General features: G+C 61.9%; 50 protein-coding genes and 1 pseudogene (1 of these 51 running past the window's edge). 36 read left to right on the top strand and 15 right to left on the bottom strand.

The genetic code is table 11. From position 1 onward, the window contains the following. Positions 1-874: the 3' portion of an oxidoreductase gene (locus ACOI7D_RS00255; protein WP_109547424.1), read on the top strand. 17 nt of this gene lie to the left of the window's left edge; 874 of the gene's 891 nt are visible here — the last part of the coding sequence; its start codon lies off the left edge, out of view; the stop codon is at positions 872-874. A 17-nt stretch (positions 875-891) separates the two neighbouring features. Here ACOI7D_RS00255 and ACOI7D_RS00250 read toward each other — a convergent pair whose 3' ends face one another. Genes ACOI7D_RS00250 through ACOI7D_RS00235 form a run of 4 tightly spaced genes read right to left on the bottom strand, consistent with a single transcriptional unit; the run spans position 892 to position 4,902 of the window. Beyond that, positions 892-1,623, bottom strand: coding sequence for a class II aldolase and adducin N-terminal domain-containing protein (locus ACOI7D_RS00250; RefSeq protein WP_032452631.1), 732 nt, complete (start codon positions 1,621-1,623; stop codon positions 892-894). Between the two features lie 5 nt (positions 1,624-1,628). Further along, positions 1,629-2,459, bottom strand: coding sequence for an ABC transporter substrate-binding protein (locus ACOI7D_RS00245; RefSeq protein WP_109547423.1), 831 nt, complete (start codon positions 2,457-2,459; stop codon positions 1,629-1,631). Positions 2,460-2,482: 23 nt separating this feature from the next. Beyond that, entirely contained in the window at positions 2,483-3,355 is an 873-nt protein-coding gene (locus ACOI7D_RS00240) for a phytanoyl-CoA dioxygenase family protein (protein ID WP_109547422.1), read from the bottom strand. Between the two features lie 26 nt (positions 3,356-3,381). Then, positions 3,382-4,902, bottom strand: a complete 1,521-nt coding sequence (locus tag ACOI7D_RS00235; RefSeq protein WP_023289441.1) for an amino acid ABC transporter permease/ATP-binding protein — start codon at positions 4,900-4,902, stop codon at positions 3,382-3,384. Positions 4,903-5,390: 488 nt separating this feature from the next. On the opposite strand from ACOI7D_RS00235, the gene ACOI7D_RS00230 reads away from it, so the two are divergent. From ACOI7D_RS00230 to ACOI7D_RS00200, 7 genes are all read left to right on the top strand, one after another. Further along, positions 5,391-6,305, top strand: a complete 915-nt coding sequence (locus ACOI7D_RS00230) for a LysR substrate-binding domain-containing protein (protein ID WP_004204026.1) — start codon at positions 5,391-5,393, stop codon at positions 6,303-6,305. A 170-nt stretch (positions 6,306-6,475) separates the two neighbouring features. Then, positions 6,476-7,732 (top strand): flavin-containing monooxygenase, encoded by a 1,257-nt coding sequence (locus ACOI7D_RS00225; protein WP_109547421.1) that lies wholly within the window; start codon positions 6,476-6,478, stop codon positions 7,730-7,732. A 26-nt stretch (positions 7,733-7,758) separates the two neighbouring features. Beyond that, a complete protein-coding gene (locus tag ACOI7D_RS00220; RefSeq protein WP_004190423.1) occupies positions 7,759-8,193 on the top strand; it encodes a RidA family protein in 435 nt (144 codons plus the stop codon). Then, positions 8,190-8,864, top strand: a complete 675-nt coding sequence (locus tag ACOI7D_RS00215) for a DUF1028 domain-containing protein (RefSeq protein WP_044522615.1) — start codon at positions 8,190-8,192, stop codon at positions 8,862-8,864. The genes ACOI7D_RS00220 and ACOI7D_RS00215 overlap by 4 nt, the downstream gene beginning before the upstream one ends. Beyond that, positions 8,842-10,026, top strand: a complete 1,185-nt coding sequence (gene argE / locus ACOI7D_RS00210; RefSeq protein WP_420663333.1) for an acetylornithine deacetylase — start codon at positions 8,842-8,844, stop codon at positions 10,024-10,026. The genes ACOI7D_RS00215 and argE overlap by 23 nt, the downstream gene beginning before the upstream one ends. Positions 10,027-10,050: 24 nt before the next feature. Further along, complete coding sequence (locus ACOI7D_RS00205) at positions 10,051-10,869, top strand: phytanoyl-CoA dioxygenase family protein (protein WP_044522619.1); 819 nt, start codon at positions 10,051-10,053, stop codon at positions 10,867-10,869. Positions 10,870-10,891: 22 nt separating this feature from the next. After that, the gene (locus ACOI7D_RS00200; protein ID WP_162543131.1) at positions 10,892-11,875 is read left to right on the top strand and encodes a zinc-dependent alcohol dehydrogenase family protein; all 984 of its coding nucleotides are present in this window, start codon (positions 10,892-10,894) and stop codon (positions 11,873-11,875) included. Between the two features lie 2 nt (positions 11,876-11,877). Here ACOI7D_RS00200 and tynA read toward each other — a convergent pair whose 3' ends face one another. Further along, positions 11,878-14,145, bottom strand: coding sequence for a primary-amine oxidase (gene tynA, locus ACOI7D_RS00195; RefSeq protein ID WP_109547420.1), 2,268 nt, complete (start codon positions 14,143-14,145; stop codon positions 11,878-11,880). 1,039 nt (positions 14,146-15,184) lie between these two features. Then, positions 15,185-17,230, bottom strand: a complete 2,046-nt coding sequence (gene paaZ, locus ACOI7D_RS00190; RefSeq protein ID WP_109547418.1) for a phenylacetic acid degradation bifunctional protein PaaZ — start codon at positions 17,228-17,230, stop codon at positions 15,185-15,187. A 286-nt stretch (positions 17,231-17,516) separates the two neighbouring features. On the opposite strand from paaZ, the gene paaA reads away from it, so the two are divergent. The 14 genes from paaA to ACOI7D_RS00120 all read left to right on the top strand — a co-directional run bounded on the left by paaA (position 17,517) and on the right by ACOI7D_RS00120 (position 29,086). After that, positions 17,517-18,446 carry a 1,2-phenylacetyl-CoA epoxidase subunit PaaA gene (gene paaA, locus ACOI7D_RS00185; RefSeq protein WP_244341717.1) on the top strand — a complete coding sequence of 310 codons (930 nt, stop codon included), beginning with the start codon at positions 17,517-17,519 and terminating at the stop codon, positions 18,444-18,446. 11 nt (positions 18,447-18,457) lie between these two features. Then, the gene (gene paaB, locus ACOI7D_RS00180; protein WP_023289451.1) at positions 18,458-18,745 is read left to right on the top strand and encodes a 1,2-phenylacetyl-CoA epoxidase subunit PaaB; all 288 of its coding nucleotides are present in this window, start codon (positions 18,458-18,460) and stop codon (positions 18,743-18,745) included. Between the two features lie 7 nt (positions 18,746-18,752). Next, positions 18,753-19,508: a 1,2-phenylacetyl-CoA epoxidase subunit PaaC gene (paaC, locus tag ACOI7D_RS00175; protein WP_109547416.1), complete on the top strand. Its 756-nt coding sequence runs from the start codon at positions 18,753-18,755 to the stop codon at positions 19,506-19,508. 11 nt (positions 19,509-19,519) lie between these two features. Then, positions 19,520-20,017: a 1,2-phenylacetyl-CoA epoxidase subunit PaaD gene (paaD, locus tag ACOI7D_RS00170; RefSeq protein ID WP_023289453.1), complete on the top strand. Its 498-nt coding sequence runs from the start codon at positions 19,520-19,522 to the stop codon at positions 20,015-20,017. A 7-nt stretch (positions 20,018-20,024) separates the two neighbouring features. Then, on the top strand, positions 20,025-21,095 hold the full coding sequence (gene paaE, locus ACOI7D_RS00165; protein WP_023289454.1) for a 1,2-phenylacetyl-CoA epoxidase subunit PaaE: 1,071 nt from the start codon (positions 20,025-20,027) through the stop codon (positions 21,093-21,095). Then, the gene (gene paaF, locus ACOI7D_RS00160) at positions 21,092-21,859 is read left to right on the top strand and encodes a 2,3-dehydroadipyl-CoA hydratase PaaF (RefSeq protein ID WP_109547415.1); all 768 of its coding nucleotides are present in this window, start codon (positions 21,092-21,094) and stop codon (positions 21,857-21,859) included. The genes paaE and paaF overlap by 4 nt, the downstream gene beginning before the upstream one ends. Positions 21,860-21,861: 2 nt before the next feature. After that, positions 21,862-22,650 carry a 2-(1,2-epoxy-1,2-dihydrophenyl)acetyl-CoA isomerase PaaG gene (gene paaG, locus ACOI7D_RS00155; RefSeq protein WP_050534152.1) on the top strand — a complete coding sequence of 263 codons (789 nt, stop codon included), beginning with the start codon at positions 21,862-21,864 and terminating at the stop codon, positions 22,648-22,650. Further along, on the top strand, positions 22,651-24,075 hold the full coding sequence (locus ACOI7D_RS00150) for a 3-hydroxyacyl-CoA dehydrogenase (protein WP_162543129.1): 1,425 nt from the start codon (positions 22,651-22,653) through the stop codon (positions 24,073-24,075). Further along, on the top strand, positions 24,065-24,487 hold the full coding sequence (gene paaI / locus ACOI7D_RS00145; protein WP_023289458.1) for a hydroxyphenylacetyl-CoA thioesterase PaaI: 423 nt from the start codon (positions 24,065-24,067) through the stop codon (positions 24,485-24,487). Before ACOI7D_RS00150 ends, paaI begins: the two co-directional genes overlap by 11 nt. Then, positions 24,487-25,692, top strand: a complete 1,206-nt coding sequence (pcaF, locus tag ACOI7D_RS00140; protein ID WP_044522629.1) for a 3-oxoadipyl-CoA thiolase — start codon at positions 24,487-24,489, stop codon at positions 25,690-25,692. The genes paaI and pcaF overlap by 1 nt, the downstream gene beginning before the upstream one ends. A 26-nt stretch (positions 25,693-25,718) precedes the next feature. Then, the gene (gene paaK / locus ACOI7D_RS00135) at positions 25,719-27,035 is read left to right on the top strand and encodes a phenylacetate--CoA ligase PaaK (RefSeq protein ID WP_048297408.1); all 1,317 of its coding nucleotides are present in this window, start codon (positions 25,719-25,721) and stop codon (positions 27,033-27,035) included. A gap of 99 nt (positions 27,036-27,134) precedes the next feature. Continuing rightward, a complete protein-coding gene (paaX, locus tag ACOI7D_RS00130; RefSeq protein WP_072199087.1) occupies positions 27,135-28,061 on the top strand; it encodes a phenylacetic acid degradation operon negative regulatory protein PaaX in 927 nt (308 codons plus the stop codon). A 9-nt stretch (positions 28,062-28,070) separates the two neighbouring features. Next, entirely contained in the window at positions 28,071-28,667 is a 597-nt protein-coding gene (gene paaY, locus ACOI7D_RS00125) for a phenylacetic acid degradation protein PaaY (protein ID WP_023289462.1), read from the top strand. Between the two features lie 11 nt (positions 28,668-28,678). Beyond that, positions 28,679-29,086, top strand: coding sequence for a GFA family protein (locus ACOI7D_RS00120; RefSeq protein WP_023289463.1), 408 nt, complete (start codon positions 28,679-28,681; stop codon positions 29,084-29,086). Positions 29,087-29,122: 36 nt separating this feature from the next. Here ACOI7D_RS00120 and azoR read toward each other — a convergent pair whose 3' ends face one another. Continuing rightward, positions 29,123-29,728 carry an FMN-dependent NADH-azoreductase gene (azoR, locus tag ACOI7D_RS00115; protein WP_002902889.1) on the bottom strand — a complete coding sequence of 202 codons (606 nt, stop codon included), beginning with the start codon at positions 29,726-29,728 and terminating at the stop codon, positions 29,123-29,125. Between the two features lie 203 nt (positions 29,729-29,931). On the opposite strand from azoR, the gene hrpA reads away from it, so the two are divergent. Continuing rightward, entirely contained in the window at positions 29,932-33,834 is a 3,903-nt protein-coding gene (gene hrpA, locus ACOI7D_RS00110) for an ATP-dependent RNA helicase HrpA (RefSeq protein ID WP_048334923.1), read from the top strand. Between the two features lie 60 nt (positions 33,835-33,894). Here hrpA and ACOI7D_RS00105 read toward each other — a convergent pair whose 3' ends face one another. From ACOI7D_RS00105 to ACOI7D_RS00080, 6 genes are all read right to left on the bottom strand, one after another. Next, positions 33,895-34,569, bottom strand: a complete 675-nt coding sequence (locus tag ACOI7D_RS00105) for an O-methyltransferase (protein ID WP_109547414.1) — start codon at positions 34,567-34,569, stop codon at positions 33,895-33,897. Next, positions 34,570-35,949 carry an efflux transporter outer membrane subunit gene (locus ACOI7D_RS00100; RefSeq protein ID WP_065805697.1) on the bottom strand — a complete coding sequence of 460 codons (1,380 nt, stop codon included), beginning with the start codon at positions 35,947-35,949 and terminating at the stop codon, positions 34,570-34,572. Beyond that, positions 35,946-37,031, bottom strand: a complete 1,086-nt coding sequence (locus ACOI7D_RS00095; RefSeq protein ID WP_109547413.1) for an HlyD family secretion protein — start codon at positions 37,029-37,031, stop codon at positions 35,946-35,948. The genes ACOI7D_RS00100 and ACOI7D_RS00095 overlap by 4 nt, the downstream gene beginning before the upstream one ends. 28 nt (positions 37,032-37,059) lie before the next feature. Continuing rightward, positions 37,060-38,712: an MFS transporter gene (locus ACOI7D_RS00090; RefSeq protein WP_109547412.1), complete on the bottom strand. Its 1,653-nt coding sequence runs from the start codon at positions 38,710-38,712 to the stop codon at positions 37,060-37,062. Then, positions 38,712-39,143, bottom strand: a complete 432-nt coding sequence (locus tag ACOI7D_RS00085) for a MarR family winged helix-turn-helix transcriptional regulator (RefSeq protein WP_023289469.1) — start codon at positions 39,141-39,143, stop codon at positions 38,712-38,714. Before ACOI7D_RS00085 ends, ACOI7D_RS00090 begins: the two co-directional genes overlap by 1 nt. Before the next feature lie 133 nt (positions 39,144-39,276). Continuing rightward, complete coding sequence (locus tag ACOI7D_RS00080; RefSeq protein ID WP_023289470.1) at positions 39,277-40,191, bottom strand: LysR family transcriptional regulator; 915 nt, start codon at positions 40,189-40,191, stop codon at positions 39,277-39,279. 100 nt (positions 40,192-40,291) lie between these two features. Here ACOI7D_RS00080 and ACOI7D_RS00075 point away from each other — a divergent pair, with 100 nt between their 5' ends. From ACOI7D_RS00075 to ACOI7D_RS00045, 7 genes are read left to right on the top strand one after another with little or no spacing between them, the layout of a single operon-like run. Beyond that, complete coding sequence (locus tag ACOI7D_RS00075; protein ID WP_023289471.1) at positions 40,292-41,290, top strand: aldo/keto reductase; 999 nt, start codon at positions 40,292-40,294, stop codon at positions 41,288-41,290. A gap of 49 nt (positions 41,291-41,339) precedes the next feature. Further along, entirely contained in the window at positions 41,340-42,527 is a 1,188-nt protein-coding gene (locus tag ACOI7D_RS00070) for an MFS transporter (RefSeq protein WP_109547411.1), read from the top strand. Further along, on the top strand, positions 42,524-43,588 hold the full coding sequence (locus ACOI7D_RS00065; RefSeq protein ID WP_109547410.1) for an aldo/keto reductase: 1,065 nt from the start codon (positions 42,524-42,526) through the stop codon (positions 43,586-43,588). Before ACOI7D_RS00070 ends, ACOI7D_RS00065 begins: the two co-directional genes overlap by 4 nt. A 60-nt stretch (positions 43,589-43,648) precedes the next feature. Next, positions 43,649-45,133 carry an FAD-dependent oxidoreductase gene (locus ACOI7D_RS00060; protein ID WP_087827646.1) on the top strand — a complete coding sequence of 495 codons (1,485 nt, stop codon included), beginning with the start codon at positions 43,649-43,651 and terminating at the stop codon, positions 45,131-45,133. 2 nt (positions 45,134-45,135) lie between these two features. Then, complete coding sequence (locus ACOI7D_RS00055) at positions 45,136-46,341, top strand: acetyl-CoA C-acyltransferase (protein WP_109547409.1); 1,206 nt, start codon at positions 45,136-45,138, stop codon at positions 46,339-46,341. A 13-nt stretch (positions 46,342-46,354) separates the two neighbouring features. Continuing rightward, positions 46,355-47,140 carry an AfsA-related hotdog domain-containing protein gene (locus ACOI7D_RS00050; RefSeq protein ID WP_023289476.1) on the top strand — a complete coding sequence of 262 codons (786 nt, stop codon included), beginning with the start codon at positions 46,355-46,357 and terminating at the stop codon, positions 47,138-47,140. Beyond that, entirely contained in the window at positions 47,121-47,774 is a 654-nt protein-coding gene (locus ACOI7D_RS00045) for an HAD family hydrolase (RefSeq protein ID WP_048297416.1), read from the top strand. The genes ACOI7D_RS00050 and ACOI7D_RS00045 overlap by 20 nt, the downstream gene beginning before the upstream one ends. 62 nt (positions 47,775-47,836) lie before the next feature. Here the strand turns inward: ACOI7D_RS00045 and ACOI7D_RS00040 are convergent, their stop codons facing one another. Together ACOI7D_RS00040 and ACOI7D_RS00035 are read right to left on the bottom strand one after the other, a co-directional pair. Further along, positions 47,837-49,111, bottom strand: coding sequence for a Glu/Leu/Phe/Val family dehydrogenase (locus ACOI7D_RS00040; protein ID WP_032452671.1), 1,275 nt, complete (start codon positions 49,109-49,111; stop codon positions 47,837-47,839). Positions 49,112-49,322: 211 nt separating this feature from the next. After that, positions 49,323-49,469, bottom strand: a pseudogene (locus tag ACOI7D_RS00035) (hypothetical protein). 169 nt (positions 49,470-49,638) lie between these two features. On the opposite strand from ACOI7D_RS00035, the gene ACOI7D_RS00030 reads away from it, so the two are divergent. The 6 genes from ACOI7D_RS00030 to ACOI7D_RS00005 are packed head-to-tail and all read left to right on the top strand — an operon-like array spanning position 49,639 to position 57,150. Next, the gene (locus ACOI7D_RS00030; RefSeq protein WP_023289479.1) at positions 49,639-50,844 is read left to right on the top strand and encodes a bifunctional succinylornithine transaminase/acetylornithine transaminase; all 1,206 of its coding nucleotides are present in this window, start codon (positions 49,639-49,641) and stop codon (positions 50,842-50,844) included. 18 nt (positions 50,845-50,862) lie between these two features. Beyond that, complete coding sequence (gene astA, locus ACOI7D_RS00025) at positions 50,863-51,885, top strand: arginine N-succinyltransferase (protein ID WP_162543128.1); 1,023 nt, start codon at positions 50,863-50,865, stop codon at positions 51,883-51,885. Continuing rightward, positions 51,876-53,342: a succinylglutamate-semialdehyde dehydrogenase gene (gene astD, locus ACOI7D_RS00020; protein WP_023289481.1), complete on the top strand. Its 1,467-nt coding sequence runs from the start codon at positions 51,876-51,878 to the stop codon at positions 53,340-53,342. The genes astA and astD overlap by 10 nt, the downstream gene beginning before the upstream one ends. A gap of 21 nt (positions 53,343-53,363) precedes the next feature. Continuing rightward, on the top strand, positions 53,364-54,704 hold the full coding sequence (astB, locus tag ACOI7D_RS00015) for an N-succinylarginine dihydrolase (RefSeq protein ID WP_050534162.1): 1,341 nt from the start codon (positions 53,364-53,366) through the stop codon (positions 54,702-54,704). Between the two features lie 10 nt (positions 54,705-54,714). Continuing rightward, complete coding sequence (gene astE, locus ACOI7D_RS00010; RefSeq protein WP_109547407.1) at positions 54,715-55,710, top strand: succinylglutamate desuccinylase; 996 nt, start codon at positions 54,715-54,717, stop codon at positions 55,708-55,710. A 9-nt stretch (positions 55,711-55,719) separates the two neighbouring features. Then, positions 55,720-57,150, top strand: a complete 1,431-nt coding sequence (locus ACOI7D_RS00005; protein WP_032452677.1) for an amino acid permease — start codon at positions 55,720-55,722, stop codon at positions 57,148-57,150. The last annotated feature ends 56 nt before the right edge of the window (positions 57,151-57,206 follow it).

Raw genomic sequence — 57,206 nt, 5'->3', positions numbered from 1 at the left:
GGTTGCACTAATTGGTCCCGGCGCCATCGGCACGACTATCGCCGCCGCCCTGTTTGCGGTGGGAAAGGCGCCGGTGGTTTGCGGGCGCACTGCCCATTCGTCGCTGGTGCTGCGCACTGATGAGGGTGAGATCGTGGTCCCCGGCCCGGTGCTCACCGACCCAACGGCGATAGCCGCCCCCTTCGACCTGGTGTTTGTCGCGGTGAAGGCCACCCAGACGGAGGCCATCGCCCCCTGGCTGACGGCCCTGTGCTCGCCGGACACCGTGGTATGCGTGCTGCAAAACGGCGTCGAGCAGCGCCAGCAGTTTGCCCCTTTGACCGGCGGCGCGACGGTGCTGCCGTCGGTGGTCTGGTTTCCGGCGCAGCGCGACGCCGATGCTTCCGTCTGGCTGCGCGCCGCGCCGCGACTGACGCTGCCGGACCTGCCGGGGGCGGAGCGGGTGCAGCAGGCGCTGGCGGGAACCCGCTGCGCGGTGGAGCTGGCGGCCGATTTTACCACCGTGGCCTGGCGTAAACTGCTGCAGAACGCCGTCGCCGGACTGATGGTGCTGACCGGACGACGCGCCGGGATGTTCGCCCGGGAGGAGATCACCGCTCTCGGACTGGCCTATTTGCGCGAATGCCTGCAGGTGGCGCGGGCGGAAGGGGCCGTCCTGAGCGACAGCGTGCCGGAGGAGATCATCGCCGGTTTTCATCGGGCGCCTGCCGACCTGAGCACCTCTATTCTGATCGATCGCCTGCATGGCCGACCGCTGGAGTGGGATATTCGTAACGGGGTGGTGCAGCGTCGCGGGCGTCAGCACGGCATACCGACGCCGCTCAGCGATATCATCGTGCCGCTGCTGGCGGCGGCCAGCGACGGCCCGGGCTGACCCGGGCTGGCGCGGGGTTAGTCCACCAGGGAGGGATCGAGGTCGATCATCAACTGCTTCATCTCGGCAAAGTGCTGCCGGGAGAAATCGGCAATCTTCTCCCAGTCCTGGGCGGTTTTTTCCGCCACCGCGTCTGACAGCACCTTCAGCGGCTGGCCGGTTGACCAGGCGGTGATCAGGATCTGACAGGCGCGCTCGAGGGTCCAGATATCGTCGAACGCTTCGCCGATGGTCGGGGCGGTCACCAGCACCCCGTGGTTGCCCATCAGCAGACGGCGTTTATCCGCCAGCAGCCCCGCCAGCCGGGCCCCTTCTGCCGCGGTGTCCGCCATCCCGCCGTACAGCGTATCGACGGCGACCCGGTTAAAATAGCGGGCCGTGTTCTGGTCGATGGGCAGGATCTGCGGCGTCGCCAGACAGGCGAGGCTGGTGGTGTACACCGGGTGCAGATGCAGCACCACCCGCACGTCCGGCAGCCGCTGATGGATCTGCCCGTGAATAGCCCACGCGGTGGCATCGACGTCAGGGCGCGCGGCGCAGCTTTCATCATCGGCGTTCAGCACCAGCAGATCGCTGGCGCGGATGCGCGAAAAGTGTTTCCACTTCGGGTTCAGTAAAAACGTCTTCCCGTCGGCGGAGAGCGCGGCGCTGAAATGGTTGGCCACCGCCTCATGCATGCCAAGATGGGCAATGATGCGAAAGGTGGCCGCCAGGTCGATGCGGATCTGCTCTTCATCGGTATCGCGCATGGGCATTACTCCGCTTTTGGCATCAGGGTCTGCAGATCCTCTGCCGTCGGCGCCTGGAAGTGATATTTCTTCAGCAGGGCGGCGTATTCCGGCGTCGTGCTGTATTTTTTCAGCGCCTCTTCAAGGGCGGTTTTCACCTCAGTGTTGCCTTTTTTAACGCCAAAGCCGTTCAGCACCGGATAGATCAGGGTGTCAGAGGCGATCACCACCCGGTCGCCCAGCTTTTCCACCACTCCGCGCGCCACGGCGGCGTCGGTGATCTGTGCATCCACTGCGCGCGACAGCAGCGCCTGGGTGGTCTGCGGGTCGGTGGTATAGACGCTCAGCGCAATCGGCTTCAGCCCCTTCTTCACGCAGTAGTCGGCGGAAAGCTTCTGCAACTGCGCCAGCCACGAGGTGGCGCCCATCGAGCCGATTTTATGCCCGCAGAAGTCTTCCGGGGTCTTTGGCTGATAGTCGCTCCCTTTACGGGCGAGGATCGCTTCCCCGCTTTTCAGGTACGGCACCATGTCGATCACCTTCAGGCGCTCGGCGGTAATGTACATCGACGAGTTGGTGATATCGAAGCGCCCACCCTGAAGCCCGGGGATCAGGTTGGGGAAGCGGGTATCGATATTCACTGCTTCACGGCCCATAGTCTTCGCCAGACCATCGAGCAGCTCGATGTCAAAACCGGCCGGCTTATTGTTTTCCATGTACTCGTAAGGAAAAAAGGTCATATCCGAACCGGCGGTGATCTTGCCGCTTTGCTGAAAGGCCAGTGCGCTAAAGGATGTCAGAGCAGCCGCTGCGCAGAGCAGCAGAGCCAGCGGGCGTGGTGCGAAAAAGCGTGTCATAAAACCTCCGGAGTGTGGGCGAATTACATGCTGGCGCGATCGGCACCGGCCTGCTGAACAAAAAACGAAGCGCCGCGCGGCTTCTGCGGCAGACGAAGCTGGTTATCGGTGCTGCGCACCAGACCGCTCTCTTCCCCGGCCACCAGCTGGCCGGCATGGCGGCTCGGCAGCGGGGTTTCGCCGAAGGGCAGCGCATCCTCGGCGGCGTAGACGCTGATGAACAGGGTGCGCGGCAGGGCGGTTTCGTTGGGGCTGGAGGCGTGCAGCAGGCGGGTATGCATAAAGCAGACTGAGCCCGCCGGGCCAAAACAGGCCTGCGGCTGCTGGCAGTGAGTCGTCACCACCTCGTCATCCACCGCTCCGGTGAAGCGCCCCTCCTGCCAGTGGGACCACAGCGGCCCCTGATGGCTGCCCGGCACCACGTTGAGCGGGCCATTCTCCGGCGTCACCTCGCTGACCATCAGCAGGGCGGTGATGATGTCGTCATTGCTGTGCGGGGTGAAGAGGAAATCCTGATGCCATTTCACCTCGGTGGCGGTGTGCGGCAGCTTGGAGTTAATTTTGCTGTGGTGAAAGCGGGTGCCGCTGCCGCCGATCAGCTGCGCGGCGATGGTCGCCATCCGCGAGTTGAGCGCAGTATGGCGATACGCCTCGGAGATCTCCGTCGGGGAGGCGACCCGGCGCAGCGACGGATGGTCGGGAGCATGGTCGCGCTCGATATCGAAGCGCGGCCGCCCGTCGAGGGTTTCCCCCCACGCCGACGCGTGGCGGCGGCTCTCCTCGACCCAGCCGTCAAAATCGCTCTGCAGAGTGGCGATGTCGGCGGCGGAAAGCACCCCTTCGACCACCAGATAACCCTGCTGATGAAACTGCTCAATTTGCCACTGCGCAATCATAGTTTTTCCTCTTCACGTCCCGATAGTTAAGCCAGAGAAACATCTTTCAGAAAGGCCTCGACCCGCGGGTGTTGCCCGCTGCGCATCGCCTGCGGCGTGTCATCGCACACCACCCGGCCTTTCTCCATAAACACGATCCGGTCAGACACTTTGAAGGCGAAGTTCATCTCGTGGGTGACGATGACCATGGTGATGCCTTCATGGGCCAGGGATTCGATAACCTGCAGCACCTCATTCACTTTTTCCGGATCCAGCGCCGAGGTGGGCTCATCGAACAGCATGATCTGCGGACGCATCATCAGGGCGCGGGCGATTGCCACCCGCTGCTGCTGACCGCCGGAGAGCTGGTGCGGATACTTCCAGGCGTGTTCCAGCATGCCCACCTTGTGCAGCAGCTCGCAGGCGTGCTGGCGCAGCTCCGCGTCGCTTGCCAGATGGTGATAGCGCGGGGCCAGCAGCAGATTGCCGAACACGGTCAGATGTGGGAACAGGTTGAAGCTCTGGAACACCATGCCGATATTCAGACGGTGTTCGGCATTCTCCATAAAGCGCGGCTTCTGCTGCCCCTGGCGGTCGAGATGAATAAAGGGCTGGCCGTTAATCTGAATTTCGCCGTTGTCGATCTGCTCAAGACCGTTCAGCAGGCGAATGAGGGTGGTTTTTCCCGAGCCCGACGGGCCGATGACCGACACCACTTCGCCGGGCTGGATCTGCAGGCTCACCGCCCCCAGCACTTCGACGTTGTTGTAGGCCTTATGCAGCTTAGAGGCCTGCAGCGCCGGCTCATGGCCCTGGGAGACGCTGCGCGCCATCGCCGGGCGGCGGGCGGTCGCCAACTGCTGCATCTCGGCATCCACCGGCCGGGCGGTGTCGCGTCGGGTGACATCGAGGTAGTTCTCCAGCCGTTTCAGCAGAAAATCGAACACCGTGACGATAAAGATGTAATAAAACGCCACGGCGGTCATGGTCTCCATGACCAGAAAGTTCTGCGAGTAGAGCTGCTGGCCGACCATCAATATTTCGGTCAGGGAGATCACCGACACCAGCGAACTGAGCTTCACGATGGCGATATACTCATTGGCCAGCGCCGGCAGGGCGACGCGCAGCGCCTGGGGAATGATCACCCGCCACTGGATCCCGGCGTAGCGCAAACCCAGGGCCCGCGCGGCTTCACTCTGTCCGCGGGGGATGGAAAGCAGCCCGCCGCGATGGATCTCGGCGATATAGGCCGCTTCGCTGAGGACCATCGCCAGCAGGCCGGCCCAGAAGGGGTCGTTCAGCACCGGCGCGAAGGAGGGCAGCGCCTGCGGCATGTTGTAGACAAAAATCAGCAGGACCAGCAGCGGCATACTGCGAAATAACCAGATATACAGCCGGGCAGGGGTGGATAACCAGCCGCGCGGCGACTGTTTAGCCAGCGCCAGAATAAATCCGAGCACAATACTGCAGCCCCAGGTCAGCAGACTTAATTTAATGACGGTCCAGGTGGCCCACCAAAAATCGGCATCGCTGAGCAGACTTAACATGTAGTTCCAGTTAAACGTCATGGGCTATTTCACTCGTCATAATTAACCTAAATGAAAGCGGCTCGGCTGTGCATTAATGGGGAGCCGCCGGTGTTCATCGTGCGAATACACTATGCTGGCAGGATGCTTTCAGAGGCAATTAGTAAATTTTTGGTCTTTAAGTTTAAAAAAACTATACAGCGTTATTAACGATATGGAATTTAAAGTGATTATCAGGATACTTTGCGTAAACAATTTAAAAACAATAGCTGTAATTTAATAACGCCATTTTATGCAGACAGGTTATTTTGCGCGAAACTGGGGCGACCGCTGCCTGCTCAATGTGCAGCGTGATGCATAATGGTGCAAGCGGGGAAATAAACCGCGCCGGCGCGGGAGGAGAAAAAATAATATCGCCCCCTGGCGGGCAATGCGCCGCCATTCTTCGCGGGTGGCACGCGGATTGCTTGGGACTTAGAGGAAAACTATTCCCCGCGTGCGCCGGACCATATTTTATCAATGGTGATGCTATGAACCGATTTACCCTGAAGCAGCTCAAATATTTCGTCACCGTGGTGGAGACGGAGAGTATCGCCGAGGCCTCCCGCCAGCTGCACATTGCGCAGCCGTCGATTTCCATTGCCATTAAGAATCTGGAGAGCACCTTCGACCAGCAGCTGTTTATTCGCCACCACGCGCAGGGCGTCTCGCTCACCTCCAGCGGTCGGCGGATCTACGATAAAGCGAAGGAGCTGCTGCGCCTGTCGTGGGAATTTGAGCAGAATTCGCGAGCGGATAAAGAGCTGGTTTCTGGCATGATCTCCATCGGTTGCTTTGAGTCGGTGGCCCCGCTGTATATGCCGAAGCTGGTGGCCGGGTTTAAGAAATGCTATCCGGAAATTACGCTGCATCTGTATGACGGCGAACAGCATGAGCTGATGCATGGCCTGCACCGCGGCCGCTTCGACCTGGCGCTGGTCTACGATCTGGAGCTCGGCCACTCGATCAATAAAGAGCGGCTTAATGCCCCGCATAAACCCTACGCGCTGCTGCCCGCCGCGCATCCGCTGGCGCAAAAGGCGCAGGTGACGCTGCAGGAGCTGAGTCGCGAGCCGATGATCCTCCTCGACGCGGTCCCGAGTAAAAATTATTTCATCTCCATCTTTAAGGAAAAGGGCTATCACCCGGAAGTGGCTTACAGCTCCCCCTCTATCGAAATGGTGCGCTGTATGGTCGGCCAGGGGCTCGGTTTTTCGGTGCTGGTCACCCGGCCCTGCTGCGATATGACCTACGATGGCGAAAGGGTGGTGCAGCGGGATATTGCCGACGACATGCCCGCCTCAACCTTAATTATGGCGCACCTCGCTAATAATGAGCCGACGCGGCCGACGCAACTGTTTATGGATTATTGTCGCAGTATCGAATTAACCCCCTCTCACGGCTGAAATAATGCCTGTCGATCCGGCAGGCGTTATTTTTTCTGTCGCCACTCAGCCTCGTAAAATTCTATTCAGTCGATCGTTTTATAATATTTTACCAATTCGTCACAGTTAAATAACCTGAAAGCCGTCAATTCCGGCGACCTCGTCGGCAACTGTGCTTGAAGGATAGAGAAATGACTGAACAGATAACCGAGATCGATACCCTGGTGGTCGGCGCGGGGCAGGCGGGCGTCGCCATGAGCGAGCATCTGACCCGGCTGGATATCCCCCATCTGGTGCTGGAGAAACAGGGTATTGCCCAGGCCTGGCGCAGCGGGCGCTGGGATTCGCTGGTGGCCAACGGCCCGGCCTGGCACGATCGGTTTCCGGGGATGATGTTCCCTGACTGCCCGCCGGACAGCTTTGTCGGCAAAGAGCAGGTTGCGGACTATTTTGCCGCCTATGCCCGCAGCTTCAATGCGCCGATCCGCACCGGGGTGGAGGTGTACAGCGCCGAACGCCTCGCCGGGCGGCCGGGCTTTCGTGTCGACACCTCCGAGGGGGTGATTGAGGCGCAGCGGATCGTGGCGGCTACCGGACCCTTTCAGCGCCCGACGATCCCGGCCATCGCCCCGCAGAGTGAGGCTATTCAGCAACTCCATTCGGCGCACTATTTTAATCCGCAGCAGCTGCCGGAGGGCGGCGTGCTGGTGGTGGGGGCCGGATCCTCCGGCGTGCAGATTGCCGATGAGCTACAGCGTGCTGGACGCGCGGTGTGGCTGTCGGTGGGGGCGCACGACCGGCCGCCGCGTCGCTATCGCCAGCGCGATTTTTGCTGGTGGCTCGGCGTGCTGGGGATGTGGGACGCCGCGGCCAATGCGCCGGGGAAAGAGCATGTCACTATCGCGGTGAGCGGCGCGCGCGGCGGCCATACCGTCGATTTTCGCCAGCTGGCGCATCAGGGGGTCACCCTGGTGGGGCAGACCCGCGGCTTTGACGGCGCCAGGGCGCTGTTCCACCCCGACCTGGCGGAGAATATCCGCCGCGGCGATGCCTCCTATCTTGCGCTGCTCGACGCCGCCGACGACTGGGTCGCGCGCAACGGTTTGGAGCTGCCCGAAGAGCCCTCCGCCCGTGATTTTCTGCCCGACCCGGCCTGCGTCAGCGACCCGCTGCTTAGCCTCGACCTGGCCGAGGCCGGGATCGGCGCCATCATCTGGGCGACCGGGTATACCACCGATTATCGCTGGCTGAAGGTCAACGCCTTCGATGACGCGCAGCGGCCGCAGCATCACCGCGGCGTGTCGACGGAGCCGGGGGTCTATTTCCTCGGCCTGCCGTGGCTGTCGCGGCGCGGGTCCACCTTTATCTGGGGCGTCTGGCACGATGCCAAATATATTGCCGACCAGATCGCCATTCAGCGCCAGTATCAGCGCTACCAGCCGTCCTGATAACCGATTCCTGAAGGAGTGCTTTGATGCCAACCCATACCCGTATTCGCATGTTTAACACCAAAGAGACCTACCCGAACCAGGCGCTGAATAACGATCTGTGCCAGGCGGTGCGGGCGGGGAATACCGTCTACGTTCGCGGCCAGGTCGGCACCGATTTCGCCGGCAACCTAATCGGCCTCGGCGACCCGCGGGCCCAGGCGGAGCAGGCGATGAAGAATGTCGAACAGCTGCTGAAAGAGGCCGGCAGCGACCTCTCGCATATCGTCAAGACCACCACTTATCTGATCGACCCCCGCTATCGCGAGCCGGTCTATCAGGAGGTGGGCAAATGGTTGAAAGGGGTCTTCCCCATCTCCACCGGGGTGGTGGTGTCGGCCCTGGCGCAGCCGCAGTGGCTGATGGAGATTGACGTCACGGCGGTGATCCCCGACGACTGGCAGGGGGAGGCGGCAGAATGACCCTCTCCCTTACCGCCCGCTGCCCGGAAACGGGTCAGTTGGGCATCGCCATTAGTTCATCGAGCATGGCCGTCGGGTCGCGCTGTCCATGGCTGCTGCCCGGCGTGGGGGCGGTTTCCAGCCAGAATATTACCCTGCCGTCGCTGGGGCCGCAGATCCTCAGCGCGATCGAGGCGGGGGCCAGCGTTGAGCAGGCCATGAAGCAGGCTCTGGCGGAGGATCGCTTCCGCGAATATCGCCAGGTCGCAGCGATTGACGCCAACGGCGACACAGCGGTGTTCAGCGGGGAGTTCACCCTCGGGATCGGCGGCGCCCTGGCGGGGGATAACTGCGTGGCGGCGGGCAATATGCTGGCCAGTCAGGGCGTGATCGCCGCGATGGTGGGCGCCTTTGAGGCCGCCACCGGTGAGCTGGCCAGCCGGCTGCTGGCCGGGCTGCGCGCCGGGATCGTCGCCGGGGGCGAGGCCGGCCCGGTCCACTCGGCGGCGGTGAAGGTGGTGGATGATTACCCGTGGCCGGTGGTCGACCTGCGCATTGACTGGGCGGAGGCGGATCCGCTGGCGGCCCTTGAGCAGCTGTGGCTGGCGTGGGAGCCGCAAATGGAGGCCTATATTACCCGGGCGCTCGACCCGCGCGAGGCGCCGGCCTATGGCGTGCCTGGCGATGAATAACACGCCGGGAGCGATCCTTGCCGCGCTGCTGGCCTTTGATACCACCAGCCGCCATTCGAACCTGGCGATGATCGACTGGATCGCCGATTTTCTCGCCGCCCGCGGCGTGGCGTCCCGCCGCTTTTATGACCCGTCGGGCGGTAAGGCCAATCTCTACGCCCGGCTGGGGCCGTCCGGCGGCGGCGGAGTGATGCTCTCGGGCCACACCGACGTGGTCCCGGTGGACGGGCAGGACTGGAGCGTGCCGCCGTTTAGCCTGACCGAGCGCGATGGCCGCTACTACGGCCGCGGCAGCGCCGATATGAAGGGCTTTCTCGCCTGCGTGCTGGCGGCAGTGGATGACTTTCTGGCGGCGCCGCTGCGGATGCCATTGCATCTGGCCTTCTCTTATGATGAAGAGGTCGGCTGTCTCGGCGTGCGCAGCCTGGCGGCGTTTCTGCAGGCCTCGCCGGAGAAACCGGCGCTGTGCCTCATCGGCGAGCCGACGGAGATGCAGCCGGTGTTCGGTCATAAAGGCAAACTGGCCATGCGCTGCTGCATCGAGGGCCAGGCCTGCCATTCGGCCTATGCCCCACAGGGCGTGAACGCCATCCGCTACGCGGCCAGGCTGATTAACCGCCTGGATCGGCTTGGCGCGCGTCTGGCCCGGCAGCAGGACAGCCGCTTCTCGCCGCCCTTCAGCACCCTGCAGGTGGGCACCATTCAGGGCGGCGCCGCGCTGAACATCGTCCCGCAGTCCTGCCGCTTTGATTTTGAGATCCGCTACCTGCCGGGGATGCGTCCCGAAGCGGTCACCGAGGCGCTGGCGGCCTCCGCCCGCCGCCGGCTGCTGCCGGAGATGCGCCGGGTCGGCGGCGGGAGCGACATCCAGTTTCAGCTGTTGAGCCACTACCCGCCGCTGCTCAGCGATCCGCAGTCCGACTTCGCCCGCTGGCTGGCGCAGTGGTGCGGCAGCGATCGGTTTTCCACCGTGGCGTTCGGCACCGAAGGGGGGCTGTTCGATGAGATGGGCGTCGCGACCCTGGTCTGCGGGCCGGGCAGCATGGCCCAGGGCCACAAGGCCGATGAGTACATCAGCATCGACCAGACCGAACGCTGTATGACGATGCTGGGCCAGCTGTGCGCCTGGATGCGCGCCGAGCCCGCAGAACCGCTTACCTGATCCACCCACACAGGAACCCAAGCGATGCACAATCAACACTCTCCCCATATCGATCAAGCGACTGTCGACCGCTGGCAGGCGGATGGCGTGGTATTACTGAAGGGCGTTTTTACCCCCTGGGTTGAGCGCCTCGCCGAGGGGGTCACGGCGCTGATGGCCAGCCCCAGCGAATATGGTCATGCGCGCACGGTGATCCCCAAAGATGGCTCGCCGCCTTTCTTTCAGGATTACTGTAACTGGTCGCGGATCCCGGCGTTTAGCGAGTTTGTCTTCCAGTCGGCAGCCGCGGAGATCGCCGCGGCGCTGATGCAGTCGCAGACGGCGAAATTTTTCCATGAGCATACGCTGGTCAAACCCGCCGGAGGCAGCACGGTCACCCCCTGGCATCATGATCAGCCGTACTATTGCGTCTCCGGCCGGCAGAACGTCAGCTTCTGGATCCCGCTGGACCCGGTAGCGGAGGCCACCTCGCTGCGCTGCATTCGCGGGTCGCATCGCTGGGAGGCGGAGTACAGTCCCACCCGCTTCAATGGCACAAAGCTCTACGAACACACCCGGTTCAGCGCGCTGCCGGATATCGACGCCCATGAGGATGAGTACGATATCGTCAGCTGGGCGCTGGAGCCGGGGGACGCGGTGGCCTTCCATTTTCGCACCGTCCATGGCGCCCGCGGCAACCCCGGGGCGCGGGCGCGACGGGTCTTCTCCGCCCGCTGGGTGGGGGATGACGCCGCGTTTGCCGACCGCGGCGGCGTGACCTCGCCGCCGTTCCCCGAACTGACTCTGCGGGACGGCGACCCGCTGGATTCGCCACTGTTCCCCCAGGTCTGGCCACCGGCGTAAGCGGCTGCGGACGGGATCTGCTATGATCCCGCCTTTCGTTGTCTGGAGCCTGTCGATGTTCAATGACGCCATTGTTTATGACCGCTACGGGCCGCCGGCCGCGGTGCTATCGCTGAAACGCACCCCGCTGGCGCCGCTGGCCGGCGGACGGGTGCGGGTCAGGATGCGCTATGCCCCGGTGAATCCCTCAGATCTGATCCCCATTACCGGCGCCTATCGCCACCGTACCCGACTGCCGGCCGTGCCCGGCTACGAAGGCCTTGGCGAGGTGGTCGCCGCGCCGTTCGGCAGCCGACTGACCGCGGGCCAGCGGGTGCTGCCCCTGCGCGGGGGCGGCACCTGGCAGCGGTTTATCGATCTGGATGAGACCTGGCTGGTGCCGGTTCCCGCGGCGGTGGACGATCTGCTGGCCGCCCGCGGGTATATCAATCCGCTGACCGCGATGCTGATGCTCAGACGCTGGCCGGTTGCCGGGAAACAGATCGTGCTGACCGCCGCCGCCTCCTCTTGCGCCAGCCTGCTGGGGCAGTGGGCGCTGGCCATGGGCGCCCGTTCGGTAAGCGGGATTATTCGCTCGCCGCAGCATCGGGCGCGTCTGGAGCAGGCCGGGATCTATCCGATCCTCGAGGCCGACCGGGCGCTGGTGGAGAAGGTCAGCCAGCACAGCGATCTGGTGTTTGACGCGGTGGGCGGGGAGCTGGGGAACACGCTGTTGTCGGTGCTGCCCGCGTCATCGACCCTGATCTCCTATGGCTTATTATCCGGACGGCCGCTGATCCAGACGCGCGCCAGCGCGGCGGTGCGCAAGTTTCATCTGCGGGAGGCGCTGCCTGGCCTCAGCGTGGCGGCATGGCGGGCGGCGTTCGACGAAATCTGGCAACGGCTGCCGACGACCACGCAACCGCCGGCCCGGCGGGTGGCGTTGAACGACTGGCGGGAGGCGATTGCCGCCGCCGGCCAGCCGGGAAGAGGCGGTAAAATCCTGCTCGATTTCACCGTGGGTTAAGATTACTGTTTCTTCTCGCCGAGGGTCGGCGTTTCGTCAAAGAAGTTCCATGGCTTCAGCAGGGCGTGCGCCCATTCGGTTGGCATGATCGGCCACTCTTCAGCCCGCGCCACGTGGGTGGTGCCGGTGGTGATCCACACCACGTCATCCTGGTGCGTCAGCGACTCATCGTCCTTCGCATACTGGCCTAACCCGGTATCGTGAGCGGAGCGGTTGGGGTATTTGCCTTCCGGATAGCGTTCGCTCGGGTGGTAGCGCGTCACCCACAGCTGTTTATCCATAAAGCTCAGACGATGGTAGATCCACTCGTCCGGGGCGAATTTGGCGCCGGTCGCCGCCGGATGGGTGCCGCCGGCGTAAGGGATGATCTGGTAAGAGACCGGGTTGCCCATGCGGTTCTCTTTGCTGGTGTTGCTCAGCAGGCGAATCGTGCCCGGGTCGAATTTCTGCGCCGCTTTCTGTTCGCTGTCGATCGTGTACTGATTCACCTGCATGGTGCTGGTGCGCGGGCCGCCGGCGGTGTTGGGCTTCACCTCCGGGTCCATCGCCACCAGGGTGTTGTTTTCGCCGTCCACGTCGAGGTCGAGGCGGAAGTTATAGATATGCTGGTGGGTGGTGCCGACAATATTATGGTCGATCAGCGTTCCGTAGCGGGTATCCTCTTTGGCGCTGGGGTCGTGCATGGTCTTCGCCAGCACGCCTTTCACCGCCTCAATCCCGGTGGCGCCGGCGTCGATACCGATGGTGCCGTTGTCGTGGAATATCCAGTCAAAGATATAGTCGTAGTTGCCGACGGTGCTGATCCAGCGCACCACCAGCTCCCGGCGCTCGGTACTGACGTTGGGCTTGCCCATCTCCAGGTGCTTATATTCCGGCCCGGCGTAGCGCTCGAAGATGGCGACAGCGTGCGGGATGGTGGTCGGCGCGCCGGTGTAGTCGGCGATGGTTTCATCCAGCAGCACCGCATTCGACGGCGCGTCTTTGCCGCGTACAATCGGCGAGGTCAGGGTGCCCATGCCGTAATCGCCGGAGTCCAGATAGGCTTTGAAATACCAGCCGACGTCGGGGTCGCCGTAGGGGACGATCATCCCGCCGAGGGAACCTTCATACATCACCTGGCGTTTTTTGCCATTATCGTTGTAGGTCACCGTCGAGAGGATGGGCCCGACGCGCGAGTTAAGACGCAGGTGGAAATCCCAGTTCCGCCAGTGAATGGTATCCCCGGTAATGGTGTAGTTTTTGCCTTCCGGTTCAGTAATATCCAGCGGTTTCACCGCCGGGGCGTTGCGGTCCCGGCCATCATACGGCCGCGGTTCCATCGGCACCGGGATCACCGGGCCTTCCTCGATTTTGATGATTTTCTTCGCTTCCAGGTCGACCACCGCCACCAGGTTTTCAATCGGGTGCGCCCAGTAGTTGCCGTCGCCGGTATCGAGATAGCTGACCACCTTCAGCAGGCGCGCATCCTGCTGCAGACCATCTTTGCCATCGAAGTAGCCAACGGTGAGCGGGGTGGTGACCACTTTTCCAGGATCGGTAATCCCGTGCTTTTTCAGCACCGCCGCGAATTCACTGCTGGCGTTGATGATGTTTTGCACGCTGGCGAAATCATCGAGCAGCACCATGCCGTGGGCGCCTTTGATCGGCGTCCATGAGAGGATTTTTTTGTGTTGCAGATCGACCACGGCCTCCATCACCTGTTTGCCATCCAGCATCACCACATCGGCAGTGCGCGGCGCATCCACTGGCGTACCCTGCAGGGCGAAGGCCCATACCGCCGCTTTATCCGGCTCATGCAGGGAAATTTCGCTAAACCGGGTATTAGGCTGGAATTCCGGCGCGGCTTTGACAATGGTCACCGCGTCGCTGATTTCCGCCGCCGAGAGCGAGTTTAATGGGTGAGGGCGCTTTTCCACCTGGAAGGTCTGGTCGAGACCGGACTGGAACACGTCGTTGATAAAGGTATCGGAGACCCAGGCTTTACCGTCCTTCATCACCACCGGCACCGGCAGATCAAGGGTTTTGCCGTTGACGATCGCGGTTTTAGCACCGGGCTTCACTTTGACGTAAGCGCCGTCTTTTATCAGGGTAAACATTTGCGCATAGTCGTCCCACTGCACGTCAGCGCCAAACGCCTCCAGCGTTTTATCCAGTGGCACCATGTGCGCTTCGCTGCCGTGAGCGAAGACCGGGGATTGCCAGGCGCAAACCACCGCCACGGCCAGCGCCAGCGCGGTTTTACGAGGGGAAAATTTCAAGCCGTTTGCCATGATGACCTCATCTTATTGTTGTGTTGTCTTATGCCGCTGCGAATGTCGGCTTTGTCACCCTTAAGCTACCAGCCCGCGGCGCCGGGGCGTTTGTTTGCTCTTGCCAGGTTATTTGTCAGGTTTGCCAGACGGACGTAAAAAATGCCTCCGCAGAGGCATGGAGCACGTGCGCCGATTATATTGCCGGGTGGCGGCTGCGCCTTACCCGGCCTACCTGTCCGGGTCTGACTGCCAGTAGGCCCGTGCAAGCGCAGCGCCGCCGGGCAAGGACAGCAGGCACGGAGCCGGTTTTGTGCCGGGTGGCGGCTGCGCCTTACCCGGCCTACCTGTCCGGGTCTGACTGCCAGTAGGCCCGCGCAAGCGCAGCGCCGCCGGGCAAGGACAGCGGGCACGGAGCCGATTTTGTGCCGGGTGGCGGCTGCGCCTTACCCGGCCTACCTGTCCGGGTCTGACTGCCAGTAGGCCCGCGCAAGCGCAGCGCCGCCGGGCAAGGACAGCGGGCACGGAGCCGATTTTGTGCCGGGTGGCGGCTGCGCCTTACCCGGCCTACCTGTCCGGGTCTGACTGCCAGTAGGCCCGCGCAAGCGCAGCGCCGCCGGGCAAGGACAGCGGGCACGGAGCCGATTTTGTGCCGGGTGACGGCTGCGCCTTACCCGGCCTACCTGTCCGGGTCTGACTGCCAGTAGGCCCGCGCAAGCGCAGCGCCGCCGGGCAAGGACAGCGGGCACGGAGCCGATTTTGTGCCGGGTGGTGGCTGCGCCTTACCCGGCCTACCTGTCCGGGTCTGACTGCCAGTAGGCCCGCGCAAGCGCAGCGCCGCCGGGCAAGGACAGCGGGCACGGAGCCGGTTTTGTGCCGGGTGGCGGCTGCGCCTTACCCGGCCTACCTGTCCGGGTCTGACTGCCTGTAGGCCCGCGCAAACTACGCTGAAGCCGCAGATAACATAAAGGACTTCCCGCGGCGAAACCGTTGCACACCGCTTGCAGTCTCAATGGCTCAAGGTTCGGCCAACAGTGCGCCAGCGGTCTATTTTCCGCCATTACGCCGGGAAATCCCCCTGCTGGCGCGCCACCAGGGTCAGAATGGAATACAGCGCCACCGCCTGCTGGTGCTGGTTGAAAATCTCCACCGCCCATTCCACCACGCCGGTAGCTTTCTCCTCGGCGCTACGCTGACGTTTAACGGTTTTCCGCTTACAGGTCAGACGCACCTGGATGGTGTCTCCCGGCTTGACCGGTTCAATAAAGCGCAGGTTTTCCATGCCGTAGTTGGCGATAACCGGCCCGACGCCGGCATCGACGAACAGACCGGCCGCCGCGGAGATCAGGAAATAACCGTGGACCACGCGCTCGCCGAAAATCGAGTCGGCGGCGGCGATTTTGTCCATGTGGGCGTAGAAATGGTCGCCGCTCAGACAGGCGAAGTTAACGATATCCGCTTCGGTCAGGGTCCGCCGCGGGGTCAGCAAACTGTCGCCGGGCTGGATCTCTTCGAAATATTTGCGGAACGGGTGAATGCGGTCTTCGCTCACCTGGGCGCCGCGCACCCACTGCTGGCCAATGGTCGCCAGCATCGTCGGGCTGCCCTGGACGGCGGTGCGCTGCATATAGTGTTTCACCGAACGCAGTCCGCCGAGCTCTTCGCCGCCGCCGGCGCGGCCGGGGCCGCCGTGCACCAGCTGCGGCAGCGGCGAACCGTGGCCGGTTGACTCGACCGAGGACGCCTCGTTCAGTATCTGAATACGGCCATGGGCGCGGGCGGCGCCGAGGATAAACTCGCGCGCCAGTTCGCCGCTGGCGGTGACCAGGGTGCCCGCCAGGCTGCCGCCGCCGGCACGAGCCAGCGCCAGGGCATGCTGGCGATCCTGGTAGGGCATCAGGGTCGCCACCGGACCAAAGGCTTCAATGGCGTGAACCGCCGGGGTTTCATCCGGCTGCGCGCAGTAGAGCAGCGTCGGCGGGAAAAAGGCCCCGGCCGCGCTGAGGTCCGCCTGTCCGCCAAGCAGCGCTTCGCAGCCGGCGGCAATCAGTTTATTGACGCTCTCCTGAACGTCCTGACGCTGCTCGTGATTAACCAGCGCCCCCATCTTAATCCCTTCCTGCGCCGGGTCGCCGACGGTCACTTTATGCAGGCGGGCGATCAGCGCATCGCTAACCGCATTGATCTGCGCCAACGGGACGATGATGCGGCGGATAGCGGTACATTTTTGCCCGGCTTTCGCCGTCATCTCGCGGACCACTTCCCGGATAAACAGCGCGAACTCCGGCTGCTCCGGCTTGACGTCTTCGCCTAACACACAGCAGTTGAGCGAATCCGCTTCCATGGTAAAGGGAATCGATTTGGCCACCAGGTTGGGGTGCGACCGCAGCTGCTGGCCGGTGGCGGCTGAGCCGGTAAAGGTCACCACGTCCTGGCTGTCGAGATGGTCGAGCAGATCGCCCGCGCCGCCGCAAATCAGGCTGATGGCGCCTTCCGGCACCAGGCCGCTGTCGACAATCGCCTTCACCATGGCCTGGGTGAGCTGGGCGGTGGCGGTGGCCGGTTTAACGATCGCCGGCATGCCGGCCAGCCAGGTGGGGGCCAGTTTTTCCAGCATTCCCCAGCAGGGGAAGTTGAAGGCGTTGATATGCACAGCGACGCCTGATTTTGAGGTCAGCACGTGACGCGCGGCAAAACCGCCCTGTTTAGAGAGCGGGATCAGCTCGTCTTCCGGCCACAGGATATCGTCCGGCAGTTCGCGACTACCGAGCCCGGCATAGGCGAAAAGGGTGCCGATGCCGCCTTCGATATCCACCCAGCTGTCGGCGCGGGTGGCGCCGGTTTGCGCGGAAATCGCGTAGAACGGGTCTTTCTGCTCCAGCAGATGTTTCGCTACCGCTTTTAACATCGCGCTGCGTTCAATAAAGGTCATGGCTTGCAGAGCCTGACCGCCGCGCTCAATTGCGAAGCGGCGCGCCTGCGCCATATCCAGGCCTTCGCTGGTCACCTCCCACAGCGCCGCGCCGGTGATGGCGTGATGGATAGTACGGGCGCGGCCCCGGCCGGTCTGCCAGGCGCCGGATAAGTAGCTGGCTAACTGCTGCATCGCGAATCTCCAAATATGTTACGTGGAATGTCTATAAATAGTTCTTTTATGAATCATAAAATGCAAGCGCGTATTTAATAAATTATTAACATTGTGATCGCGATGACGTTATGTTTTTGGCCTAATTAACTGTATTTGTTGTGGTTTGCAAAAGGTTTTGCGGAGGCTATCACAAAAAGAGTAAACAAAATTTGTGGTTTTCTTTAACCAATATGTAACCTTCAATAAACAAAGTGATTCACATAAACGGTTGTGGTGTGAATATCGGAATCATAAAGGTGATGACGTGACAGAAGAACAACGCTTTGACCAGCGCATCGCGCAGGAAACGGCCATCGAACCGCAGGACTGGATGCCGGATGCCTATCGTAAAACCCTGATCCGTCAGATTGGTCAGCATGCGCACTCGGAAATCGTCGGCATGCTGCCGGAAGGCAACTGGATCACCCGGGCGCCCACTCTGCGCCGCAAAGCGATCCTGCTGGCTAAAGTGCAGGATGAGGCCGGCCACGGGCTGTATCTCTATAGCGCCGCGGAAACCCTCGGCTGCGCGCGGGAAGATCTGTATCAGAAGATGCTCGACGGGCAGATGAAATACTCCTCCATTTTTAACTACCCGACGCTGAGCTGGGCCGATATCGGCGTGATCGGCTGGCTGGTCGATGGCGCGGCCATCGTCAACCAGGTGGCGCTGTGCCGGACGTCCTACGGCCCCTATGCCCGGGCGATGGTCAAAATCTGCAAAGAAGAGAGCTTTCACCAGCGCCAGGGATTTGAAGCCTGCATGGCGCTGGCGCAGGGTAATGACGCCCAGCGACAGATGCTGCAGGACGCCATTAACCGCTTCTGGTGGCCGGCGCTGATGATGTTTGGCCCCAACGACGACAACTCGCCGAACAGCGCCCGCAGCATGGCGTGGAAAATCAAACTGCACTCCAACGACGAGCTGCGTCAACGCTTCGTCGACAACACCGTGCCGCAGGTGGCGATCCTCGGCATGACCGTCCCGGACCCGGAGTTGCACTTTGATGAAGCCAGCGGCCACTACCGCTTCGGCGAGATCGACTGGCAGGAGTTTAACGAGGTAATTAGCGGCCGTGGCGTGTGCAACCACGAGCGGCTGGCCGCCAAGCGTAAGGCCTGGGAAGAGGGCGAGTGGGTTCGCGAAGCCGCGCTGGCCCATGCGCAAAAACAGCAGGCCCGCAGCGTGGCATAAGGAGAGACAACATGAGCAAAGTTTACTGGCCGTTATATGAAGTGTTCGTTCGCAGCAAACAGGGGCTTTCCCATCGTCACGTCGGCAGCCTGCATGCCGCCGACGATCAAATGGCGCTGGAGAACGCCCGCGACGCCTACACCCGCCGCAGCGAAGGCTGCTCCATTTGGGTGGTGAAGGCCAGCGAAATCGTCGCCTCGCAGCCGGAAGCGCGCGGCGAATTCTTCGACCCGGCGGAAAGCAAAGTCTACCGTCATCCGACCTTCTATACCGTGCCGGACGGCATGGAACACATGTGAGGCGGCGATGAATAACCCCAATCCTGTAGCCACCTACGCTCTGCGTCTTGGCGACAACGGCCTGGTGCTGGCCCAGCGCTTAGGCGCCTGGTGCGGCCATGCCCCGGAGCTGGAGATCGATCTCGCATTGGCCAATATCGGCCTCGATCTGCTTGGCCAGGCGCGCAACTTTTTGAGTTATGCCGCCGAGCTTAACGGCTGCGGCGATGAAGATACCCTGGCCTTTGTCCGCGATGAGCGCCAGTTCAGCAACCTGCTGCTGGTGGAGCAGCCGAACGGCAATTTTGCCGACACCATCGCCCGCCAGTTCTTTATCGACGTCTGGCACGTCGCCCTGTACAGCCGGCTGGTGAACAGCCGCGACGCGCAGCTGCCGGCCATTGCCGCCAAAGGGCTGAAAGAGGTGCGCTACCACCAGCGCTTCAGCCGCGGCTGGCTGGAGCGTCTTGGTCACGGCACCGAGGTTTCAAATCGCAAAATGCAGCAGGCGGTCGACAATCTGTGGCGCTTTACCGGCGAACTGTTCCTTGCCGATGACCTGGAGCTCAGCCTGGCCGGGGAGGGCATTGCGGTTGATCCGCGCGAGCTTCAGGCCGAATGGCAAAGCACCGTACATACCGCGCTACTTGACTCAGGCTTATCGGTCCCGCAGGAAGCGGCCTTTCGCAGCGGCGGCAAACAGGGGCTGCACAGTGAACATCTCGGCCCGCTGCTGGCGGAGATGCAATATCTGCAGCGTTCCCATCCCGGCCTGCAGTGGTAAGGGAGGGGACGATGCAACGTTTAGATGACATCGCTCCCGCCGAGGTGCGCGCCATCTGGGGAGTGTTAAGCGCGATCCCGGATCCGGAAGTGCCGGTACTCACCATCACCGATCTCGGCATGGTGCGCAGCGTCGCGCGGCACGGCGACGGCTGGGTGATTGGCTTTACCCCGACTTATTCAGGGTGCCCGGCGACGGAGCATCTGCTGAGCGAGATCCGCGCGGTGATGAGCGAGCATGGTTATCTGCCGGTCCACATCGTCCTGCAGCTGGACCCGCCGTGGACCACCGACTGGATGAGCCAGGAGGCCCGCGAGCGACTGCGCCAGTACGGCATCAGCCCGCCGCAGGGGCACGCCTGCCACGCGGAAATGCCCGCCGAGGTGAGCTGTCCGCGCTGCGGCAGCACCCGCACCTCGCTGATTAGCGAATTCGGTTCCACGGCCTGCAAAGCGCTCTATCGCTGCGACAGCTGCCGGGAACCCTTTGATTACTTTAAATGTATTTGAGGTTGCCATGACGACGTTCCATGCGCTTAAGGTCGCGAGAGTCGAGCCGGAAACCCGCGATGCGGTGACCATTACGTTTGCGATTCCGCAAGCCCTGCAGGCGGAGTACTGCTTTCGTCCGGGCCAGCATCTGACGCTGAAAGCCCGACTGGGCGGTGAAGAGCTGCGCCGCTGTTACTCCATCTGCCGCAGCCCTACGCCGGGAGAGATCAGCGTCGCGGTCAAAGCCATCGACGGCGGGCGCTTCTCGCGCTTCGCCCAGCACGCTATCCAGCAGGGGATGGAGCTGGAGGTAATGGTGCCGCAGGGGCATTTCGGCTATCAGCCGCAGGCTGAACGGCAGGGCGACTATCTGGCGATCGCCGCCGGCTCCGGGATCACGCCGATGATGGCGATCGTTAGCGCCACCCTGGCCACCGAGCCGCACAGCCGCTTCACGCTGATCTACGGCAACCGCAGCAGCCACAGCATGATGTTCCGCCAGGCGCTGGCCGATTTAAAAGACCGCTATCCGCAGCGCCTGCAGGTGGTGCATCTGTTCAGCCAGGAGTCGATGGACAGCGATCTGCTGCAGGGGCGCATCGATGGCGACAAACTGCGCCAGCTCGCGGACCATCTGCTGGATTTCAGCCGTTTCGACGAGGCCTTTATCTGCGGCCCGGCGACAATGATGGATGAGGCGGAAACGACCCTGCGCGAGCTCGGCGTGCCGGAGCACGCCATTCATCTCGAACGCTTCAATACGCCGGGCGGCAGCGTTAAGCGCGCCGCCGGGGTGCAGGCGGAAGGGCGCACGGTAACCATCCGCCAGGACGGGCGCGATCGGCTGATCGCCCTCAGCGCCGAAGACGACAGCATTCTGGATGCCGCATTGCGCCAGGGGGCAGACCTGCCGTTTGCCTGCAAGGGCGGGGTGTGCGCCACCTGTAAATGTAAAGTGCTGCGCGGCGAAGTGGCGATGGCCGCCAACTATAGCCTCGAAGCGGATGAGCTGGCGGCGGGTTACGTGCTGAGCTGCCAGGCGCTGCCCACCAGCGGCGACGTGGTGGTCGACTTTGACGCGCGGGGGATGGCATGAGCGAGCTGATGATCCACCGCCATGGCCGGGTGCTGCAGCTGACGCTCAACCGTCCGCAGGCCCGCAACGCGCTGAACAATGCCTTATTAACCCGGATTGCCGAGGCGCTGGAGGCCGCGGCCGCTGATGACAACGTCAGCGTCTGCGTCATCAGCGGCAATCCGCGCTTCTTTGCCGCCGGAGCCGACCTGAACGAGATGGCGGAGAAAGATCTCCCGGCGACCCTGGATGATATCCGCCCGCGGCTGTGGGCGCGTATCGATGCCTTCCCCAAACCGCTGATCGCCTCGGTCAACGGTTACGCCCTCGGCGCGGGCTGCGAGCTGGCCCTGCTGTGCGACCTGATTGTCGCCGGGGACAACGCCCGCTTTGGCCTGCCGGAAATTACCCTCGGCATCATGCCGGGCGCTGGCGGCACCCAGCGTCTGATCCGCAGCGTTGGCAAGGCGCTGGCCAGCCGGATGGTGCTGAGCGGCGAGAGTATTGACGCCCGTCAGGCGCAGCAGGCCGGGCTGGTGAGCGATATCCATCCGGCGGCGTTAACCGATGAATATGCCCTGCAACTGGCGACCACCATCGCCCGCCACGCGCCGCTGGCGCTCCGGGCGGCGAAACAGTCGCTGCGCCTGTCGCAGGAGGTGAGCCTGCAGGCCGGTCTCCAGCAGGAGCGCCAGCTGTTCACCCTGCTGAGCGCCACCGAAGACCGCCGCGAAGGCATCGACGCCTTCATACAAAAACGTACCCCGGACTTTAAAGGACGCTAATCGTGGAAGCTTTCATTCTCAGCGCAGTGGAACAGGGCGTCATGACCATTACCCTCAATCGCCCGGACCGCCTCAACAGTTTTAACGACCTGATGCATCAACAGCTGGCGGAATGCCTGAAGCAGGCCGAGCGCGACGACGGCGTGCGTTGCCTGCTGATCACCGGCGCTGGCCGCGGCTTTTGCGCCGGCCAGGATTTGAACGACCGCAACGTCGACCCCAGCGGTCCGCCGCCGGATCTCGGCCTGTCGGTGGAACGCTTTTACAACCCGTTAGTGCGTCGTCTGGCGGCGCTGCCGAAACCGGTGATTTGCGCGGTCAACGGCGTAGCCGCTGGCGCAGGGGCCACCCTGGCGCTGGGCTGCGATATCGTGCTGGCCGCGCGTTCGGCCAAGTTTGTGATGGCCTTCAGCAAGCTCGGGCTGGTGCCGGACTGCGGCGGCAGCTGGTTCCTGCCGCGGGTGGCCGGCCGCGCGCGCGCCATGGGGCTGGCGCTGCTGGGCGATAGCCTCAGCGCGGAACAGGCCGCGCAGTGGGGGATGATCTGGCAGCTGGTGGATGATGCCGAACTGGCGGACACCAGTCTGCAGCTGGCGCGCCATCTGGCGGCTCAGCCGACGTTGGGTCTTGGGCTGATTAAAAAGGCGCTGCTGGCGGCGGAAACCAACGGTCTCGACGCGCAGCTGGACCTGGAGCGCGATTATCAACGCCTCGCCGGGCGCAGCGATGATTACCGCGAAGGGGTCAGCGCATTTCTGGCCAAACGGCCACCACAGTTCAGCGGGAAATAGATGATGACGACATCCATAGCCAACGTGGCGGTGATCGGCAGCGGCACCATGGGGGCCGGCATCGCCGAAGTGGCGGCTGCCGCCGGGCATCCGGTGCTGATTTACGACATTGATCATCAGGCCATCGCCCGGGCGATCGAGGGTATTGCCAGGCGGCTCGCCTCACGGGTCGAGCGCGGCAAACTGGCGTCAGAGCAGGCCGACGCGCTGCTGGCACGCCTGCATCCGGCCCACGATTTAGCCGCGCTGGCCGACGCAGATTTAGTGATCGAAGCGGCCTCTGAACGCCTGGAGGTAAAAACGGCGCTGTTCGCGCAGCTGGCGGCGATCTGCGCGCCGTCAACGTTGCTCACCAGCAACACCTCGTCGATTTCGATTACCGCCATCGCCGCCGGGGTAAAGCATCCCGAACGCGTCGCCGGGCTGCACTTCTTTAATCCGGCGCCGGTCATGAAGCTGGTGGAAGTCGTCAGCGGCCTGGCGACGTCTGCAGAAGTGGTGGAGCAGCTGTGCCAGTGCGTGAGCGGCTGGGGGAAACGGCCGGTGCGCTGCCGCTCGACGCCCGGCTTTATCGTTAATCGCGTGGCGCGTCCCTTCTACGCCGAAGCCTGGCGGGCGCTGGAGGAGCAGGTGGCCGCCCCGGAGGTTATCGATGCCGCTTTGCGTGACGGCGGCGGTTTCCCGATGGGGCCCCTGGCGCTGACGGACCTGATCGGCCAGGACGTCAACTTCGCCGTGACCTGCTCGGTATTTAACGCTTTCTGGCAGGACCGCCGCTACCTGCCATCGCTACTCCAGCAAGAGCTGGCGCTGGCCGGGCGGCTGGGCAAAAAGAGCGGCCATGGCGTCTATCGCTGGCCTGCGGAAGTCAGGACGGCGGCGGCGCTGCCGCCGGTTGCCCATGGCGCTCAATCCGTCATCACTATAAGTGACAGTGTCACTGAGCTGGACGAGCTGCTGTTGCTGGAGACCGAAGGCGAGACTGCCCTGGCGCTGAGCGTTAAGCATCGCCGTCCGGTGGTGGTGTATGACCTGTGCGCCAGCGATACGGTAGTGCTGGCCGCAGCGGCGACCAACGCGCCGGCGGCGACGGACAAAGCGGTGCACTACTTCCAGCAGCAGGGCAAGAACGTGCTGCGTATCGCCGATTATCCCGGCCTGCTGGTGTGGCGCACGGTGGCGATGCTGATTAACGAAGCGCTGGATGCACTACAGAAACGGGTGGCCAGCGCACAGGATATCGATACCGCCATGCGTCTGGGCGTCAATTACCCGCAGGGCCCGCTGGCGTGGGGGGACAGCCTCGGCTGGCGCCGCGTGCTGCGCCTGCTGGAGAACCTGCACCACCATTATGGCGAGGAGCGCTATCGCCCCGGCTCCCTGTTGCGCCAGAAGGCGCTGATGGAGAAGCACCATGAGCAATGACGCCTGGCGCAACGCGCGCGCGATGTATGAAAAAGATACCTGCGCCAGAACGATGGGGATCGAACTCATCGAAATGGACGACGGTTTTGCGCAGATGACCATGACCGTCTCGCCGGACATGCTTAACGGCCATCAAACCTGCCACGGCGGTCAGCTATTTACCCTTGCTGATACCGCTTTCGCCTACGCCTGTAACAGCCAGGGGCTGGCGGCGGTGGCTTCGGCGGCCAGCATTGATTTTCTCCGCCCGGCGTTTGCCGGCGACCGGCTGGTCGCCACCGCCAGAGTCAAACAGCAGGGCAAGCTGACCGGGGTCTACGACATTGAAATTGTTAATCAACAGCAAAAAATTGTGGCCCTCTTTCGCGGCAAATCGCACCGCATCGGCGGCACAATCACAGGAGAAGTGTAATGCGCGAGGCCTTTATTTGTGACGGGATCCGCACGCCGATTGGCCGCTACGGCGGCGCGCTGGCCAGCGTGCGCGCCGACGACCTGGCGGCGATCCCGCTGCGTGCGCTGCTGAGCCGCAACCCCAGGCTTGACCCGACCGCGATCGATGATGTGATTTACGGCTGCGCGAATCAGGCGGGCGAAGATAACCGCAATGTGGCGCATATGGCGACGCTGCTGGCCGGCTACCCGCATACGGTGCCGGGTACCACCCTCAACCGCCTGTGCGGCTCCGGGCTGGACGCCGTCGGTTTTGCCGCCCGGGCGATCAAAGCCGGCGATGCCGATCTGCTGATCGCCGGCGGCGTGGAGTCGATGTCGCGCGCGCCGTTTGTGATGGGGAAGGCCAGCGCGCCGTATCAGCGTCAGGCGGAGCTGTTCGACACCACCATTGGCTGGCGTTTTGTGAACCCGCTCATGGCGCAACACTTCGGAACTGACAGCATGCCGGAAACCGCCGAGAATGTAGCCGAATTGTTAAATATCAGCCGCGCCGATCAGGATGCTTTCGCCTGGCGCAGCCAGCAGCGCACGGCGCAGGCCCAGCGCGACGGCATTCTGGCGCAGGAGATCGTGCCGGTGCAGGTTGTCGGCCGGAAAGGGGCGCTTAGCGACGTGCGCGAGGATGAGCATCCGCGACCGGAAACCACGCTTGAGCAGCTGGCGCAACTGAAAGCGCCGTTCCGTCAAGGCGGCGTCATTACCGCGGGCAATGCTTCCGGCGTCAACGACGGCGCCGCGGCGCTGATCATCGCCAGCGAACAGCAGGCCGCTAGCCAGGGGCTCACGCCGCGGGCGCGGATCGTGGCGATGGCGACGGCGGGCGTCGAGCCGCGCCTGATGGGGCTGGGGCCGGTACCGGCGGTGCGTAAAGTGCTGGAGCGGGCGGGGCTCAATATTAACGATATGGATCTGATTGAGCTGAATGAGGCCTTCGCCGCCCAGGCGCTGGGGGTGCTCAGACAGCTCGGCGTGCCGGACGATGCGGCGCATGTGAATCCCAACGGCGGCGCCATCGCTTTAGGCCATCCGCTGGGCATGAGCGGCGCGCGTCTGGCGCTGAGCGCCAGCCTTGAGCTGCAGCGCCGCGGCGGGCGCTATGCGTTGTGTACGATGTGTATTGGCGTGGGTCAGGGCATCGCCATGATCCTCGAGCGAGTGTGAGCTAATTTACCTGCGAGTACCCTACAATGATAACTACTACAAAATTAGATCCGATTGAAACCGCCTCGCGTGATGAGCTGCAGGCCCTGCAAACCCAGCGTCTGAAGTGGACGCTGAATCATGCGTATAACAATGTGCCAATGTATCGTCGTAAATTCGACGCCGCAGGCGTGCACCCTGACGACTTCCGCGAACTGAGCGACCTGACCAAATTCCCGTGCACCACCAAACAGGATCTGCGCGACAACTATCCCTTCGATACCTTCGCGGTGCCGATGGAGCAGGTGGTGCGTATTCATGCCTCATCCGGCACCACCGGCAAACCGACGGTGGTGGGTTATACGCAAAACGATATTGATCACTGGGCCAATATCGTCGCCCGTTCGCTGCGCGCCGCCGGCGGCACGGCGAAAGATAAAATTCACGTCGCCTACGGCTACGGCCTGTTTACCGGCGGCCTTGGCGCGCACTACGGCGCGGAACGCTTAGGCGCGACGGTGATCCCGATGTCCGGCGGACAGACCGAAAAACAGGCGCAGCTGATCCGCGATTTCCAGCCGGATATGATCATGGTGACGCCGTCATACTGTCTGAATCTGATTGAAGAGCTGGAGCGCCAGATGGCCGGCGATGCCCGCGGCTGTTCATTACGCGTCGGCGTCTTTGGCGCCGAGCCGTGGACCCTGGCGATGCGCGCGGAGATCGAGCGCCGGCTGGGGATCACCGCCCTGGATATTTACGGTCTGTCAGAGGTGATGGGCCCGGGGGTGGCGATGGAGTGTCTGGAAACCGTTGACGGCCCGACCATCTGGGAAGACCACTTCTTCCCGGAAATCGTTAACCCGGACGACGGCACGCCGCTGGCCGATGGCGAACACGGCGAACTGCTGTTCACCACGCTGACCAAAGAGGCGCTGCCGGTGATCCGCTACCGTACCCGCGATCTGACGCGCCTGCTGCCGGGCACCGCGCGCACCATGCGCCGTATGGACCGCATCAGCGGACGCAGCGACGATATGCTGATCATCCGCGGGGTTAACGTCTTCCCGTCGCAGCTGGAAGAAGAGATCCTTAAGTTTGAACACCTGGCGCCGCACTACCAGCTGGAGGTGAATCGCCGCGGCCATCTCGATTCGCTGGCAGTGCGCGTGGAGCTGAAAGAGAGCGGGCTGGCGCTGAGTCACGAGCAGCGCTGCCAGATTTGTCACCAGCTGCGCCACCGCATTAAGTCGATGGTCGGGATCTCCACCGATATCACCATCGTCAACTGCGGCAGCATTCCGCGCTCTGAAGGCAAAGCCTGTCGCGTTTTCGACCTGCGTAAAGCGGTGGTCAGCGGTTAATTCTCTCCCCGATAACCCGGCTGAGGCCTTTACGCCGTAGGCCGGGTATTTCCTGTGCTATGATTCATAAAGGAAAAATATAACAACAGAATGAATCAGATGAGTAAACTCGACGCCTTTATTCAACAAGCGGTGACGGCGACGCCGATCAGCGGCACGTCATTAATCGCCTCGCTGTATGGCGACGCCTTATTACAACGCGGTGGGGAAGTGTGGCTGGGCAGCGTCGCGGCGCTGCTGGAAGGATTAGGCTTCGGCGAGCGTTTCGTCCGCACCGCGCTGTTCCGCCTCAATAAAGAGGAGTGGCTCGATGTCGTCCGTATCGGCCGCCGCAGCTTCTATCGTCTGAGCGACAAAGGGCTGCGCCTGACCCGACGCGCGGAACATAAAATTTATCGCGCGAACGCTCCGGAATGGGACGGCACCTGGCTGCTGCTGCTTTCGGAAGGCCTGGAGAAAAATGTGCTGGCCGACGTCAAAAAGCAGCTGCTGTGGCAGGGGTTTGGCGCGCTGGCGCCGAGCCTGTTAGCCTCGCCGTCGCAAAAGCTGGCGGATGTCCAGTCGCTGCTCCATGAAGCGGGCGTCGCCGAAAACGTCATCTGTTTTGAAGCTCACTCGCCGCTGGCGCTCTCCCGGGCGGCGCTGCGCAGCCGGGTGGAGGAGTGCTGGCATCTCACCGAACAAAACGAGATGTATGAGGCCTTTATCTCGTTATTCCGGCCGTTACTGCCGCTGCTGCGCGACTGCGACCCCGCGGAGTTAACGCCGGAACGCAGCTTTCAGATCCAGCTCCTGCTGATTCATTTCTATCGCCGGGTGGTGCTCAAAGATCCGCTGCTACCGGAAGAGCTGCTGCCGGCGCACTGGGCGGGGCAAACCGCCCGCCAGCTGTGTATCAATATTTACCAACGGGTGAGTCCCGGCGCGCTGGCGTTCGTCAGCGAGAAAGGTGAAAGCTCGGTCGGCGAGCTTCCCGCGCCGGGCCCGCTCTATTATCAGCGCTTTGGCGGTTTGCCGGGCGCATAAGGAGGTTGCATGCCGATTTATCAGATTGATGGACTGACCCCGGTGGTGCCGGAGGAGAGTTACGTCCACCCGACCGCGGTGTTGATTGGCGACGTGATCCTCGGCAAAGGGGTCTATGTTGGGCCCAACGCCAGCCTGCGCGGCGATTTTGGCCGCATCGTGGTCAAAGACGGGGCCAATATTCAGGACAACTGCGTGATGCACGGCTTCCCTGGCCAGGATACGGTGGTGGAAGAAGACGGACATATCGGCCACGGCGCTATTCTGCACGGCTGCGTGATTGGCCGCAACGCGCTGGTGGGGATGAGCGCGGTGATTATTGACGGGGCGACCATCGGCGAAAACAGCATTGTCGGCGCCTCGGCCTTTGTCAAAGCCAACGCTGAGATGCCCGCCAACCATCTGATCATCGGCAGCCCGGCAAAAGCGATTCGCGTCCTGAGCGAACAGGAGCTGGCGTGGAAAAAACATGGCACCCGTGAATACCAGGTGCTGGTGGAACGCTGTAAGCAGACGCTGCATCAGGTCGAGCCATTACGGGAAGTGGAAGAGGGGCGTAAGCGGCTGGAGTTTGATGAAAACCTGCGGCCAAAATCCTCAACCTGAGGGGGAAATATATGGCAGAGAAATTATCCGCTCACTGTCACTGCGGTGCGGTGGCGTTTACCGTTGAACTCAGCGACGGCTTCAATACCGCTCGGCGCTGTAACTGCTCATATTGTCGAATGCGCGGGGCGGTCGCGGTCTCTTCGCCGCGTTCAGGCATAGAGGTGGTACGCGGAAGGGATAAGCTCACCGAGTATCGCTTTAATACAGGGGAAGCCGTGCACTTTTTCTGCTCGGTATGCGGGATCTACACCTTTCATCAACGGCGTTCAAACCCACAGGAGTATGGGGTGAATGTGGCCTGCATTGACGGCGTTTCGCCTTTCGATTTTTCCTGCGTGGAGGTCAACGACGGGGTGAATCATCCAAACGATGGCGGCGGAGGCGTGGTGGGGTATTTGCGCTACGAGAAAAAGTAAAACACTCCTCCCGCAGGAAGCGAGAGGAGTGAAATATTAGGCTGCAACCACGCTGTCGATGGCCGCTTTTGCGTCAGACTGCGCTTTGGCCGCGACTTCCGGGCCGTAAGCGATACCTTCGGCGAACACGAAGTTCACGTCGGTGATGCCGATAAAGCCGAGGAAGGTGGACAGGTACGGGGTGACCAGGTCGGTCGGGGTATCTTTATGGATACCGCCGCGGCTGGTCACGACGACCGCGCGTTTACCGGTCACCAGACCTTCCGGCCCTTTTTCGGTGTAGCGGAAGGTCACGCCGGCGCGAGCCACCAGGTCAAAATAGTTTTTCAACTGCGTCGGAATGTTGAAGTTGTACATCGGCGCAGCGATAACAATCACATCATTGCCTTTCAGTTCGGCGATCAGCTCGTCGGAAAGGGCCAGCGCTTCCTGCTGACGCGGCGTCAGCGGCGCGTCGCTCGGACGCAGGGCGCCAACCAGTTCACCATCCAGAACCGGGATCGGATTAGCGGCCAGGTCACGCACGGTGATCTCGTCGCCCGGGTGTTTTTCCTGCCATTGTTCAACAAAATAGTCGGAAAGCTGACCAGATTGTGAGTACCCTGCCAGAATACTGGATTTCAGAACTAATACTTTGCTCATGGGTGTTTCCTTTTTTAATGTGATTGACGGGTCAGTGCCCTGGTGCTTGATGACACTGTATTCACAATCGCGCCACAGAGATAGCGCAATATATCGAATCCTATGTTCAGATTTTTTGAACAAGGCACGGATGACACAGATGTGGTACTCTAAGGCAATACTTCAAAAGAGATTTTCCCGGCAGAGCTCTGCCCGATAACGCTATGACAGAACAACAAAAAATCACCTTCCCCCAGCTTTATCAACAGCTCGACGGCCTGATGCTGCGCGACAAAACGCGCTTTGCCCGCCGTCTGCACGGCGTGAAGAAGGTTAAAAATCCTGAATCGCAACAGGCCATCCTCCAGGAGATGGCGCAGGAGATAAGCCAGGCAGCCGGTAAAGTCCTGCTGCGCGAAGCGGCGCGACCGGCCATCACCTATCCGGAAAACCTGCCGGTTAGCCAGAAAAAACAAGAAATTCTCGAGGCGGTACGCGATCACCAGGTGGTGATTGTCGCCGGGGAGACCGGTTCGGGTAAAACCACCCAGCTGCCAAAAATCTGCATGGAGCTGGGCCGCGGGCTGAAAGGGCTGATCGGCCATACCCAGCCGCGTCGTCTGGCCGCGCGAACCGTCGCCAACCGTATCGCCGAGGAGCTGCAAACGGAGCCGGGCGGTTGTATCGGCTATAAGGTCCGCTTTAGCGATCACGTCAGCGACAACACCATGGTCAAGCTGATGACCGACGGTATTCTGCTGGCGGAGATCCAGCAGGATCGCCTGCTGATGCAGTATGACACCATCATTATCGATGAAGCGCACGAGCGCAGCCTGAACATCGACTTCCTGCTCGGCTATCTGAAAGAGCTGCTGCCGCGCCGTCCTGACCTGAAAATCATCATCACCTCGGCGACTATCGACCCGGAACGTTTCTCAAAGCATTTCAATAATGCGCCGATTATCGAAGTCTCCGGGCGGACTTACCCGGTGGAAGTGCGCTACCGGCCGATAGTGGAAGAGGCGGACGATACCGAGCGCGATCAGCTGCAGGCGATCTTTGATGCCGTCGACGAGCTGGGGCGCGAAGGGCCAGGGGATATTCTGATCTTTATGAGCGGCGAGCGGGAGATTCGCGATACCGCCGATGCGCTGAATAAGCTGGATCTGCGCCATACCGAAGTGCTGCCGCTGTACGCTCGTTTGTCCAACAGCGAGCAGAACCGCGTCTTCCAGCCGCACAGCGGACGACGCATCGTGCTGGCGACCAACGTGGCGGAAACCTCGCTGACCGTGCCGGGCATTAAATACGTTATCGATCCCGGTACTGCGCGTATCAGCCGTTACAGCTACCGCACCAAGGTGCAGCGCCTGCCGATCGAGCCGGTTTCCCAGGCCTCCGCCAACCAGCGTAAAGGCCGCTGCGGCCGCGTCTCGGAAGGGATCTGTATTCGTCTTTATTCCGAAGACGATTTCCTGTCGCGCCCGGAATTTACCGACCCGGAAATTCTGCGCACCAACCTGGCGTCGGTCATCCTGCAGATGACCGCCCTGGGCTTAGGCGATATCGCCGCCTTCCCGTTTGTCGAAGCGCCGGATAAGCGCAATATCCAGGACGGCGTGCGCCTGCTGGAAGAGCTGGGCGCGATCACCACCGATGAGCAGGCCACCGCCTATAAGCTAACGCCGATGGGCCGCCAGCTCAGCCAGCTGCCGGTGGACCCGCGCCTGGCGCGGATGGTGCTGGAGGCGCAGAAGCACGGCTGCGTGCGGGAAGCGATGATCATCACCTCCGCGCTGTCGATTCAGGATCCGCGCGAGCGGCCGATGGATAAGCAGCAGGCCTCCGACGAGAAGCACCGCCGCTTTCACGATAAAGAGTCTGATTTCCTCGCCTTCGTCAATCTGTGGAACTACCTCGGCGAGCAGCAGAAGGCGCTGTCGTCGAATCAGTTCCGCCGCCAGTGCCGGGTCGATTTTCTGAACTATCTGCGCGTGCGCGAGTGGCAGGATATCTACACCCAGCTGCGTCAGGTGGTGAAAGAGCTTGGCCTGCCAATCAACAGCGAACCGGCGGAATACCGCGAGATCCATACTGCGCTGCTGACCGGTCTGCTGTCGCACATCGGCATGAAGGATGCCGATAAACAGGAGTTTACCGGCGCGCGGAACGCCCGCTTCTCCATCTTCCCGGGGTCCGGTCTGTTTAAAAAGCCGCCGAAGTGGACGATGGTGGCGGAACTGGTGGAAACCAGCCGGCTGTGGGGCCGCATTGCCGCCCGCATTGAGCCGGAGTGGGTGGAGCCGGTCGCGCAGCACCTGATCAAACGCTCATACAGTGAGCCGCACTGGGAGCGGGCGCAGGGCGCGGTGATGGCGACGGAAAAGGTCACCGTCTATGGCCTGCCGATCGTTGGCGCGCGTAAGGTCAACTACAGCCAGATCGATCCGGCGCTGTGCCGCGAGCTGTTTATCCGCCACGCGCTGGTGGAGGGTGACTGGCAAACGCGCCACGCCTTCTTCCGGGAGAACCTGAAGCTGCGGGCGGAAATCGAAGAGCTGGAGCATAAGTCGCGCCGCCGCGACATTCTGGTGGATGACGAGACCCTGTTCGAATTCTACGACCAGCGCATCAGCCACGACGTCATCTCCGCCCGGCATTTTGACGCCTGGTGGAAGCAGGCCAGCCGCGACACCCCGGATCTGCTCAACTTTGAGAAGAGCATGCTGATTAAGGAAGGGGCGGAGCAGGTCAGCAAACTGGACTATCCGAACTTCTGGCACCAGGGCAATCTGAAGCTGCGTCTGACCTATCAGTTCGAGCCGGGCGCCGACGCCGACGGCGTGACGGTGCATATTCCGCTGCCGCTGCTTAATCAGGTGGAGGAGGCCGGGTTTGAATGGCAGATCCCCGGTCTGCGCCGGGAGCTGATTATCGCCCTGATAAAATCGCTGCCGAAGCCGGTGCGGCGCAATTTCGTCCCGGCGCCCAACTATGCGGAAGCGTTTCTTGGCCGGGCGACGCCGCTGGAGCTGCCGCTGCTCGACTCCCTCGAGCGCGAACTGCGGCGGATGACCGGCGTGACCATCGACCGCGAAGCCTGGCAGTGGGATCAGGTGCCCGATCACCTGAAAATCACTTTCCGGGTGGTGGACGATAAAAACAAGAAGCTGCAGGAAGGGCGCTCGCTGCAGGCGCTGAAAGAGGCGCTGAAGGGCAAAGTTCAGGAGACGCTGTCGGCGGTCGCTGATGACGGCATCGAGCAGAGCGGGCTGCATATCTGGAGCTTTGGCACCCTGGCGGAGAGTTACGAACAGAAGCGCGGCAACTATAAGGTGAAAGCCTGGCCGGCGCTGGTGGACGAGCGCGACAGCGTGGCCATCAAGCTGTTTGATAATCCACAGGAACAGCAGCAGGCCATGTGGCGCGGTCTGCGTCGCCTGCTGCTGCTTAACATTCCGTCGCCGATTAAGTATCTGCACGAGAAGCTGCCGAACAAAGCCAAGCTCGGGCTCTATTTTAACCCGTACGGCAAAGTGCTGGATCTGATTGACGACTGCATCTCCTGCGGCGTTGATAAGCTTATCGACGAGGCGGGCGGGCCGGTGTGGACGGAAGAGGGCTTTAGCCAGCTGCATGATAAAGTTCGCGCCGAGCTCAACGAGACGGTCGTGGAGATCGCCAAACAGGTCGAGCAGATCCTCACCGCGGTGTTCAATATCAACAAACGGCTGAAAGGCCGGGTGGATATGACCATGGCGCTGGGGCTGTCGGACATCAAAGCGCAGATGGCGGGGCTGGTTTACCGCGGCTTTGTCACCGGCAATGGCTTCCGTCGTCTTGGCGATACGCTGCGCTATCTGCAGGCGATTGAAAAGCGTCTGGAGAAGATGGCTATCGATCCGCACCGCGACCGCGCGCAGATGCTGAAAATCGAGAGCGTGCAGCAGGCGTGGCAGCAGTGGCTGAATAAGCTGCCGCCGAACCGCCGTGAAGACGACGATGTCCGGGAGATCCGCTGGATGATCGAGGAGCTGCGGGTGAGCTTCTTCGCCCAGCAGCTGGGGACCCCGTACCCTATCTCGGACAAACGCGTGCTACAGGCGATGGAGCAGATTACGCCGTAACCTGGCCGGTTGTCCCCGGTGGCGCTGCGCTTACCGGGGCGACGGGCCAGGCGTCCACGCTTAAGCGTTGACCCACGCCAGGGTAAAGCCGTCCCAGCCTTTCGTGCCCACGGTTTGCAGCGCCGTTGCCGTCAACCGTGGCTCGGCGCCCATCATCTCAATGAACTGACGCACGCCCTGAACGCGCTCGTCGGCGCTCTGTGGGTTGACCACTTCGCCGTCGCGTACCACGTTATCGCCAATAATTAAGGTTCCCGGGCGGGAATAACGCAGCGCCCAGCGCAGATAATGGGGGTTATTCGGCTTATCGGCATCGATGAAGATCAGGTCGAAAGCGGGACATTCGCCAAGCGCCTCCAGGGACTGTAGCGCGGGCCCCTCCCGCAGCGTGACCCGCTGGTTAACACCCGCCAGCTGCAGATTCTCCCGCGCCACGCGGGCATGATGCGCGTCGGCCTCCAGGGTGAGGAGTTGGCCGTCGGCAGGAAGCTCGCGCGCCATCCAGATGGTGCTATAGCCGCCGAGGGTGCCGATCTCCAGGATCCGCTTAGCCTGGGTAAGCCGTACCAGCAGGGCGAGAAACTGACCCTGATTGGCGGCGACATCGTGTGCCGGGAGCCCGGCACGATGGTTGTTTTCCAGTACCCGATCGAGCACAGGATCGCTGGGAATTAAGGCCTCAATCAAATAATTGTCTACTGCAGACCACTGTTGTTGCATATGACGCTTCCCCATTTAGCTCCCTGATGAGTCAGACCAGCCGCCTCCCAGCGCCCGGTATAGATCGATCTGCGCCAGCAGCAGGTTATTCTTCACCTGTACCACGCTAAGCTGGGTGGAGAACAGCGTTCGCTGGGCATCAAGCACATCCAGATACGAAGAGTAGCCGTTACGGTAGCGGTTCTGCGCAATGCGCAATGTTTCTTCCGCCACCGCCTCCTGCCCCTGCAGTTCGGTCAGCTGTTCGCCGTAGCGGCTAATGGCGTCCAGGCTGTCATTGACCTCTTTAAACGCGCCGCGCACCGTTTTCTCATAGCTGTACAGCGCCTGGTTGCGCTGGGCCATCGAGACATCCACCTGGGCATTTAACGCCTGGCGGTTAAGCAGCGGCGCCAGGATGCTACCGCCAATGCTCCAGAGTCGCAGCGGGTTGTCCAGCAGATCCGGCAGCGTCCGGTCCTGCAGGCTGCCGGTGGCGGTCAGGTTGATAGACGGCAGCAGCTGCGCCTGGGACGAGGCCAGGGTGGCATCGGCGGCGACCAGCTGACGCTGGGCCTGTACGATATCCGGGCGGCGGTTGAGCAAGGTGGACGGCAGCTGCGAGGGCAGACGCAGCGGGGTGAGCCCGGCGAATTCGCCGCGTTTTATCGCGCCGGGGTTATCCCCCAGCAGCACGCTGAGGGCGTTTTCCTGCTGCGCAATCTGGTGCTGCAGCGGCGGGAGCTGCGCCCGCGTGGAGCGCAGCTCCGAATCCGCCTGCATCAGCTCAAGGCGCGAGGTATACCCGGTTTCATACTGACGTTTGGCCAGGCGCCAGGCGTCTTCCCGCGCCTGGAGCGTCTGCTGCGTGACCCGCAGTTGCTCATCCAGCGACAGCAGCGTCACGTAGCCCACGGCCACCGAGGCGGCGACGCTCAAATTGGCCGCGTCGGCAGCGGCTTTCTGCGCCTCGAGGCTGGCCCCGGCGGCGCTGGCCGCGCTGCGGTTCGCGCCCCAGATATCGACATCATAGCTGGCGGTCAGGCCGCCTTTATACACCGTACTGTGGATCGGCAGGCCGGTGGCGGCGGACTGCGCGCGGGCGCGGGTGCCGGTCAGGCTGGCATCCAGCGAGGGGAAAAGACTGCTGTCGGCGGCATACGCCCGCGCCTGATACTCATTCACCCGCTCGCGGGCGATCAGCACATCGCTGTTATAGCGCAGCGCCCGGTCGACATACTGATTCAGCGCGCTGTCATGAAAATTACGCCACCATACGCCTTCCACCGGGCTGGCAGGGCCAACGTCGGCCCGCCAGGCGGCAGGGATGGCGAGCGTCGGCTGGGCGCGCTGCACATCGGCGGACTGACAGCCGACCAGCGCCAGGACGATGGCAAGGGTGACCGGGCGGATCATGGCTGCTTCTCCGCGCGGGTATCAATGGTCACCTGCACCGACATGCCGGGGCGCAGGCGCTCGCTGTTGCGTTGCCCCTCGTTAACCGTGATGCGCACCGGGATGCGCTGGGCGATCTTGACGAAGTTGCCGGTGGCGTTGTCCGGCGAAATGGCGCTGAACTCCACCCCGGTCGCCGGGGAGATACTCTGCACCTTGCCGTGGAAGGTCTCGCCGTTGAGCGCGTCAACGGTGAAGGTAACCGGCTGGCCGATACGCACATCGGCCAGCTGGGTCTCTTTCAGGTTGGCGATCACCCAGTGCTGCGGCGGCACCAGCGAAGTCAGATGGGTTCCGGCGCTGACGTAAGCGCCAAGACGCACCGAAATCTGCCCCAGCTGGCCGCCGGTGGGGGCGATGATCTGCGTATTCTGCAGGTCAATCTGCGCCAGCTCGAGGGCGGCTTTGGCGCTGGCCACGTCGGCCTCCAGTGAATCGCGATTGACGATGGTCGATTCGCGGTCCTGGCGCGACATCTCCAGCGCCGCTTTCGCCTGTTCAATATCCGCTGCCCCCTGGGCGGCGCTGGCGCGGGCGGAATCCCGCTCGCGGATCGACAGCGATCCATCGGCGGTCAGCTCCTGCACCCGTTTTAAATCAGCCTGGATTTTCAGATTCTGCGCGCGGGCGTTCTGCAGCGCGGCTTCATTTTTGGCGATCGTCACCTCGGCGCTTTTGCGCTGCTGCAGGTTGTTGCGCAGCGCCGCCTCCTTCATCGCCAGGGTGGCCTGGGCCTGGTGCACCCGCTGCTTATAGATGCGATCGTCTATCTGGAACAGTACCTCGCCCGGCTGAACGATGGCGAAATCCTTGACGTTGACGGCAGTGATGTAGCCGTTGACCTGCGGACTGATAAAGGTGGTCTGCCCGCGCACGTAGGCGTTGTCGGTAAACTGGCTATGGCGGGTGAATGGCGGCAGTTGCCAGGCATAGAGGATCACCAGTACGCCGACGAGGCCTATCGCCGCGGCGGTAAAAATGGAGACCACGCGAATGTTGTTCCGGGTGTTGGCCTGTTGTTTGGCCGCATCCTGCTGACTCATAACGACTCCAGAGATGAAATGATGATAATTATTTGCTGCCGGTGGCGCGTTTTAAGGCGATACGGGCGGTCAGTCGTAAGCGAATTAAGCGCCAGAAAACCCACACTAACGTCCCGGCGGAGATCGCCGCCGTCAGCAGATAGGTGTCATTCCAGGCGAGAATATTGGCCTGCAGCGTCGCGGCGTTTTGCAGCAGGGTGGTGGACTGGACGTTAAGCAGCGTGCTGTCGCCGATCTGGCTCTGGTACATCTGGCTGTACTGCTGCAGCCGCTCGACGATCAGCGGGTTCAGGGTGGTGATCTGGTCCGCCAGCTGGCTGGAGTGAAATTTCTCCCGCCAGGTCTGGAAGGTGCCGAGTATCGCCGACCCCAACAGACCGCCGATGTTCTGGCTCATGCCGAACAGCACCGAGAAGCTCACCAGGTTGCGCGGATCGGCGAACACCCCGCCAATGCCGGCGAGCATCGCCGGCGCCAGAAAGAAGGCGCTGCCGAAGCCAAGCAAAAACTGGCTGAACATCAGCTGTTCCGGACGGGTGAGGGCGTTGGACTGGCTGTCGAGCAGCGAGGCCACCATGATCAGCGCCAGGGCGGTGGCGGTCGGCCAGTAGAGCTTCTGCGGGTTAAGCGTCAGGCAGCTGGCGATGATCCCGCACAGAATGCCGGCGAAAATTGACCACGCAAGGTTGGTCATCTGTTCGTTTTGCAGGCCAACGTACTGCAGCCAGCCGATCACCCCGGTATTCTGCTCCGCCAGCACGATGCGGATCAGCAGCATAATCAGACCGAGGCGCAGGATACTGCCGCTGGAGAGCCATTTGGTATTGAGCAGAGGATTGCTGCGGTTATGCTCAAAGGCGATGGCGGCGACGATCAGCACCACCGCCGCGGCCAGCGACCAGCCGATCCACGGCGCTTCGAACCACCACTCGAGCCGCCCCAGCGAGAGCACCGCGCAGACCAGCGCCATGCCGGGGGCCAGCAGGAAGAAGGTAATAAAATCCTTCTTCTCGAACACCTTTTTACGATCGCTCGGCGGCAGCTTCAGGGCGATGACGCAGGCCAGCGACACCAGCGCCAGCCCCAGCTCAAAGAAGTAGAGCCCGCGCCATTCATCGATCTGCAGCAGCTCGGTGGAAAAGAGGCGCGCCAGCGGAATGGCCAGCGACGAGCCGGTGATACCGATAGTCAGCCCTTTCAGGCGGTGGCGTGCGGGCCAGGCCTGCACCTGATAGTAGATCCCCAGCGAGCTGAGCGCCGCGGCCACCATGCCGTGGGCGGCGCGGACCATCATCGCCGAGCTGAGATCGTTGACGAACAGGTGGAAGAAGGTGACCAGCACATAGAGCACCAGAAAGCCTTCGGTAAAGGCGCGCAGCCCGAACTGCTGACGAAATTTCACCAGCAGCAGGTTAATGGAGACGTTGGTCATGACATACACCGCCGGTAGCCAGGCGATCTCCGTCGACCAGGCGGCGAAGGTGCCCTGCAGCAGCTGCAGATTGGCGGTGACCACCGCGTTGCCCAGCGCGCCGGTGAGGCACACCAGCAGTCCGACCACCCCGTAGGCCAGGCGCTTCGCCGGGCTGTGCAGCGGCGTCGATGGCGAGCCGAGCAGGGCCGGTTTTTCATGCGGCGCCCAGTCATGAGGGACGTAGGGGTTACTCTGGCGACGGGGCATTATTTCTTCTCCACTTCGCGCAACAGCTTTTCCAGCACCCGCTGAGTTTGTTCCCGCTCCTGCGGCGTGATCGCCGTTAGGATCTCTTCACGCAGATCGTCCGCCACCGTTTTGACCTGCTCGAAGAGGGCCTGCCCCTGGTCGGTGACCACCAGCAGCCGCTTGCGTTTATCGCGGTCGGTGGTGACGCGCTCCACCAGGCCGAGGGCCACCAGGCGGTTGATCAGCGGCACAATGGTCGGGCTCTCCACTCCCAGCTCCTGCGCCAGTTCGCTTTGCGACAGCGGCTGGTGGTGGCGGGCGATGGCGGCGACCGCCACCCAGCTGGCCTGGCTGAGACCGAGGTTTTTCAGCCGACGATTAACCGCCAGCCGCCAGTGATGGGCGGTCAGATATAAAAGATGGGAGAAGTTAAGCTGTCGATGGTCCATAGGTCGTCTGCAAAATCGTTAGAGCTCTAACGAGTTTATGTCTGACAACCGGCGGAATTCAAGGGAAAGGATAAAAAAGGGTTAACGGTGTGTGCGTTTATTGTGGCGACAGGAGGATACCCCCTCAGGCCATTTACTCATGGAGGATGCTCTTATTCTGCGCCATCACCCAGGTGATAAAAGCGCGCAGGGGCGCGGGAATATGTTTGCGACTCGGATAGTAGACGCAGAAATGATCCGCCGGGTAGCGGTAGCTGGGTAATAAGCGGACCAGACTGCCGGCGTTCAGTTGCGCGGACACCAGCGACTGATAGACAAAGGCGATCCCCAGTCCGCTCTCCGCCGCCTGGATCATCGCCGTATCGGAATCGACGACCAGATCGCCCTTGACGGCGACTTCGCCTGGCTCGCCGTCGGGGCTGATAAATTCCCACCGGTACTTTTCGCCGCTGGGAAAACAGCGGTTGATGCAGCGGAAATTGACCAGCGACTGCGGGGTGTCGGGCGCTCCGGCCTCGTGGAGATAGTCCGGGCTGGCCACCGGGATCAGCGACAGCTTCTCGCCAAAGGGGATGGCAATCATATCTTTGGGCACGTCCCGGGAATAGCGAATGCCAGCGTCAAAACCGGACTCGATAATATTCACTTTCCGATCGGTGGTAAACAGCTCCAGCGTCACGTCAGGATAGGCGGTTTTAAAAGCAATAAAATAGCGCTGAAAGAAAAGGTCGAGAACAATGCGCGGTAAATTGACTTTCACCACCCCTTCCGGGGTCAGACGGTGATAATTCAGACTGTCGACCACCCGGCGATAATCATTCACCACCGGCGTCATATTATTAAGAAATTCCTCACCCACCGCGGTTAAAGACAAACTGCGCGTCGAGCGATTGAGCAGGCGCACGCCTAATTTTTCTTCCAGATGATTAATAGCGCTGGTGAGGGCCGGCGGTGAAAGATTTAATGCTCTGGCAGCTTGCCGAAAACTGCCATGTTTCACTATGAGTATTAATATTTCAATTTGTTGCAAATCAGGCAACGTTTTCATTGTTAATTTCCAGCTAACACCGCGTTCGGAATAGATTAATTGTTATCAATGTAAAAGGGAAGTATATATTTAATAACATTCAGTACGTAAGGAAAATAAGGTGAAAACACGTTATCTCGGAAAAGAGAAGTTCCAGGTTTCCGCATTGGGTCTCGGGTGTATGGGAATGAGTTTCGCCTATGGCGGCGCTGAGGAGTCGCAGGCGATTAATACCATCCATGCCGCAGTGGACATGGGGGTGACCTTCCTGGATTCCGCCGAAGTGTATGGGCCTTTTGACAATGAAGTCCTTGTTGGGAAAGCGATTAAAGGCATCCGCGATAAGGTGCAGATTGCCACCAAATTTGGCTTTCGTATTCTGCCGACCGGCCAGGGGCTGGAGCGGATGGCCGGCGTCGACAGCCGTCCGGAACATATTCGCGAGGCGGTGGAAGGGTCGCTGAAGCGGCTGAATATTGAGACCATCGATCTGCTCTATCAGCACCGCGTCGATCCTGCGGTGCCGGTGGAAGAGGTGGTGGGCACCATGGCCGACCTGGTCAAAGAGGGTAAAATTCGCCATATCGGGCTGTCAGAAGTGTCAGCCCAGACGTTGCGCCGGGCCTGCAAGGTGCATCCGATCGCCGCGGTGCAGACGGAATACTCGCTATGGACCCGTGAGCCGGAGGGCGGCATCCTCAAGGCCTGCCGCGAGCTGGGCGTGGGCTTTGTCCCTTACAGTCCGCTGGGCCGCGGCTTCCTGACGGGCCAGATCACCGACCCCGGCGTCTTCGCAGCCGATGATTTTCGTCGCAATCTGCCGCGCTTCCAGGCAGAAACCATGCGCAAAAACCAGCAACTGCTCGACCGTCTGCAGCAGGTCGCCAGCCGCTACGAGGCCACCCTGGCGCAGATGGCCCTCGCCTGGGTGATGAGCAAAGGGGAAGATATCGTGCCGATCCCCGGGGCGCGAAAAATGAACCATCTGCGCGATAATGCCGCTGCGGCCGATATTATGCTCTCCCCTGAGGATATTCTCGCCATCGATCATATTTTCGCTCCCGAAAACGTCGCCGGATTACGCTATAACCAGGGCGACTTTAATTTAATCGATAAATAATCTCCTGAATACGCTCCTCCCGCCGGTCTGGCGGGAGATAAGGTAACTTATGACTATTGCTGTTTCCCGTCCGGCGGGATTGCCTGCGGCGGTGTATGCGCTTTCCGTGGGTTCATTTGGTATTGGCACCACCGAATTTGTGATTATGGGTTTATTACTCGATGTGGCCCATGACTTTCATATATCCATTACGCTCGCCGCCTGGTCTATTACCGCTTACGCCTGTGGGGTGGTGATTGGCGCGCCGCTGCTTACGCCGCTATTAAGCCGTTATCGCAAAAAACCTGCGCTGTTATTTTTAATGATCTTATTTTCCATTGGAAATTTAGGCTGTGCGATCGCCGGTAATATGACCATGCTAATTATTGCCCGGGTAATAACTGCGTTCGCTCACGCCTCGTTCTTCGGAATAAGCTCGGTCTATGCCGCGGAGCTGGCGCCGGTGGATAAACGGGCTTCGGCGGTCTCCGCCGTGTTTCTCGGCGCCACCCTGGCCAATATTCTGGGCGTGCCGCTCGGCGCCTGGGTGGGGCAGTACCTTGGCTGGCGCTATACCTTCTATATGGTCACGCTGATCGGCATTCTCACCGCCCTGGCGGTGATCGCCCTGGTGCCTGGCCGTCAGGCGCAGCCGTCGGCCCGGAGCCGGATCCGCGATGAGCTGAAGGTGCTCCGTCATCCCGCGGTGCTGCGCAGCCTGCTGATCACCGCCCTCGGGTTCTCCGGCGTCTTCGCCGCCTTCACCTACATCGCGCCGATGCTGAAAACCGTCACCGGGATGAGCGACCACCTTATTCCGCCGGTGCTGATGCTGTTCGGCGTCGGGATGGTCGCCGGGAATCATCTTGGCGGCCGACTGACCGACGGCGGCGTCCGCCGGGCGCTGCTGCTAACTCTCGCCTTGCTGAGCGTCGTCCTGTGTCTTTTTCCGTGGGCGATTCAGACGCTGCCCGGCGCCTGCGCGGCGGTGTTTCTGCTGGGGGCGGCGATGTTCTCCACCATTCCGCCGCTGCAGATGCAGGCGCTGGACAGCAGTGAGAGCGGCAAAAGCATGGTCTCTTCGTGCAATATCGCCGCCTTTAACCTCGGCAATGCCGGCGGCGCCTGGTTTGGCGGGCTGCTGCTCGCCTCCGGCGTTTCTCTCTCTCACATTCCTCTGGCCGGTGCTTGCCTGACCGCCAGTGGATGGGTTATCGCTAGTGTGACGTTGTCACCTTTAAAAGGAAGTCAAGCATGAAGTATCGATATTTAGGTTCCACCGGGCTGTCGGTTTCGGAGCTCTGTTTTGGCGCCATGACGTTTGGCGAGAAAGGGGCCTTTCTCGGCGCGCCGGGGCGCAACTGGTCGGAATTCGGCGTGGTGCCTGAGCAGACGGCCTACGATCTGGTGTACAAAGCGCTGGACGCCGGGATTAACTTTTTTGATACCGCGGACTGTTATAAGAACGGCCAGGGCGAAGAGCTGCTCGGCAACGCGCTGAAGGGAAAACGCCAGCAGGTGATTATCGGCACCAAAGGACGCTGGCAAACCGACCCCAACCCGAACGCGCTGGGGGCGTCGCGCTACCATATCATCAATGCCGTCGAGGCCAGCCTGCAGCGGCTGAAGACCGATTATATCGATATCTATCACCTTCACGGGTTCGATCCGCGCACCGCGCTGGAGGATACCCTGCGCACGCTGGATACGCTGATCCGCGCCGGGAAAATTCGCTATATCGGGGTCTCCAACTACGCGGCCTGGCAGCTGGCGAAGGCGCTGGGGATCTCGGAGCGCCTTGGGCTGGAGAAATTCTGCGTCTATCAGGGCTATTACAATATCGCCGCGCGTGAAATGGAGCATGAGATTATCCCGCTCAGCGTCGATCAGAACGTCGGCATCACCGTCTGGAGCCCGCTGGCCGGGGGCTTTCTCACCGGTAAATACCCACGCAATCAGGCGTTTCCCGAGGGCAGTCGCCTGGCGAACGCCACGCCGTTCGAATCCGCGCCGATCGCCAACCGCGAGCAGGCCTGGCAGACCCTGGAGGTGATGCAGGAGATTGCCCGCCAGCGCAACGCCAGCGTCGCGCAGGTGGCGCTCAACTGGCTGCGTACCCGTCCGGGGATCGCTTCGCTGGTGATCGGCGCGACCAAACTGGCCCAGCTGGAGGATAACCTGGCGGCGCTGAACTGGACGCTGAGCGACGAGGAGACGGCGATCCTCAACAGCGTGAGCGAGAAAGAGAAACCATACCCCTACTGGCATATCTGCAATGTCGCCGGCGATCGTCGTCTGGCCGATGATATCTATCCCTAATCACCCTACACCCAGGCAACAAGCGTATGCCCCGCACGGGGCATACAGAGAGGCTCGATCGTGAAAAAAGTACTCATTGTTGGCGCCGGCCCGGTAGGGTTAATCATTGGCTGCTATCTGAATAAGTATGGAATTGATTTTGATATCATTGATAAAAATACCCACAGCACCACCTGGTCCAAAGCGCTGAGCGTCAGTCCGGCGACCATTAAAGCCTTCCACGGCTTAGGCCTTGCCGGGGAACTGATCGCCCAGGGAAAGCAGGTTCAGTCAGTCTACGCTTACTATAAAAACCGCAAATTTCTGCATATCGATAACCGCCGACTCGCCACTTGCTACCCCTTCCATGTCAGTATCCCGCAGCCGCGGACGGAGAAGATCCTCGAAACGGCGTTGGCCGACGCCGGGCGGGAGGTCAAACGTGGGCACCAGCTGGTCTCCTGGCGCCGGGAGGGGGAACGCTATCACGTCTCCCTGCTCGACGATGCCCGCCGGGCCTGTTCCGCCGCTTATGACTATATTATCGGCGCCGACGGCGCGGCCAGCACCGTCCGCGAGCTGGCCGGGATCGGCTTTAGCGGTCATGACTATCCGCTGCATTTTGTGATGGCGGACGTGCAATTCGACCGCGCGGCGGCGCTCCCGGGAACCTCCTACCATATTGATGAGCAGGGCTTTTTGATTTTCCTGCCCATGCCGGACAATCAGGTCAGGATCGTGATTAAAAAAGCCGGGCGCCTGCCGACGCCGCGTCCGGTGCCGGACCTGCAGGAGATCAACGCCGCGCTGGCGCGCTACTGCCCTCAGGTGCCGCCGGCGCAGACGCTCACCTGGTCTTCCAGCGCCAATTTCTATAACCGCATCGCCGATGACAATCTGCAGCATCATATTATGCTGGCGGGAGATGCCTTCCACCTGTTCAGTCCCATTGGCGGGCAGGGGATGAACACCGGCGTCCAGGATGCGGTGAACCTCGCCTGGAAGCTGGCTTTCTATCTGCACGGCGTGGCCACTGACCGACTGCCGGCGTCCTATCGCGCCGAGCGCTTCGCGGCGGTGAGCGGTGTACTGCGCTCCACCGATCGCGATACCGGCCTGATTGCCGGTCTGGTGCCGAGAAATCATATCGACGGGGTCTACTTTCCGGAGTTTTGCAACCGTCACTACTATCGTCACCAGCTGCCGCTGCAGTACGCCGGCTTCACCGCGACGCAGGCGCAGCACCCGGACGGCCTGGCAGGGCACCATGTTCCCTGGTACGTTTTTGCCTCGCCGCAGGCGATGTTTCGCAACAGCTATGACGTCTTCGCCAGCGGTAAGGTGGTGATCTTTTCCGCCCGCGCCGCTTGTCCTCCTATGTCCCGCCTGAAGCAGGCCGGCTGGTTTATATTCTGCCCCCTCGAACCGGCGGACGAGGCGTTTCTCGAAGCGCTACAGATCGGCCCCGATGACTATGCGGTGGTCAATCCCGATGGCTATGTGGGCTTTACCGGCAGCGAAGCCGGGACACGGCAGTATCTTTCCTCGCTCTACGTAATGGAATAATCATGAACAAAGTCTATATCGTCGCGGCCTGCCGTACGCCGGTGGGGCGCTTTCTTGGCGCCCTGAAAACGGTCTCCGCGGTGGAGCTGGCCGCGCTCACCGTCAGGCACAACCTGCAGCAGGCCGGCATTGACCCGGCGTGGATCGATGAGGTGATCTGCGGCTGCGTCCTTGCCGCCGGGCAGGGGATGGGACCGTCGCGTCAGGTTGCGCTGCTGGCGGGGATCCCGGTGCAAAAGCCGGCTTACACCCTGAATATGATCTGCGGTAGCGGCATGAAAAGCCTGACCGAAGGGGCGATCCATATCCAGAGCGGTTATGCCGACCTGGTGGTCGCCGGCGGAATGGAAAATATGAGTCAGGCGCCGTTTTTGCTGCGGGGAGAGATAAGGGGCGGGATGAAATTCGGCGCGTTCAGCAGTGAGGATGTGATCCAGCGCGACGGATTAACCGATCCGCTGCTGCAGATCCCGATGGGGGAAACGGCGGAGGCCATCGCCGCGCAGGAGCAGATCTCGCGCGCGGCGCAGGACCAGTATGCCCTGGAGAGCCATCACAAAGCCTCCGCCGCCAGCCGCGCCGGCTATTTTGCCGATGAGATGGTGCCGGTGACGGTCAGCGCGAAGCGGGGCGTCAGCACGGTCCGCGAGGATGAGCCGATCCGCCATGATCTTAGCGCCGAGCAGCTGGCGGCGCTGAAACCGGCCTTTCGCGCCGACGGCAGCGTCACGGCGGGCAATGCCTCCGGGCTGAACGATGGCGCCGCGTCGGTGATCCTCGCGTCGGCGCGCGCTGTTGCCCGCTATGGCCTGCAGCCGCTGGCGGAGATTGTCTCCTTTGGCGAGGGCGGCGTCGACCCGTCCATGATGGGGCTTGGCCCGCTGCCGGCGATAGCGTGCGCCCTGCGCCGCGGGCGTTTTCAGCTCAGCGATATGGCCCGGCTGGAGATCAACGAAGCCTTTGCCGCGCAGGTGCTGGGGGTGGTCAAGGGACTGGCCAGAGCGCATCAGATGACGGAGGAGGAGATTGCTTCCCGGCTGAACGTCCACGGCGGCGCGATCGCCCTCGGCCACCCGCTGGGCAGTTCCGGGACGCGGATTGTGGTCAGCCTGGTGCACGCGCTGCGCCGGGAGAATCAACCGACCGGCCTGGCGTCGCTGTGCATCGGCGGCGGGATGGGGATTGCGTTACTGGTGAAAACGATCTGAGGAGACAAGCGCCATGGAAAAATTAATTGTGGTGGGTGAGAAATTTACCGATTTTGCCCGGCGGCATGAGAATGTGCTGACGGTGAATGAGTTTGAGCGGTTTGTCTGGAGCGGCGAGCTGGCCGGGGTCGATAAAATCGTTATCGGTCAGGGGGTACAGCTCGACGACATCTCCCGCACCATCTGCATTATTCGTCAGCACTATCCGGACACAATGCGCCAGATCGTCAATCTGCAGGATCTCTATTATCAAAACAATCGCGATCATCAGCGGCTGGTACATAAACGTAAAAAAGCGAATATCCTCATCACCTCGCCGGAAAAACGCGATGAGGATAGCTATTGCGCGCGCCTGATCCTGCAGGATGCCTCGGAGCTGCTCTGCGACCACCAGACCGGGCAACATATTCAGGGGATGGTGCTGATCGAGGCGGCGCGGCAGACCATCATCGCCACCACGGAAAAATTCCTGCTGGCGGAGGCCGGCGTGGCGATGGCGGAGAAGTACTTTACCCTGAGCTCGCTGCAGGTGGCCTTTTCCTGCTTTGTTTTTCCGCTGCCGGTGACCATCGTCCTCAACGTGGTGTCGCGCAAAAGTTCAGCCCATGGCCGCTTCACCTGTGAATGCTCGGTGGGGTTTGACCAGACCGGCACCCGCAAAGCGGAAGTTGGCTTTAGCTTCAGCGTCTATGACCTTAACTACATCACTCGCAAAGAGTGCGAGCAGGCGGCGCAGTGCCATCAACATTATCTGGTCAGTATTGAGCAGGGGGACGGGGATGAGCATCGCCTTTTTTGATGTGGATGAAACGCTGATTACCGGCAAAAGTATGTTCCTGTTTCTGCACCGCTATGCCGCGGAATATCCGCTGCAGTGCGGTTTGACGGCCGCGGCGATTGTCCGGCAGCTGCAGGCACTCAGCGAAGCGGGTCAGCCGCGGGAGGCGATCAACCGCTACTATTACTCGCTGTTTCGCCACGAGTCGCGCCCCCGGGTGCGGGCGGTCGCCGAGCGCCTGTATCGCGAAGGCGGATATGGTTTTCACCGCGAGGTGGCGGCGCGCCTCAGGCAGCACCAGGCGCGGGGGGATGACGTGGTGTTTGTCTCCGGGTCGATGACCGACATTCTCTGGCCGGCGATGGCGGCGCTGGGGGTGGAGCATGCCCTGTGCTCAGAGCCGGTCGTGGTGGATGACCGCTATACCGGCGAGCTCTGGCGGACCGCCATCGGCGAACACAAGGCGGCGCATGCCCAATGCTATGCGCAGGAACAGGGCCAGCCGCTGGCGGCATGCTACGCCTTCGGCGATCATATCTCGGATCTGCCGCTGCTCGCCGCGGTCGGCCACCCCTGCGCGGTGAATCCCTCTCCGGGGCTGCTGGCGGAGGCGCAGCGTCGGGGATGGCCAGTGCTGTGGTCCACCGGCGGCTGACGGCGCGACGGCAAAAAAAAGGGGCGGCGCAATGCCACCCCTGATTCACTTCCTGACGGGGATCAGCCCGGGTAGATGCCGCGGTCTTTACGCGCCATCAGGATGCGCTCGCAGGCCACGATATAGGCGGCGGTACGCAGGGTACATTCTTTCTCGGCCGCTTTATCGCAGACGTGAATAATGGCGTCGGTCATGATGCGGTCCATCTTAGCGTTGATCTCCTCTTCGCTCCAGAAGAAGCTGGCCATGTCCTGCACCCACTCAAAGTAGCTGACGGTCACCCCGCCGGCGTTGCAGATAACGTCCGGCACTACGATCACCCCGCGCTCGGCCAGCACATCGTCCGCTTCCGGATAGGTTGGGCCGTTAGCCCCTTCCAGCACCAGTTTGCAGCTCAGCTTCTCAGCGCGCTCGCGGGTGATTTGCCCTTCCAGCGCCGCCGGGATCAGGATGTCCATCGGGGTGGTCCAGAACGCCTCTTTATCGATCTCCTGGGCGCCCGGGAAACCGGCGATCTGCTTTTTCTCCGCCTGCCAGGCGGTGAGGGCGGTCATATCAATCCCGCCTTCGTTGTACAGGGTGGCGGTGTGATCCTGAATGACCACTACGCGGGCGCCGACGCCGGCGAACAGGCGCGCCGCTTCGCTACCGACGTTACCAAAGCCCTGCAGCGCCACTTTAGCGCCTTCAATTTCGATGCCGGCGCGACGGGCCACTTCCCGGCCGGTGACGAACACGCCGCGTCCGGTGGCTTTTTCACGACCGAGGGAGCCGCCGAGGTGGATCGGCTTGCCGGTGACCACGCCGGTGATGGTGGTGCCATGGTTCATGGAGTAGGTGTCCATCATCCACGCCATCACTTTGCCGTTGGTGCCAACGTCCGGCGCCGGAATATCTTTCTGCGGCCCGATGATAATGCCGATTTCGCTGGTATAGCGGCGAGTCAGGCGTTCCAGTTCACCTTCCGACAGCGAGAAGGGGTCGACGCGGATGCCGCCTTTGGCCCCGCCGTAAGGAATATTGACCGCGGCGCACTTAATGGTCATCCAGGCAGAAAGTGCCATGACTTCGTTAAGATCAACATCCGGATGGTAGCGAACACCACCTTTACCCGGCCCACGCGAAAGATTGTGCTGAACGCGATAGCCCTCGAAGTGGCGAATGGTGCCGTCGTCCATCTGCACAGGGATGTCGACGATCAGCGCACGCTTCGGATGGCGCAGGGTTTCCACCCAGTAGGCAAGATCGCCAAGATAAGGCGCGACACGGTCGATCTGGCGCAGGTAGGTGGTCCATGGAGATGTACTACTTTCAGATGCGTAAGATAACTTTTCCATAAGAGTCCTGTTTCTCAGTGTTATTTATGTCGTGTAAAACCGTGGAATAGCTACAGCAGTAAACTCTGTGCAATGAATGGTATCACCAATTTTATAAAGCGGTATTTGACGGCAATTCCGATTTTTAAATTTTTGTTAGAAATTTTATTTTTTAGTGAATAACTACGCACGAGAACCACCCGCAAGCTGTGCATTTTAATTCACTTTTTATTCACTTAAGTGCATAAGAAAATATTTTTTCTATGTTTTTCATTATCTTGATGATCTTCAAAAAGTGAATAAATTGCGTTTCCCCATATTGACAATCTTATTGTTCACAGGCCAGCATTAGCCCACACAACAACATGGCGTTAACCATGAATTAACAAATACCCGTAAAAATAATAGGGCTTAAGTTTTCTGTGGTGAATATTTTTACCATCGCAGCGGGCGCGCTCGTGCCCAAAATAAGCCGAGGGTCAGGGTTAATGTCGATTGTCCAACGCGGCGGGAGCGTTTTCCGTCGTCTTACGTTCCGGAGATGAATGATGTCAGGCAGTATGACTCGCGAAGATTTTGACGCTTACCTGGTTCCCTGTTTTGCCCCCGCGCCGTTTATTCCGGTGAGGGCGGCGGGCTCCCGCGTCTGGGACCAGCAGGGGAAAGAGTATATCGATATGGCCGGCGGCATCGCAGTGAACGCCCTCGGCCATGCCCACCCGGCGCTGGCTGAGGCCCTGCAGGGTCAGCTGGCGAAACTGTGGCATATCGGCAATGGCTATACCAACGAACCGGTGCTGCAGCTGGCGAAAACCCTGGTGCAGTCCACCTTTGCCGACAAGGTGTTCTTCTGCAACTCCGGCGCTGAAGCGAACGAGGCGGCCCTTAAGCTGGCGCGGAAATATGCCCACGATAAGTTCGGCGGTGAAAAAAGCGAAATCATCGCCTTCAACCACGCCTTCCATGGCCGCACGCTGTTCACCGTCTCCGTCGGCGGCCAGCCGAAATATTCCAGCGATTATGCGCCGCTGCCGCAGGGCATTACCCATCTACCCTATAACGATATCGAGGCGGTCACCGCGGCGATCTCCTCACGTACCTGCGCGGTGATCGTCGAGCCGATTATCGGCGAAGGCGGGGTGATCCCGGCGGACCCGGCGTTCCTCCAGGCGCTGCGCGCCCTCTGCGATCGCCATCACGCCACCCTGATATTCGATGAGGTGCAGACCGGCGCCGGGCGTACCGGCCATCTCTACGCCTACCAGCATTACAACGTCGTCCCGGATATCCTCACCAGCGCCAAAGGGCTGGGGGGCGGCTTCCCGATCGGCGCGATGCTGGCGAAAGAGGCCTGGGCGCAGGTCTTCCAGCCAGGCACCCATGGCACCACCTTCGGCGGTAACCCGCTGGCGGCGACCGTCGCCAACGCCGTGCTGGCCCATCTGGATGCGCCGCTGCTGGCGGGGGTCGGCGAGCGCCATGCGCTGATCGTCGACCAGCTGAATGCCCTCTCTGCCCGCTACGATGCGTTCAGCGCCGTGCGCGGCGCCGGTCTGCTGATCGGCGCCGAGCTGGCCGGACCGCTGCGCGGGAAGGCCAAAACCCTGACCAACCTGGCGGCGGAAGAGGGGGTGATCGCCCTGATTGCCGGTCCGGACGTGCTGCGCTTCGCGCCGGCGCTCAATATCCCGCTGGCGGATATTGCGCAAGCCTTCGTGCGCCTTGATCGCGCCGTTGCCCGCTTAACCCGCTAACCGGGAGGACGGCCTGTGATGCTATTTCGTCCCGTAAGGGAAAACGATCTTGACGACATCGTCCGCCTTGCCGCGCGGGCGGGGGTCGGCATGACCTCTTTACCCCATGATGCCGGGCGCCTGGCCGCCCGGATACACCGCAGCATTGACACCTTCGCCGGCGCGCTGCCGCGCGGCCAGCAAGGCTTTCTGTTTGTGCTGGAAGACACCGCGCTGGAGCGGGTGGTGGGGGTCAGCGCCATTGAGGTGGCGGTGGGCCTGGACGAGCCGTTTTACAATTTTCGCATTCAGAAAACGGTCCGCGCCTCGAAAGCGCTGGGAGTCTATAAGCCTCAGGAGCTGCTCAATCTGAGCTATGACCACACCGGTCACAGCGAGCTGTGTACGCTGTTTCTCGACCCCGGGTATCAGCGCAACCGCAACGGTCTGCTGCTCTCCAAGGCGCGGTTTTTGTTTATCGCCGCCTTCCGCGAGTGGTTTTCGCCGCACCTGTTTGCCGAACTGCGCGGCTGCAGCGATGAGCAAGGGCAGTCGCCGTTCTGGGATGCCCTGGGCCATCACTTCTTCGAGATCCCGTTCGCCGATGCCGACCGGCTGACCGGCACCGGCATGAAAACCTTTATTGCCGAGCTGATGCCGGCGTACCCGATCTATATCTCGCTGCTGCCGGAGAATGCCCGTCAGGTCATCGGTCAGGTGCATCCCAACACCGCCCCGGCGCGGGCGATCCTCGAGAAAGAGGGGTTCAGCTGGCGCGGCTCGGTGGATATTTTCGATGCCGGTCCGGTGCTGGAGGCGGAGACCGATCAGATCCGCGCCGTGCGCGACTGCCAGTGCCTGCCGGCTCAGCAGCTGACGGGCACGCTGTCGGCGCCGACGCTGGTCGCCAACGGTCAGTTCGACAATTTTCGGGCGCTGCTGGTGGCCCACGAAGAGCAGGTCTCACTGGACGCCGCCGCGCTGGATGCGCTGCAGGTCACTGAAACCGACCGCGTTTACACGGTAACCCTGAACCCAGAGGAAAACAGATCATGGCGGTAAAAGCACAGTTCATAGCCGGGCAGTGGCAGCCGGGCAGCGGCGCTACGATGAGTAAACTGGCCCCGGAGGATCAATCTCTGCTGTGGCAGGCGGCCAGCGCGGGGGCCGACGACGTCCAGGCGGCCTGCGCCGCGGCGCGGGCGGCGTTTTATCCCTGGTCGCACCGCCCGCTGGCCGAGCGTATTGACGTCGTCCAGCGTTTCGCCGCGCTGCTGGAGACGCACAAAGAGGCGCTGGCGACCCTGATTTCCCGGGAGACCAGCAAGCCGCTGTGGGAGACCCGCACCGAAGTGCAGGCGATGATCGGCAAAGCCGCCATCTCCGTCGAGGCCTATCACCAGCGGACAGGCTTTCACGAGTCGACGCTGCCGGACGGTAAAGCGCAGCTGCGCCACAAGCCGCACGGCGTGATGGCGGTCTTCGGTCCCTACAACTTCCCGGGCCATCTGCCCAACGGGCATATCATTCCGGCGCTGATCGCCGGTAACACCGTGGTGTTTAAACCCAGCGAGCTGACGCCGGCCACTGCGGAACTGACGGTCCAGCTGTGGCAGCAGGCGGGCGTCCCCGACGGGGTGATTAACCTGCTGCAGGGCGGGAAAGCCACCGGCCAGGCGCTGCTGGAAAACCGCGATATCGACGGCGTGCTGTTCACCGGCAGCGCGGCGGCGGGTTTCCATTTCCATCGCTACTTCGGCGGTCAGCCGGAGAAGATGCTGGCCCTCGAGATGGGCGGCAACAACGCGCTGATCGTGGCCGACGTGGCCGATGTCGATGCGGCGCTGCATGTGATTATCCAGTCGGCGTTTATCTCCGCCGGACAGCGCTGCACCTGCGCGCGCCGGCTGATCGTTCAGCGCGGCGAGCAGGGGGATGCGCTGCTGCGGCGACTGGTGGAGGCCAGCGCGCAGATCCGCGCCGGGAAATGGGATGACCAGCCGGCGCCGTTTATGGGCGGGGTGATTTCCCTTGAGGCGGCGCAGAACATGCTGGCGGCGCAGCAGAAACTGGAGGCGCTCGGCGGCAAGGTGCTGCTGCGTATGCGCCAGCCTGACCCGCACTCCACGGTGCTGACCCCGGGGATCGTCGACGTCACCGGTATCGAGGTGCCGGATGAAGAGTACTTTGGTCCGCTGCTGACGGTTATCCGTTACGACGACTTCCCGGAGGCGATTCGCCTCGCCAACCAGACTCGCTATGGCCTGGCTGTGGGGCTGATCTCCCGCGATGCGGCGCAGTTTGACCAGCTGGCGGACGAGGCGCGAGCCGGGATCGTCAACTGGAACAAGCCGCTGACCGGCGCTTCCAGTAAAGCGCCGTTTGGCGGGGTGGGCGCCTCCGGCAACCACCGGGCGGCAGCGTGGTACGCCGCCGATTACTGTGCCTGGCCGATGGCCTCTCTGGTCAGCGACACGCTGACGCTTCCGGCGAACGTATCGCCGGGCCTGCCATTCTGATAACGGATCCTGTGAGGACATATGTCTGGTTTTGAAGCTAACTTTGATGGCCTGGTCGGCCCGACGCACCACTACGCCGGACTCTCCGTCGGCAATGAAGCCTCGCAAAATAACCGCGATGGTCTCTCTAACCCTAAAAAGGCCGCGCTGCAGGGGCTGTATAAAATGAAAGCCCTGGCCGATCGCGGATTCGTGCAGGGGATCCTGCCGCCGCAGCCGCGGCCGAACCTGCGCCTGCTGCGCGACCTGGGATTCGAGGGCAGCGATGAGCAGGTCATCCGCCAGGCGGCCCAGGCGGCGCCGCAGCTGCTCTCCGCCTTCAGCTCCGCCTCGTCGATGTGGACCGCCAACGCGGCGACCGTTTCGCCGTCGGCGGACAGCGCCGATGGCAAAGTCCATTTCACTGTCGCCAACCTGAACAATAAGCTGCACCGCATGCAGGAGGCGCCCATCACCTCGGCGATCCTGCGCGCCACCTTCGCCGATCCGCGCTTCTTCGCCCACCACGCGGCGCTGCCGCAGCATGGCGACCTCGGCGACGAAGGGGCGGCCAACCATAACCGCTTCTGCCGGGAGTACGATCGTCAGGGCGTGCAGCTGTTTGTCTACGGTCGACGCGCCAGCGGCGGCATCGCCCCGGTGAAGTATCCGGCGCGGCAGACCCTGGAGGCCAGCGAAGCGGTGGCCCGTCTGCACCAGCTGGATCCGCGCTATACGGTGTTTGCCCAGCAGGCGCCGCAGGCTATCGATCGCGGCGTGTTTCATAACGACGTTATCGCGGTCAGCAATCGCCATGTGCTGTTCCACCATCAGCAGGCGTTTGTCGATCAGTCGACAGTATTGGCGACGCTGCGGGCAAAAAGCGACCGTCTCGATATCCCGTTTACCAGCGTGGAAGTGCCGGACGAGCGGGTGTCGCTCGATGACGCCGTGGCCTCCTATCTGTTCAACAGCCAACTGCTGAGCAAACCCGACGGCAAGATGCTGATCGTGGTGCCAGAGGAGTGCCGGCAGCGGGAAAACGTCTGGCGCTACCTGGGCGACCTGGCGGCTGACAGCGCCTCGCCGATCGATGAAGTGGCTGTTTTTGACCTGCGGGAAAGCATGCGCAACGGCGGCGGCCCGGCCTGCCTGCGGCTGCGGGTGGTGCTCAACGAGGCGGAGCGCGACGCGGTCAACGCCCACAGCCTGATGAACGACGAGCGTTATCAGCAGCTGACGGCGTGGGTGGAAAAACACTACCGTGACCGGCTGCACGCCCGCGATCTGGCGGACCCGCAGCTGCTGCGCGAGGTTTATCAGGCGCTGGATGAGCTGACGCAGATCCTGCGTCTGGGCCCTGTCTATGATTTTCAGCGTTAAGGAGCGGCAGATGGAGCATCTGGTTAACGATTTACTGCACTGCCGCCTGCAGGGGTGGACCTTTCCGGCGGACATCGAGGCCCGCTGGCTGGGCGAGGGCATCCTGCAGCTGCTGCCGTCCACGCCGTGGCGTCAGGCGACGATCCTCTCCGCTGGCGTCCATGGCAATGAGACCGCGCCGACCGAGCTGCTGCTGCAGCTGACCCACGATCTGAGCCAGGGGCGGCAGCCGCTCACCCAGGCGCTGCTGATCGTCTTTGGTAACCTGCCGGCGATCCGCGCCGCGCGTCGCTATCTGCACAACGACCTCAATCGCCTGTTCGGCGGTCGCCATCTGGCGGTCTCCCCGGGCAATGAGTCGCGGCGGGCTTTTGCCCTCGAGCAGGCGGTGCAGGCCTTCTATCGCGCCGCCGACGCGGCGGGGCCGGTCAGCCGCAGTCATCTCGATATGCATACCGCCATTCGCGGGTCGCTGTATCGCCAGTTTGCGCTGCTCCCGGCCCACGCGGAGGATTTTTCGCCCGACTTCTACCAGCTGCTGCAGACCAGCGGGATGGACGCCATCGTGCGCCATACCGAAGCGGGCGGCACCTTCACTCATTTCACCTGCGAAAAGTTCGCCGCGCAAAGCGCCACCCTTGAGCTGGGAAAAGTGATGCCGTTCGGCGCCAACGATCTCAGCCTGTTCGCCGCCGCCGACGCGGCGATCCGGGCCTGGATTTCTGACGCGCCGCTGCCCCCGCGCGACAAAGCGCCGGTGGATTACTTCCTGGTCGAGGAGAGCATCATCAAGCGCGAAGGGGAATTTACGCTCAATCTGGCGGCCAACGTCGAGAACTTCACCGCGCTCCCGGCAGGGTATGAGATCGCCCGCCAGACAGAGAAACGGTGGGTGGTGCAGGCCCGGGCCCCCTATATCCTCTTTCCCAATGCCGGGGTCGCCACCGGCCAGCGCGCCGGGCTGCTGCTCCGCGCCGCGGCGCTTCGCCTCCCGCAACCAGCCTGAGGAAACACCATGACTGAACATCAACATCAGGCGCCATCTGCCGCCGGAGGTGAAGGCGCGTCACAGCTTAAGCGCGGACTTGGCGCCCGCCATATCCAGATGATCGCCCTCGGCGGCGCCATCGGCACCGGGCTGTTTATGGGGGCGGGGCGCAACATCGCCGTCGCCGGCACCTCGATTCTGGTTATCTATGTGCTGGTCGGGTTCTTTACCTATATGGTGATGCGGGCGATGGGGGAGCTGCTGCTCACCCGCCATGACTACCGCTCGTTTGCCGACTTTGTCGGCGAGTATCTCGGACCGCAGGCCAGCTTTTATCTCGGCTGGACCTACTGGCTGAGCTGGGTGGTGACCTGTATCGCCGACGTGGTGGTGTGCGGGAGCTATATGCAGTACTGGTTCCCCGAGCTGTCGGCGTGGATGCCGGCCCTCAGCATGCTGGCTATCCTGTTCCTGCTCAACCTGCTGTCGGTGAAGATGTTTGGCGAGGCGGAGTTCTGGTTCGCCCTGATCAAGGTGATCACCATTATCGCCCTGATCGCCACCGGCGGCTGGATGATTGCCACCGGCTGGACCTCTCCGGACGGCGTGACGGCTTCTCTGAGCCATCTCACCGACCCGACGGCCTTTATGCCTCACGGTATCACCGGCTTTTTCGCCGGCTTCCAGATAGCGATCTTCTCCTTTACCGGCATCGAACTGCTGGGGACGATGACGGCGGAGACCCGCGATCCACAGCGCATTTTGCCCAAGGCGATCAATGCCCTGCCGCTGCGGATTATCATCTTCTATCTGCTGTCGATGGTGGTGATCATCGCTGTCGCCTCCTGGCCGGGAGTGTCGGCGGAGACCAGCCCCTTCGTAACGCTGTTTGCCAAAGCCGGGCTGCCCGCGGCGGCGGCGGTGATTAACTTCGTGGCGCTGACCTCGGCGATGTCCTCGGCCAACAGCGGGGTCTTCTCCAGCACCCGCATGCTGTACGGCCTGTCGGTGGAGAAGCATGCGCACTGGCAGTTCCGTATTCTGTCGCGCAGCACCCGTATCCCGGTGCGCAGCCTGCTGTTTTCCTGCTTCTGTATGCTGATCGGTACGCTGCTGCTGTTCCTGGTGCCGAATGTGATGACCCTGTTTACCATCGTCTCGACCCTGGCGGCGATTATGGTGGTGTTCAGCTGGGGGATGATCCTCGTGGCGTATCTGGTTTATCGCCGTCAGCGTCCGGACCTGCACGCCGGTTCGATCTTTAAGATGCCCTTTGGCGTGGCGATGAGCTGGGTGAGCCTGCTGTTCTTCGCGTTCGCCATCTTCATCATGATCTTTGACCCGGACACGCTGCTGGCGCTGCTGGCTTCTCCGCTGTGGTTTATCGCGCTGTGGGCCTTCTGGAAGCTGAAGCAGCGGCGCGAGGGGCAGCTTCAGCTGGACAATCAGAGCGCCTGACACCCGCCGGCCCTGGCGGCCGGCTACAACTCGTCTTAGCCGTTGTTCTCGTTTGT

Origin of the sequence: Klebsiella sp. C360, assembly GCF_048822415.1 — a bacterium.
Lineage (GTDB): Bacteria > Pseudomonadota > Gammaproteobacteria > Enterobacterales > Enterobacteriaceae > Klebsiella > Klebsiella quasipneumoniae.
The sequence above is the reverse complement of the archived record's forward strand: the minus strand, read 5'-3'. Positions and strand labels throughout refer to the sequence as shown.

Coding starts and splice junctions, on each gene's coding strand:
- ACOI7D_RS00250 (WP_032452631.1), bottom strand. CDS start 1,623: ATGCGCGATACCGATGAAGAGCAGATCCGCATCGACCTGGCGGCCACC.
- ACOI7D_RS00245 (WP_109547423.1), bottom strand. CDS start 2,459: ATGACACGCTTTTTCGCACCACGCCCGCTGGCTCTGCTGCTCTGCGCA.
- ACOI7D_RS00240 (WP_109547422.1), bottom strand. CDS start 3,355: ATGATTGCGCAGTGGCAAATTGAGCAGTTTCATCAGCAGGGTTATCTG.
- ACOI7D_RS00235 (WP_023289441.1), bottom strand. CDS start 4,902: ATGACGTTTAACTGGAACTACATGTTAAGTCTGCTCAGCGATGCCGAT.
- ACOI7D_RS00230 (WP_004204026.1), top strand. CDS start 5,391: ATGAACCGATTTACCCTGAAGCAGCTCAAATATTTCGTCACCGTGGTG.
- ACOI7D_RS00225 (WP_109547421.1), top strand. CDS start 6,476: ATGACTGAACAGATAACCGAGATCGATACCCTGGTGGTCGGCGCGGGG.
- ACOI7D_RS00220 (WP_004190423.1), top strand. CDS start 7,759: ATGCCAACCCATACCCGTATTCGCATGTTTAACACCAAAGAGACCTAC.
- ACOI7D_RS00215 (WP_044522615.1), top strand. CDS start 8,190: ATGACCCTCTCCCTTACCGCCCGCTGCCCGGAAACGGGTCAGTTGGGC.
- argE (WP_420663333.1), top strand. CDS start 8,842: ATGGCGTGCCTGGCGATGAATAACACGCCGGGAGCGATCCTTGCCGCG.
- ACOI7D_RS00205 (WP_044522619.1), top strand. CDS start 10,051: ATGCACAATCAACACTCTCCCCATATCGATCAAGCGACTGTCGACCGC.
- ACOI7D_RS00200 (WP_162543131.1), top strand. CDS start 10,892: ATGATCCCGCCTTTCGTTGTCTGGAGCCTGTCGATGTTCAATGACGCC.
- tynA (WP_109547420.1), bottom strand. CDS start 14,145: ATGGCAAACGGCTTGAAATTTTCCCCTCGTAAAACCGCGCTGGCGCTG.
- paaZ (WP_109547418.1), bottom strand. CDS start 17,230: ATGCAGCAGTTAGCCAGCTACTTATCCGGCGCCTGGCAGACCGGCCGG.
- paaB (WP_023289451.1), top strand. CDS start 18,458: ATGAGCAAAGTTTACTGGCCGTTATATGAAGTGTTCGTTCGCAGCAAA.
- paaC (WP_109547416.1), top strand. CDS start 18,753: ATGAATAACCCCAATCCTGTAGCCACCTACGCTCTGCGTCTTGGCGAC.
- paaD (WP_023289453.1), top strand. CDS start 19,520: ATGCAACGTTTAGATGACATCGCTCCCGCCGAGGTGCGCGCCATCTGG.
- paaE (WP_023289454.1), top strand. CDS start 20,025: ATGACGACGTTCCATGCGCTTAAGGTCGCGAGAGTCGAGCCGGAAACC.
- paaF (WP_109547415.1), top strand. CDS start 21,092: ATGAGCGAGCTGATGATCCACCGCCATGGCCGGGTGCTGCAGCTGACG.
- ACOI7D_RS00150 (WP_162543129.1), top strand. CDS start 22,651: ATGATGACGACATCCATAGCCAACGTGGCGGTGATCGGCAGCGGCACC.
- paaI (WP_023289458.1), top strand. CDS start 24,065: ATGAGCAATGACGCCTGGCGCAACGCGCGCGCGATGTATGAAAAAGAT.
- pcaF (WP_044522629.1), top strand. CDS start 24,487: ATGCGCGAGGCCTTTATTTGTGACGGGATCCGCACGCCGATTGGCCGC.
- paaK (WP_048297408.1), top strand. CDS start 25,719: ATGATAACTACTACAAAATTAGATCCGATTGAAACCGCCTCGCGTGAT.
- paaX (WP_072199087.1), top strand. CDS start 27,135: ATGAGTAAACTCGACGCCTTTATTCAACAAGCGGTGACGGCGACGCCG.
- paaY (WP_023289462.1), top strand. CDS start 28,071: ATGCCGATTTATCAGATTGATGGACTGACCCCGGTGGTGCCGGAGGAG.
- ACOI7D_RS00120 (WP_023289463.1), top strand. CDS start 28,679: ATGGCAGAGAAATTATCCGCTCACTGTCACTGCGGTGCGGTGGCGTTT.
- azoR (WP_002902889.1), bottom strand. CDS start 29,728: ATGAGCAAAGTATTAGTTCTGAAATCCAGTATTCTGGCAGGGTACTCA.
- hrpA (WP_048334923.1), top strand. CDS start 29,932: ATGACAGAACAACAAAAAATCACCTTCCCCCAGCTTTATCAACAGCTC.
- ACOI7D_RS00105 (WP_109547414.1), bottom strand. CDS start 34,569: ATGGGGAAGCGTCATATGCAACAACAGTGGTCTGCAGTAGACAATTAT.
- ACOI7D_RS00100 (WP_065805697.1), bottom strand. CDS start 35,949: ATGATCCGCCCGGTCACCCTTGCCATCGTCCTGGCGCTGGTCGGCTGT.
- ACOI7D_RS00095 (WP_109547413.1), bottom strand. CDS start 37,031: ATGAGTCAGCAGGATGCGGCCAAACAACAGGCCAACACCCGGAACAAC.
- ACOI7D_RS00090 (WP_109547412.1), bottom strand. CDS start 38,712: ATGCCCCGTCGCCAGAGTAACCCCTACGTCCCTCATGACTGGGCGCCG.
- ACOI7D_RS00085 (WP_023289469.1), bottom strand. CDS start 39,143: ATGGACCATCGACAGCTTAACTTCTCCCATCTTTTATATCTGACCGCC.
- ACOI7D_RS00080 (WP_023289470.1), bottom strand. CDS start 40,191: ATGAAAACGTTGCCTGATTTGCAACAAATTGAAATATTAATACTCATA.
- ACOI7D_RS00070 (WP_109547411.1), top strand. CDS start 41,340: ATGACTATTGCTGTTTCCCGTCCGGCGGGATTGCCTGCGGCGGTGTAT.
- ACOI7D_RS00065 (WP_109547410.1), top strand. CDS start 42,524: ATGAAGTATCGATATTTAGGTTCCACCGGGCTGTCGGTTTCGGAGCTC.
- ACOI7D_RS00055 (WP_109547409.1), top strand. CDS start 45,136: ATGAACAAAGTCTATATCGTCGCGGCCTGCCGTACGCCGGTGGGGCGC.
- ACOI7D_RS00050 (WP_023289476.1), top strand. CDS start 46,355: ATGGAAAAATTAATTGTGGTGGGTGAGAAATTTACCGATTTTGCCCGG.
- ACOI7D_RS00045 (WP_048297416.1), top strand. CDS start 47,121: ATGAGCATCGCCTTTTTTGATGTGGATGAAACGCTGATTACCGGCAAA.
- ACOI7D_RS00040 (WP_032452671.1), bottom strand. CDS start 49,111: ATGGAAAAGTTATCTTACGCATCTGAAAGTAGTACATCTCCATGGACC.
- ACOI7D_RS00030 (WP_023289479.1), top strand. CDS start 49,639: ATGTCAGGCAGTATGACTCGCGAAGATTTTGACGCTTACCTGGTTCCC.
- astA (WP_162543128.1), top strand. CDS start 50,863: ATGCTATTTCGTCCCGTAAGGGAAAACGATCTTGACGACATCGTCCGC.
- astD (WP_023289481.1), top strand. CDS start 51,876: ATGGCGGTAAAAGCACAGTTCATAGCCGGGCAGTGGCAGCCGGGCAGC.
- astB (WP_050534162.1), top strand. CDS start 53,364: ATGTCTGGTTTTGAAGCTAACTTTGATGGCCTGGTCGGCCCGACGCAC.
- astE (WP_109547407.1), top strand. CDS start 54,715: ATGGAGCATCTGGTTAACGATTTACTGCACTGCCGCCTGCAGGGGTGG.
- ACOI7D_RS00005 (WP_032452677.1), top strand. CDS start 55,720: ATGACTGAACATCAACATCAGGCGCCATCTGCCGCCGGAGGTGAAGGC.